At 37.7% G+C, this 42,787-nt stretch carries 35 protein-coding genes and 1 pseudogene; 1 reads left to right on the top strand and 35 read right to left on the bottom strand.

From position 1 onward, the window contains the following. Positions 1-66 precede the first annotated feature (66 nt). The 10 genes from AC6F8J_RS05580 to miaB form a co-directional block, all read right to left on the bottom strand. Positions 67-1,383 (bottom strand): CapA family protein, encoded by a 1,317-nt coding sequence (locus AC6F8J_RS05580; RefSeq protein ID WP_500721635.1) that lies wholly within the window; start codon positions 1,381-1,383, stop codon positions 67-69. A gap of 75 nt (positions 1,384-1,458) precedes the next feature. Then, positions 1,459-4,071, bottom strand: coding sequence for an HAD-IC family P-type ATPase (locus AC6F8J_RS05585; protein ID WP_500721637.1), 2,613 nt, complete (start codon positions 4,069-4,071; stop codon positions 1,459-1,461). A gap of 429 nt (positions 4,072-4,500) precedes the next feature. Beyond that, positions 4,501-7,137, bottom strand: coding sequence for an alanine--tRNA ligase (gene alaS / locus AC6F8J_RS05590; RefSeq protein WP_500721638.1), 2,637 nt, complete (start codon positions 7,135-7,137; stop codon positions 4,501-4,503). Positions 7,138-7,236: 99 nt separating this feature from the next. Next, positions 7,237-9,903, bottom strand: coding sequence for an HAD-IC family P-type ATPase (locus tag AC6F8J_RS05595; RefSeq protein ID WP_500721640.1), 2,667 nt, complete (start codon positions 9,901-9,903; stop codon positions 7,237-7,239). Between the two features lie 67 nt (positions 9,904-9,970). After that, positions 9,971-11,272, bottom strand: coding sequence for a methionine gamma-lyase family protein (locus AC6F8J_RS05600; RefSeq protein WP_500721641.1), 1,302 nt, complete (start codon positions 11,270-11,272; stop codon positions 9,971-9,973). A gap of 13 nt (positions 11,273-11,285) precedes the next feature. Continuing rightward, positions 11,286-11,516, bottom strand: coding sequence for an RNA chaperone Hfq (gene hfq / locus AC6F8J_RS05605; RefSeq protein ID WP_500721642.1), 231 nt, complete (start codon positions 11,514-11,516; stop codon positions 11,286-11,288). 170 nt (positions 11,517-11,686) lie between these two features. Next, positions 11,687-12,628, bottom strand: coding sequence for a tRNA (adenosine(37)-N6)-dimethylallyltransferase MiaA (gene miaA, locus AC6F8J_RS05610; RefSeq protein ID WP_500721644.1), 942 nt, complete (start codon positions 12,626-12,628; stop codon positions 11,687-11,689). Continuing rightward, entirely contained in the window at positions 12,625-14,487 is a 1,863-nt protein-coding gene (gene mutL / locus AC6F8J_RS05615) for a DNA mismatch repair endonuclease MutL (RefSeq protein ID WP_500721645.1), read from the bottom strand. Before mutL ends, miaA begins: the two co-directional genes overlap by 4 nt. A gap of 5 nt (positions 14,488-14,492) precedes the next feature. Next, entirely contained in the window at positions 14,493-17,108 is a 2,616-nt protein-coding gene (gene mutS / locus AC6F8J_RS05620; RefSeq protein WP_500721646.1) for a DNA mismatch repair protein MutS, read from the bottom strand. Positions 17,109-17,121: 13 nt separating this feature from the next. After that, a complete protein-coding gene (miaB, locus tag AC6F8J_RS05625) occupies positions 17,122-18,531 on the bottom strand; it encodes a tRNA (N6-isopentenyl adenosine(37)-C2)-methylthiotransferase MiaB (RefSeq protein ID WP_500721648.1) in 1,410 nt (469 codons plus the stop codon). 321 nt (positions 18,532-18,852) lie between these two features. Between miaB and AC6F8J_RS05630 the strand changes: the two genes are divergently transcribed. Then, positions 18,853-19,929 carry a ribonuclease H-like domain-containing protein gene (locus AC6F8J_RS05630; RefSeq protein ID WP_500721649.1) on the top strand — a complete coding sequence of 359 codons (1,077 nt, stop codon included), beginning with the start codon at positions 18,853-18,855 and terminating at the stop codon, positions 19,927-19,929. Positions 19,930-20,009: 80 nt separating this feature from the next. Here the strand turns inward: AC6F8J_RS05630 and AC6F8J_RS05635 are convergent, their stop codons facing one another. The 25 genes and pseudogenes from AC6F8J_RS05635 to AC6F8J_RS05755 form a co-directional block, all read right to left on the bottom strand. Further along, positions 20,010-20,795, bottom strand: coding sequence for a CheR family methyltransferase (locus AC6F8J_RS05635; protein ID WP_500721651.1), 786 nt, complete (start codon positions 20,793-20,795; stop codon positions 20,010-20,012). Positions 20,796-20,918: 123 nt separating this feature from the next. Then, entirely contained in the window at positions 20,919-22,130 is a 1,212-nt protein-coding gene (rpsA, locus tag AC6F8J_RS05640) for a 30S ribosomal protein S1 (RefSeq protein ID WP_500721652.1), read from the bottom strand. Further along, a complete protein-coding gene (gene ispH, locus AC6F8J_RS05645) occupies positions 22,111-22,956 on the bottom strand; it encodes a 4-hydroxy-3-methylbut-2-enyl diphosphate reductase (RefSeq protein WP_500721653.1) in 846 nt (281 codons plus the stop codon). Before ispH ends, rpsA begins: the two co-directional genes overlap by 20 nt. Positions 22,957-22,960: 4 nt before the next feature. Further along, positions 22,961-23,629 (bottom strand): (d)CMP kinase, encoded by a 669-nt coding sequence (gene cmk, locus AC6F8J_RS05650; RefSeq protein WP_500721693.1) that lies wholly within the window; start codon positions 23,627-23,629, stop codon positions 22,961-22,963. A 30-nt stretch (positions 23,630-23,659) separates the two neighbouring features. Continuing rightward, positions 23,660-23,998, bottom strand: a pseudogene (gene aroH, locus AC6F8J_RS05655) (chorismate mutase); the annotation flags it as partial. A gap of 6 nt (positions 23,999-24,004) precedes the next feature. Next, the gene (locus AC6F8J_RS05660; RefSeq protein WP_500721654.1) at positions 24,005-25,231 is read right to left on the bottom strand and encodes an aminoacetone oxidase family FAD-binding enzyme; all 1,227 of its coding nucleotides are present in this window, start codon (positions 25,229-25,231) and stop codon (positions 24,005-24,007) included. Positions 25,232-25,239: 8 nt separating this feature from the next. Then, positions 25,240-26,151, bottom strand: a complete 912-nt coding sequence (locus AC6F8J_RS05665; protein WP_500721656.1) for an SIS domain-containing protein — start codon at positions 26,149-26,151, stop codon at positions 25,240-25,242. A gap of 382 nt (positions 26,152-26,533) precedes the next feature. Further along, positions 26,534-27,946, bottom strand: coding sequence for an oxaloacetate decarboxylase subunit alpha (locus AC6F8J_RS05670; RefSeq protein ID WP_500721658.1), 1,413 nt, complete (start codon positions 27,944-27,946; stop codon positions 26,534-26,536). A 33-nt stretch (positions 27,947-27,979) separates the two neighbouring features. Further along, entirely contained in the window at positions 27,980-29,209 is a 1,230-nt protein-coding gene (locus AC6F8J_RS05675) for a sodium ion-translocating decarboxylase subunit beta (RefSeq protein WP_500721695.1), read from the bottom strand. Positions 29,210-29,310: 101 nt separating this feature from the next. After that, positions 29,311-29,685 carry a biotin/lipoyl-containing protein gene (locus tag AC6F8J_RS05680; RefSeq protein WP_500721659.1) on the bottom strand — a complete coding sequence of 125 codons (375 nt, stop codon included), beginning with the start codon at positions 29,683-29,685 and terminating at the stop codon, positions 29,311-29,313. A 10-nt stretch (positions 29,686-29,695) separates the two neighbouring features. Further along, on the bottom strand, positions 29,696-30,043 hold the full coding sequence (locus AC6F8J_RS05685) for an OadG family transporter subunit (protein WP_500721661.1): 348 nt from the start codon (positions 30,041-30,043) through the stop codon (positions 29,696-29,698). Between the two features lie 14 nt (positions 30,044-30,057). After that, on the bottom strand, positions 30,058-31,521 hold the full coding sequence (locus AC6F8J_RS05690) for a carboxyl transferase domain-containing protein (RefSeq protein WP_500721664.1): 1,464 nt from the start codon (positions 31,519-31,521) through the stop codon (positions 30,058-30,060). Positions 31,522-31,768: 247 nt separating this feature from the next. Further along, positions 31,769-32,479, bottom strand: coding sequence for a pseudouridine synthase (locus AC6F8J_RS05695; RefSeq protein ID WP_500721665.1), 711 nt, complete (start codon positions 32,477-32,479; stop codon positions 31,769-31,771). Between the two features lie 22 nt (positions 32,480-32,501). Further along, complete coding sequence (scpB, locus tag AC6F8J_RS05700) at positions 32,502-33,176, bottom strand: SMC-Scp complex subunit ScpB (RefSeq protein WP_500721667.1); 675 nt, start codon at positions 33,174-33,176, stop codon at positions 32,502-32,504. Positions 33,177-33,245: 69 nt separating this feature from the next. Continuing rightward, entirely contained in the window at positions 33,246-33,986 is a 741-nt protein-coding gene (locus AC6F8J_RS05705; RefSeq protein ID WP_500721669.1) for a segregation/condensation protein A, read from the bottom strand. A 9-nt stretch (positions 33,987-33,995) separates the two neighbouring features. Further along, on the bottom strand, positions 33,996-34,595 hold the full coding sequence (locus tag AC6F8J_RS05710; protein WP_500721671.1) for a zinc metalloprotease: 600 nt from the start codon (positions 34,593-34,595) through the stop codon (positions 33,996-33,998). 209 nt (positions 34,596-34,804) lie between these two features. Beyond that, complete coding sequence (locus tag AC6F8J_RS05715) at positions 34,805-36,109, bottom strand: pyrimidine-nucleoside phosphorylase (protein ID WP_500721674.1); 1,305 nt, start codon at positions 36,107-36,109, stop codon at positions 34,805-34,807. A 145-nt stretch (positions 36,110-36,254) separates the two neighbouring features. Next, entirely contained in the window at positions 36,255-36,986 is a 732-nt protein-coding gene (locus AC6F8J_RS05720) for a polysaccharide biosynthesis tyrosine autokinase (protein ID WP_500721676.1), read from the bottom strand. Beyond that, positions 36,983-37,678 (bottom strand): Wzz/FepE/Etk N-terminal domain-containing protein, encoded by a 696-nt coding sequence (locus tag AC6F8J_RS05725; protein ID WP_500721678.1) that lies wholly within the window; start codon positions 37,676-37,678, stop codon positions 36,983-36,985. Before AC6F8J_RS05725 ends, AC6F8J_RS05720 begins: the two co-directional genes overlap by 4 nt. Before the next feature lie 38 nt (positions 37,679-37,716). Continuing rightward, positions 37,717-38,391 (bottom strand): hypothetical protein, encoded by a 675-nt coding sequence (locus AC6F8J_RS05730; RefSeq protein ID WP_500721681.1) that lies wholly within the window; start codon positions 38,389-38,391, stop codon positions 37,717-37,719. A gap of 17 nt (positions 38,392-38,408) precedes the next feature. After that, on the bottom strand, positions 38,409-39,890 hold the full coding sequence (locus AC6F8J_RS05735; protein WP_500721684.1) for an S-layer homology domain-containing protein: 1,482 nt from the start codon (positions 39,888-39,890) through the stop codon (positions 38,409-38,411). A gap of 207 nt (positions 39,891-40,097) precedes the next feature. Then, a complete protein-coding gene (locus AC6F8J_RS05740) occupies positions 40,098-40,664 on the bottom strand; it encodes a VanZ family protein (RefSeq protein ID WP_500721686.1) in 567 nt (188 codons plus the stop codon). Between the two features lie 48 nt (positions 40,665-40,712). Further along, entirely contained in the window at positions 40,713-41,228 is a 516-nt protein-coding gene (locus tag AC6F8J_RS05745; protein ID WP_500721687.1) for a phosphatase PAP2 family protein, read from the bottom strand. 111 nt (positions 41,229-41,339) lie between these two features. Further along, entirely contained in the window at positions 41,340-41,627 is a 288-nt protein-coding gene (locus AC6F8J_RS05750; RefSeq protein ID WP_500721690.1) for a PqqD family peptide modification chaperone, read from the bottom strand. A 131-nt stretch (positions 41,628-41,758) separates the two neighbouring features. Beyond that, positions 41,759-42,691, bottom strand: coding sequence for a hypothetical protein (locus AC6F8J_RS05755; RefSeq protein ID WP_500721691.1), 933 nt, complete (start codon positions 42,689-42,691; stop codon positions 41,759-41,761). Between the last annotated feature and the right edge of the window lie 96 nt (positions 42,692-42,787).

The raw sequence follows: 42,787 nt of genomic DNA on the forward strand, positions 1-42,787 counted from the left end.
ACTATAGATGATTATACCACAATAATCTTATTCGTCAACCTCATTTACAAAAAAAATGGGTTTTGTCTACTTTATTTGGAACCGATAAAATAACCCGTCAAATATGGGCTCATATTCCATATAATACTTCATATGATCCATCATGGTTGTATTGGCATACTGGATCCTATTTTGATCTGTTCCGGCCAAAACCAAGTCCTTGGGAACATTATAAGTCGGTACAATCGTAATTGCCTTTTTAGACCAGTGGGTATAGGTAGGCGTATAGGCAACTTCAATAATTTCCGGTTGTTGGTCGTCCACTTGTTCAACCGTGACTTCAAAGATTAACCCAATATCCTTATGAGGGCCCTTACTATCCACATTCCGTTGTGAAGAAATAAAGTTGCCCAACGAATAAATCACAACCCCAACTCTTGTTCTGCCATCTTCATCAACCGTCTCCTTCAAGGCAACTGGTTGCAACACATGGGGGTGACCACCTAATATAATGTCCGCACCGGCTTTAAAAAGTCGATTCACAATAGGCTTTTGATAATTCTCATCCGGTAAGGCTTTATATTCATTGCCATAATGAATCATCACCACAACAAGTCCATCGGTGGATTTTTTTGCAAAAGTAACTTTCTCAAGCATTTCGCTAATATAGCTTTCATCGTACATATTCAGATGATTCACCATATAATCTTCATCTTCTTTAAGTGTAAAGCCATTCATGCCATAGGTATAGCTGATTATGGCAAATTCAATACCATCTATATCAACTGTCTTAATGGTACCTGCCTCTTCCTGAGAAGTGTAAGTGCCTATATGCTCTAGCTGATTTTGCTCTAATACTTCTAGCGTTCTAAGTAACCCTTTTGTACTTGTATCAAGAGCGTGGTTATTTGCCGTTGACACCAAATCAAAGCCGGCGTCTTTTATATTTTGTGCTAAAACATCCGGGCTATTAAAGGTTGGATAACCGCTATAACCTCGAAACACAGTTTTTTCATTGTTGACTCTTTGAGTACCTATACCACCAAAAGTTGTCTCAAGGTTACCTACTGCATAATCTCCTCCTTGAATAATCGGTGCAACATATCGAAATGAATCTGAAAAATCAAAATCAACACCATTATACCCGCGTCTCAACTGATAAACATGCATCATAATATCTCCAACCGATAAAAGTGTTACACGTTTGCTTTCACTGATTGTTTCTTCTAGAACTGCTTCTTGTTGTATTGCTTCTTGATCAGTACTTACAGGAAATACTTCAGAATCGGTATTTGCCTGATTAAACGGTTCTTTTAGCTCCACCACTTTACGATTACCCATAATACAACTCGAAAAAATAACAAGTACCATAAGCCATAAAGTCAAGATTCTAATACGTCTCATGTCATCTCCTTAAAATGTATTCTTTAACCCTACTTATATTTTTTATGAAAAAACATCTTTTGTCAAGCATTTGAACTATTTATTATGTAGCAAACCTTTTTGTATATGTTTGCCAAGTTGTATAACCACAAGAGGTACTAATGATAAAATTCCAATACTTGTTATCTGAGTCGGTGTCAAAGGACTGATTTCAAAGATGCTCTGCAATGGTTGGAGTAATAGCACGGATCCCAGTAACAACACACCTACTATAAGAGCCAAATAGGTAAAAGGATTCATAAAAAGGGTTTTAAACGTCAAAGGTTCATCCATACGACAAGTAATACCATGGACCAACCTAGACAAACTAAGTGTAGCAAAAGCCATGGTCATCGCTATGCCATGTCCGCCTTGATCAAGTCCTAAGTAGTAAGCCGCCATGGTTACTATTGCAATCACAATACCTTCCAAAATTACTTCTATAGCAAAAGCTTTGTCCAAAATTGGTTTACGTGCATCCCTTGGTTTTCGTTTCATTAACTGTCCGTGAGCCGGTTCAACGCCGATGGCGATTGCCGGCAAACTGTCTGTCAAAAGATTGATAAACAACAGATGTACAGGAGCAAAAGGCGCTTGCAAGCCAACAACTGAAGCGTACAAGACGGCAAGGATACCGGCTGTATTACCGGACAACAAAAACTTAACTGCGTTTTTAATATTATCATAAATGCTTCGACCATTATTTATGGCCTTAACTATTGTAGAAAAATTGTCATCGGTCAGCACCATACTAGCTGCATCCTTAGCCACTTCCGTCCCAGTGATGCCCATAGCAATGCCAATATCGGCCTGTTTAAGTGCCGGTGCGTCATTAACACCATCTCCAGTCATGGCAACAATATGTCCAAGGGATTGCCAAGCACTCACAATACGGATTTTATGTTCCGGGGATACTCTGGCATAAACAGACACTTTTGGAACCAAGGCAATTAACTGCCCTTCAGTTAACCCTTCGATTTTTGCCCCTTCAATGGCTACATCGTTACCTCTTAAGATTCCAATTTGTCTCGCAATCGCTGAAGCTGTAATCTTATGATCACCTGTAATCATAATCGGTTTGATACCTGCTTTAAGACAGTCTTCTACAGCTGCTGCTGACTCTTCTCTTGGTGGGTCCATCATGGCCACAAGGCCAAATAAAATCATCTCATCTTCATGTTCCAAGGTCAAGGTCAACTCATCCACTTTACGCCAAGCAAAAGCCAAAACCCTAAGCCCTTGATTGGACAGACTATGGTTGATTTTTTCATAGGCCCTAATATCTGCTTCCTCAATAGGTCGAACACCTTCTTTGCTTTCAATAAACTTGGACCTCTTGAGTAAAATATCTATGGCACCTTTTGTAAAGACAATGGCTTCACCCTCAATATATTGTAAAGTTGTCATCAATTTTCTATCACTATCAAAAGGCAATTCGGACAATCTGGGTGTGGATTCCCTTACCACTAGCTCATCCAAATGTAGGTTTTCCCCCAGATCAACCAGAGCGATTTCTGTTGGATCTCCAATCCTCTTATCCTCTGTTGTAACGGCATCACTGCATAATAATCCGGCCATAACCAACTTGTAATGTAATTTGTTCTCTTTATTTATGTCAGCCACATCTACCAATTCATCGTCTGTGTATATTTGTTGAACTTTCATTTTATTCTGAGTTAATGTACCTGTTTTATCCGAACATATAATTGAAACACTCCCAAGACTTTCCACAGAATGCAGCTTTCTAATAATGGCATTCTGATCTGCAAGTTTTCTGGTTCCTAGAGCCAATACGATGGTCACTATGGAGCTTAGAGCTTCCGGAATGGCTGCAACCGCTAAAGAAATGGCAAACAACATGGCCTCCATAGCCCCAGTCCCACGGTACATACTCATACCAAACACCAATGCAGAAATCAGAATAATAAATAAGGCCAGTTTCTTGCCAAACTGATCCAGATTACGTTGTAAGGGCGTAGACTTTTCCTTAGCACTCTTTAATAGTGTTGCAATGCGTCCGATTTCAGACTGGTGGCCTACAGCGGTAACAACAGCCTTACCCCGTCCATAAGTCACATAACTACTGGAAAACAGCATGTTAATCTGATCACCTATAGCAACATGATCTTTACCAATAGGTTCTACCATCTTATCCACACTAAAAGACTCACCGGTGAGTGCACTTTCATTCAACTGCAAGCTTGAGCTTTCAATAAGGCGACCATCAGCTGCAATAAAATCTCCGGCATCAACAATCAGAATGTCCCCAACAACCACCTCGGCAGATGGGATTTCCATGATTTGTCCTTCGCGCATAACCTTAGCACTTGGAGATGACAATGCCTTAAGACTTTTAAGAGATTGTTCTGCTTTAACATGCTGTACTGTTCCAAGGATAGCATTGAGTATCAGCACCGCTATGATAACCAAGGTGCTCTCAAGCTTGCCCATAACAGCCGATACAAGCGCTGCAACCAATAAAATCCATACCAAGAAATCCTTAAACTGGGATAAAAAGACCACAAATGGATGAACCGACTTAGCCTCTTCCAGCTTATTTTCACCATGTTTTTTAATACTTTTGCCTACTTGTTCCTTTGTTAGACCTATATTCTGTACTTTAAAATATGCTTTCGTTTCTTCCGGTGACATCTGATAAAAAGTTTTCATAAACGATTCTCCTTAGATTGGCATACCGAAAATCCAGAAAAGTCCATAGAAAAAGACTCAAAAAAACCTTTCGGTCTTCATTGAGTCTCACAAAATACAAGTTGTATCTTTATCACCGAGCTTTCGCTGTATTGACGATGATAAATCCCATATAGGCAGTTACTCCCTCATAGATGAATTAAAAGAATAATAACAAATCAAATCGTATTTGTCAAGTTGATAACGAAGGGTTTTCATGGGACCCATCTTTATCTTTATCTTTATCTTTATCTCTAACTACCAACACCGACCATGAAGTTCCTGGAACTGGATATATGACTTAAGCAAGACAGCAGGAGCTGTCCGCCGACTTTTGGTGCAGGACGCACCAACTGGAGGCCGTAGTCATATATCCAGTGGAAGGGTTTTCATGGGACCCCCCACCTTAACTTATTTCATCTGCGAAAGCAGTATTTCTTCTGCTTTTAACAAAGCATCTTCTATCTTACTTGGATCTTTACCACCTGCTTGTGCCATATTAGGACGTCCACCACCGCCACCACCTACAACCGCTGCAGCACCTTTAATCATATTACCGGCATGGGCACCATACTTAATAGCGCCTTCTGATGCCATAACCAACAAACTTACTTTACCGTCATTGGCTGTTGCAAGAACCACAACCCCATTGTCTAACTTATTTATGAAGTTGTCGCCCATGTCTCTTAGACGATTCACATCCACACCATCAACCTGAGCACCTAAAAATTGTATTTCTCCAATTTGTTGCTTTGTATTAATAAGATCATCTACTGCACCACTGGCCAACTTGGATTTTAACTGATCCAAAGCCTGTTGTAATTGCTTATTCTCATCTAGGAGATTTTCAACTTTATTTAACACATTCGCAGGATCTACTTTGATTTTTTCAGCTATTGCTTTTACTGTCGCTTCCTTATCTTTGTAGTAACGAATAGCATTTTCTCCGGTTAGAGCTTCTATCCTCCTGACACCTGCCGCCACACCATTTTCAGAAATGATTTTGAAGGTGCCGATTTCTATAGTGTTATGCAGATGGGTACCGCCACATAATTCAACGGTGTAATCCCCCATAGATACAACCCTCACCACATCGCCGTACTTTTCTCCAAAAAGTGCCATGGCACCTTTTTTCTTTGCTTCCTCTATGGGCAGTTCTTCTATGCTTACTTTTAATTCTTTAATCACCATCTCATTGACTTCATCTTCAACCGCTTTGATTTCTTCTGCTGTCATCCCTGTGAAATGGGTAAAGTCAAATCTTAAGCGTTCACTATTAACCGCTGAACCAGCTTGTTCAATATGATCACCAAGAACATGCTTTAAAGCCTTTTGTAATAAATGTGTTGCACTATGGTTCTTCATAGTCGCATGTCTATGTGGGGTATCAACCTTAAGTAAAACTGCATCGCCTACTGTCACTTCACCTTCAACCACATAACCGATATGGGCAATTTTCTCACCCATGAGTTTTTTGACATCCTTAATCGTGACAACACCTTTTTCAAAAAGTATAGTGCCTCGATCCGCTTGTTGACCACCACTGGTTGGATAGAAAGGTGTCTCGTCTACAAATATAGATACCTCTTCTCCCTTGACTGCTTTTTGAACCACTTGATCTGTAGTCAGTGCTCTAACAGTCGACTTATATTCAAGATGCTCATAACCGATAAAAGTAGAACTAAGCTCAACTGGTAATTGATCATACACAGTTTCTTTCGCACCCATATAGTTGGATTCTTCACGCGCCGATCTTGCTCTTTGTCGTTGCTCATCCATAGCCGCTTGGAACTTTGTTTCATCTACATTTAGACCGACTTCACTTAAGATCTCTAGGGTTAAATCTAATGGAAAACCGTAAGTGTCATATAAAGTAAAGGCTTTTTCCGCATCCAGTTCTGTAAGTCCGACTTCTTTAACTTCCTCGATATAACCGTTTAAGATGCTAAGACCGTGATCTATGGTTTCTGCAAAACGTTCTTCTTCTATGGATATCACCTTGTAAATATAAGCTTCTTTGTCCGATAATTCCGGATAAGCTTCTTTGGAGGTTTCAATAACAACTTCAACCAGTTTTGCCAAAAAAGCACCTTCAATACCAAGTAACTTACCATGTCGCGCCGCTCTTCTAAGGAGTCTTCTAAGCACGTAACCTCGACCTTCATTAGAAGGCAATATACCATCAGAAGTCATAAAGGTTACTGAACGAATATGGTCCGTAATCAAACGAATGGATATATCTATTTTAGGGTCTTTTTTGTAAGTGACTTTGGCAATCTTACAGACTTCATCACGTAAGGCACGGATGGTATCTACATCAAAAATGGATTCTACCCCTTGCATCATAACCGCTAAACGCTCAAGCCCCATACCTGTATCAATGTTTGGGAAATCAAGGGGTATATATTCACCTTCAGGTGTTGCCTCAAACTGAGTAAAGACCAGATTCCAGATCTCTACATAGCGATCACATTCACAACCGACGGCACAATTGGGATCGTCACAAGCATACTGGTCGCCACGGTCAATATAGATCTCAGAACAGGGTCCGCAAGGACCGGCGCCATGCTCCCAGAAATTATCCTTCTTTCCCATACGCACAATATGATCCATAGGCACTTTTTCTTGTTCATGCCATATTTTTTCTGCTTCATCATCTTCTTCATAGACAGAAACATATAAATATTCCTTTGGTACTTCAAGTACTTGTGTAAAAAATTCCCACGCCCAAGCTATGGCTTCTTCTTTAAAATAATCCCCAAAAGAGAAGTTGCCTAACATCTCAAAAAAAGTACCGTGTCTGGCAGTCTTGCCTACATTCTCGATATCACCTGTACGTATACATTTTTGACATGTGGTCATTCTTTTACTTGGCGGTGTTTCTTGACCCGTAAAATATGGCTTTAAAGGCGCCATACCTGAATTAATCAATAGTAAGCTTTTATCGTTATGCGGCACCAAGGAAAAACTGTTCGCCCTTAAATGTTCCTTACTCTCAAAGAAGTCCAAATACATTTTTCTAAGTTCATTCAATCCGTAACTTTTCACAATAGCTCCTCCTAATTATATTGATGCCTTTAAACCCATTCTACAAATATTCAACATCCCAATCACTCGTTAAAATTATAATGATATAAGCCATCTTTGTCAAGATACGCTATGCTGTAATCGTCTTTTTAGGATGCCATAACTTTGTATCAATATTGTCGGTACAGATGCACTAAATAAGATCACCCACCATTTATACGCATCCAGTGGTTTTGTATACATAACATCATTAAAGAATGGCAGGTATATGACAAGTAACATCAGTGAGGTAGAAATTGCCAATGCGCCAATAAGAAATGGATTCTTAAGAATGCTTTTATCTAATCCAAAAGTATGTTGTCTTCTCACATTCAGTACATGGAAGAGCTGTCCAAAAGCCATGGTAGCAAATGCAATGGTTCTAGCTGTATCTATATCGTAACCTCGAGATAACCCATAGGCAAAAGCAACTAGTGAACCCACACCGATTAAGATACCACTCATAGAAATCTTTGCTAAAAATGCTTTATTAACAATTGCTTGCTTAGGGTCTCTTGGCATGCGCTTCATAATGTTCCCTTCACCGGTTTCCCAAGCAAAAGACATTGCCGGCAATACGTCTACAACCAAGTTCAGCCATAGGATTTGTAACGCAAGAATCGGAATCGGGAGCTTAAATAGAATACTTAAAAATATGGCTAAGATCTCCACAACGTTACAAGAGAATAGAAAATAAATGAATTTCTCCATATTATCAAAGATGACACGTCCTTCTTTAACCGCATCAACAATTGTAGAAAAACGGTCATCGGTCAAAATCATATCCGAAGCTTCTTTTGCCACTTCTGTACCTCTTATGCCCATGGCAATACCAATGTCTGCACCATTAAGGGCCGGTGCATCATTAACCCCGTCTCCAGTCATGGCTGTGACTTCATCGTCAATATTCAAAGCACGTACGATTTGCAATTTGTTTTCTGGTGAAACTCTTGCAAACACAGAAGTGGTCTTAATTTCTTCGGCCAATGCTTCATCTGACATAAGATCCATTTCTTTACCTGTTACGACTTGGTCTATATTATTCATACCGATTTTCAGTGCAATAATACTGGCTGTACCGGGATGATCACCTGTAATCATGATTACACGAATACCGGCTTCTTGAGCCACCCTAATGGCTTCTTTAACATCTTCTCTTGGCGGATCTATGATCCCGACAAAACCAAGAATCTCTAAGCCTTGCTCTAGAGCCTTACTCATAGACGCTTCATCTGTAGCGTCCTGATAGTTTCTAATCTGTGCTATGGCCAGAACCCGCATGCCTTCATGGGTCATGTCATCGTTTATCTTGTTCCATTGATCAAGATCGCTTTGTTCTGCTTTAGCCATCTTCATAAGGACATCCGGTGCACCTTTTATAAAAAGACGTTTTTCATCATCTTTCATATCATAAGCTGTAACCATATACTTATCCGTGGAATTAAAGGGAACTTCTCCTACACGCGTATAGCCATTATTCTCAAGTGCATCTTTTGTTAACGAAGCCTTTTCTCCAAGAACAACAAGACCACCTTCTGTTGGATCACCAATTATTTTATAATCCTGTTCTTCTTTTACAAGTGTTGCGTTGCTACATAAGACGCCAGCAATAATAAGTTCTTCTAGGTCTTCATCATAGTCCACAATCGCACCCTCTGGATCATACCCATCACCTTCCACTTCAAAGGTACGGTCTAAGGATGTATGATATATATATTTGACTGTCATTTGATTCTCTGTTAACGTACCTGTCTTATCTGTACATATTACTGTAGTGGAACCTAAGGTCTCTACAGCCGGTAAGCTCTTTACCAAAGCATTGTGAGAGGCCATAGTTTTCATACCAATGGCCAAAGTTATAGTAGAAACAGCAGGCAAGGCTTCCGGAACGGAAGCAATAGCCAAAATGATACCTATTTTTATCATAGCGTATAGATCTTCACCATAAGAGATACCAAGAGCTGTCACCGCTAGTGCCACAAAGGCTGAGAAAAAAATTAATGTTTTGCCTAAACGGTTTAACTGGGCTTCAAGGGGTGTCACAGTTTTTTTATCCGTACGAATCATGTCACTGATTTTTCCAATCTCCGTATCCATACCTATAGCCGTTACTACGGCATAGGTATTCCCTCTGGTTGCTGCAGTACCGGTAAATACCATGTTTTTTCTGTCACCAATAGACGTTTCTTCTTCACCGACAAAATCGGAAGTCTTATCCATCGATTCGGATTCTCCCGTTAATGCGGATTCAATAGTTGCAAAATTTTTCTCTTCGATAATACGGCTATCCGCTGTAATGAGATCGCCTTCTTCTATATATAAGACATCTCCAAGCACCAAGTGTTGAGACTCTATTTCCGTAATCTTACCGTTGCGTCTCACTTTTGCCACGGTTCTTGTCATCTTTTGTAAGGATTCAACTGATTTCTGAGCTTTGTATTCTGATATGAATCCGGACAAAACCGCAATCAAAATGGCAACAATAACCGCTGAACCTTCAACAGGTTCATCCATAGCAAAGGATACTCCTGAAGCCAATATTAATAGATACACAATGATATTATTGGCGTTGTGCATAAATATCTTTAAGGCCGATACCTTTTCTCTGGCTTCCAGAACATTTTCTCCATATTCTGCTCGTCTTTTTGATACTTCATCCTCACTTAGGCCTGAATCTATCTTGACCTCTAATTCTTTTAGTATGTCATCTTTCGTTAGTGTATACGGTTTTTCAATCTTCATACTCATTGGTGTTACCTCCCTCAACCAAATTAAGTGGCTACGCCTAGCTATGCTTGCAAACTCTATACAGTAGCTAAGTTCTATCCTTTGTTTGGTTCTCTATCTTTACTAGCTTTTGATTGACCATATTCTGCAATGCACACATGACCCCATACTTACCATGATACCATGTGAGACCACCTTGAAAATAAGCTGTGTAAGGTGGTTTTATAGGTGCATCTGCACTCAACTCAATACTGGAACCTTGTATAAACGATCCAGCTGCCATGATAACCGGAGCATCATACCCCGGCATAGCCCAAGGAATCGGCACCACATGGCTGTCAACCGGTGCTGCCATCTGTATCCCTTGACAAAAGGCGATGACTGCCTCAGGGCTTTTCATGGAGATTGCTTGAATTATATCATAACGCTCCGTCTGACTGGACGGAATGACTTCATAGCCCAGACTTTCAAATACCGCTGCAGCAAACAAAGCACTTTTATGCGCGGCAGCAACAACAGTCGGAGCTAAAAATAAACCTTGAAAAAGACTCTGATTAATCCCTAAAGTTGCACCCACTTCTTTACCAAGACCGGGTGCGGTCAAGCGGTAAGAAGCCATATCCACACAGGCTTTGCTACCTACGATATAACCACCTGTTGGTGCCAAACCTCCACCTGGGTTTTTAATCAATGAACCTACCACCATATCTGCCCCGTAATGCGTAGGCTCAGTTACAGTTACAAACTCACCGTAGCAATTGTCCACCATACATATAATATCCGGCTTAATTTTTTTGACAAATCCTATGATTTCTCCAATGCTTTCAGGAGATAGTGTCGGCCGAAGGTCATAGCCTTTTGATCTTTGTATGGCAACCAGCTTTGTTTTGTCGTGTATGGCGCCTTTGATACCGGGGTAGTCTATGTTCTTATTCTCCAGAAAATCCACTTGTTTGTATGTAATACCATATTCAGAAAGTGAGCCCGGTGTCTCTCTTATGCCTATGACCTCTTCTAATGTGTCATAGGGTTTGCCTATGGGTGATAATATTTCATCGCCTGGTCTTAAGTGACTTGCCAAAGCAATATGAAGCGCATGGGTACCTGAAATTATTTGTGGACGAACTAAAGCAGCTTCCGCATTAAATACGGAAGCATACACATTTTCTAAGGTATCTCTACCTAGATCATTATAGCCATAGCCAGTGGTTGCTGCAAAATGCGAATCACTGACCCTATTGTCTTGCATCGCCTTTAAGACTTTCAGTTGATTGACCTCCGCTATTTGATCTATCTGATTAAACCGATCAAATAGGGCATCTTCAATCTTTTTTACATGCGAAATCACATCATCACAGATACCAAGATGTTTATAGATCTTGTCTGTCATATGGATTTCCTCTCTAACGTTCTTCAGTCATTAATTGTACTTCTTTAGCAGGTATTATGGTTGAAACGGCATGCTTGTAAATCATTTGTTGTTTTGTTTCCGCTTCAAGGATGATGATAAAGTTGTCAAAACCTCTAACGATGCCTTTTAGTTGAAAACCATTGGTCAAATATATCACAACCGTAATTTTATCTTTTCTTACCTGATTCAAAAATACATCTTGTAAATTAATTGGTTTGCTCATTTTCTCGCCCCCTTATAATATATTTTCAATATATCTCTTATCAAATAACGATTTGATTATTATTGAATGCTTTGGCTGAAGCATCAAAACTACATAATTGAATCTTACCTACACCTATAAGTGAACTCAGATAAAAAATGTTCTGACCCATTAACCATAACCCTATTGTATTACAAAAACATCTGTACTTCAATATCTTTTAAAATATATTTTACAACTTGTTTCAAATCATAATTATAGTCGTGTAAATTAACCCAATTAACGTTTTTTTCTCTTTTGAACCAAGTCAATTGACGTTTGGCAAAATGCCTTGTACCCTTTTTCAAGAGATCAATGGCATCATTTAGATCATATTCACCTTCTAGGTGGCCAATAATTTCCTTGTAACCAAGACCTTGCATAGCAACTAAGCTCTTATTATAACCTTGTTCCAAAAGCGTTTTCACTTCCTCTACTAAGCCTTCTTCAACCATTTGATCCACACGGTTATTAATTCTTTTGTATAGCATTTCCCGCTTCATATTCAACACATAGAATCCTAGATTGTATGGAGATTGTTTTTCTTTTTCACGCCTATTATGAAGAGATATAGGCTCATTGGTCATATGATAATACTCCAATGCTCGAATCACCCTTTTCGTATTATTCATATGAATGGTCTTTGCCGAGTCCGAATCCACCGCTTCTAACATTGAAAATAGTAGAGCTTTGTCCCCATTTGCCGCTATTTTTTCAAGATGCTCTCTATAGCTATTATCCGGTACATGGTCCATAAAGGTTACATCATAGATAATAGACTGAATATAAAAACCAGTCCCTCCAGCTAAAATAGGTACTCTACCCCTGGCATAAATATCTGCCAGAGCTTCTTTGACCATTTTTTGAAACCTAGCGATGTTGCATCCTTCGTCTGGATTTAATACATCTATGAGATGATGTTTTATACCATCCATTTCTTCTAAGGTAACCTTGGCGGTAGCAATATCCATTCCTTTATATACTTGCATAGAATCGGCAGAAATAATCTCACCTTGGATTTCTTTAGCCAGTTGAACTGCTAATTTACTTTTTCCTGTTGCGGTAGGTCCCGCAATGACAATAAGTGGTTTCATCCTTGTATCCTCTTAAATTTCTTCTCAAGCTCATATTGGGTCATAGCAATAATGGTCGGCCTACCGTGGGGACAATGAAAAGGATTTTCAAGTGTCAACAGATCATCGATTAACCCTATGTACTCACTCTGAGAAAGTCGATCATTACCTTTTACCGCAGCTTTACACGCCATAGAAGCGATATCATCCAGAAGAATGTCATATTTATCCTCTATAAAACTATCCGCTAGCCCATCCAGAATCTGTAGAAACTGATTGACCTCAAGGGATTTTCCAAATACAAAGGGTACAGACCGAATAATTAAAGCCTCTTCACCAAAGGCTTCCACTTCAAAGCCTAGATCCACAAATAACCGCTGATAAGTTTCATATCTGCTCATTTCCTGAAGAGACAGATTCACCACAACCGGTTCTAGTAGCCTTTGAGCAAACTCAACCTTATCACTTAGTTTTTTTACCATGCGTTCATACAATACTTTTTCATGAGCAGCATGTTGATCTATCATATAATACTCTTTCTCAAGTTCAACAATCCAATAAGTATCAAAAAGCTGTCCCACCACTTTATGAGACCTCACTGCAGAGGAACCTCTAAATGCTTCTACAGACATAGCAACTTGGTCGCCTTTATAGGTTTTTGATGGTGTCTCCTCTGTCTTTGCTTCTCGTTTTTCATTTGGCTTTTCTTCAGTTTTTTCTTTAGAGAATATCTCGGTATTAATAGCTAGCATTGGTTCATGATGATTAATAATCATCTCATTTTTCACCAATTTTTTTCGTTTCTCCTCAAAGGGTTCCGGTATCGGTTCATAAACCATAGATATTTCTTTCTTCTCTTTTTCAATACTAACTTGAGGAATTAATACTTCTTCATTCAGAGCCGCTTCAATCCCTTTATAAACCAGTTGAAAGATTTTGGCTTCTTCCATAAAACGCACTTCCATTTTTGTAGGATGTACATTTACGTCTACATCTTTAGCATCTACATGCAAATAAAAAGTGACAAAAGGGTATTGGTGCAGCATAAGCTTAGACTTATAACCATCTTCAATGGCTTTTTCTATAACCTTACTTTTAATATAGCGACCATTTAAAAAGTAGTTTTCGTAGGTTCGATTACCACGGCTTAGATGAGGCTTGCCAATAAAGCCTTCAAGATGCATTCCGTCAGAATCCCAGTTTATTTCAATTAGGTTCTTGGCCACCTCCATACCGTACACACTAAAAATACAATCTTTAAGCTTATTATTTCCAGTTGTCTGAAGCTTGATTTTACCCTCATTTATGAATTTGAAACTGATCTTCGGATGACCCAGTGCTAATTTTTGAACCAGATCCGAGATATAACCAAGCTCCGTAGTCGAGGTTTTCATGAATTTTCTTCTTGCAGGCGTATTATAGAACAGGTCTTTAACCATAAAAGTCGTCCCCATGGGACACCCTACTTCTTCAAAACTTTTTTCGATACCGCCTTCTATGATATAACGTATACCTACAGATTCAGATGCTTGTTTGGTAATCAGCTCAACCCTTCCGACTGAGGCAATGCTGGCCAAAGCTTCACCACGAAACCCCAAAGACATAATACTTGCAAGGTCTTGTTCATCCTTGATTTTGCTGGTACTATGTCTAAGAAATGCGGTTTTCACATCATCCTTATGAATACCGGATCCATTATCTGTTATACGAATAAACTTTAGACCACCCTCTTTAACTTCAATGGTGATTGCATCTGCTTTTGCATCGATTGCATTTTCTACCAATTCTTTTATGACAGAAGCCGGCCGTTCAACGACTTCCCCTGCCGCAATTTTATTAATTGTATTCTGGTCCAGCAATAAAATGCTCAAGTGTCTCACCTACCTTATCCCTTAAGACGTTTTTTAAGTTGTGCCAGTTTATTCAGTGCTTCAAGAGGTGTTAGTGCATTAACATCAAGGCACCTTAACTCTTCGACCACATCTTCAGATATGTTTTCAAAAAGACTTAACTGCAAGTCTTTAACTTTCTCAGGTTTTTCCATAACCTTGATGCTTTCAGCATGTTTGGTTATATCTGCTTGATCCAATTCTTCCAATATCATTTTGGCACGTTCTATGACAAAATCCGGCACACCAGCCAACTTAGCCACTTGTATACCATAACTGTTATTGGCACCACCAGGGATGATTTTTCTAAGAAAAATGATATCATCACCCTGTTCTTTTACAGAAATACAATAATTTTGTACCCCTTCAATCTTACCTTCAAGTTCTGTCAGTTCATGATAATGGGTGGCAAATAAGGTTTTTGCACCCATGGTATGGATATTAACAATATATTCCACCACAGCCCACGCAATACTTAAACCATCAAAAGTAGAGGTACCACGTCCGATTTCGTCTAATATTATTAGTGATTTCTTCGTACCGTTTCTTAAGATATTGGCCACTTCCGTCATTTCTACCATAAATGTACTTTGACCGGAAGATAAGTCATCCGATGCACCAACTCTTGTGAAAATTCGGTCACAAATCGATATCTTTGCTGATTTGGCCGGAACAAAACTACCTACTTGGGCCAATAATGTGATTAAAGCTACTTGACGCATATAAGTAGATTTTCCGGCCATGTTGGGTCCGGTAATAATAGAAAATCGATGCTCATGTTGATTCAAATATGTATTGTTACTGATAAATTGATCATGGGGCATCATTTTTTCAACAACCGGATGTCTTCCTTCTTCAATATCAATCGTACCTTCGTTTTGCACTTGTGGTCTAACAAAATTCTCCTTAAGGGCAGTATCTGCCAAACTTTGCATAACATCCAATTTTGCAATTTGATCAGCTGAAGCCTTAATTCTTCCAACCGCTGATTTTAAGGTGTCTCGAATTCCAACAAACAATTCATACTCCAAAGCCTCAAGTTTTTCTTGAGCACCTAATATGGTGTTTTCCATTTCTTTCAATTCCGGCGTGATGTAACGCTCGCCATTTGACATGGTCTGTTTTCTTGTATAATCTTCCGGCACCAGATTCAAATATGAATTGGTCACTTCTATATAGTAGCCAAACACCTTATTGTACTTAACTTTTAGATTCTTAATGCCTGTGCGTTCTCTTTCCCTAGATTCTAACTTAACAAGCCATTCTTTGCCGTCTGTCGTCGCAGATCTTAATCGGTCCACTTCCTCATTGAAGCCTTTCAATATAAGTCTACCTTCAGTAATGGCAATCGGAGGTTCCTCAATTAAAGCTTGGTCAATTAATTCATATAAATCTCTTAAGTCATCTAGTTCTTCCCTTATTCTAATAAAATAGGCGGCCTCCAGATTCTCAAGCAAAGTCTTAATAGGTTCAATCATATTGATGGATTGCTTAAAAGCTTGTAAGTCTCTGCCGTTAGCCGTTTGACAGCTTATCTTACTCATAAGTCTTTCAATGTCATATATAGGTGTTAAATATTCTTTCAACTCCATTAAATACATGGGCTCATCATATAAATTCGAAACACCGTCAAGCCGTTGATTAATCTCATCTACCTGAATTAAAGGTTGTTCAATATACTGTCTTAATAATCTGGCACCCATGGCGGTTTTGGTTTTATCCACCACCCATAGTAAGGAACCACGGCGCTCTTTTTCTCTTAAAGTCTCTACCAACTCAAGATTGCGTCGCGTCGACAAGTCCAGTAGCATAAAGTCTTCTGTGGCATAATAACGAATATGAGACAAATGATGTAATTGACTTTTTTGTGTCTCATTTAAGTATTCGATAAGAGCACCACTAGCCTTTATAGCTTCTGATTTGTCCGCAAAGCCTAAGCCTTCCAAAGATCCTATTCTAAGCTGTTTCTTAATGGCTTCTGTGGACCGCTCTAGGTCAAAGTACCAATCTTCTCTAGCTGATATAAAACTTTTGAATCGATTCTTAACCCCTTCCATTAAGGGTTCATTACATAAAGCTGTATTATTACATATGACTTCACGCGGCCGAACTTTTGCCAACTCATCTAATACTTTTTCGTACCCTTGAACCTGAGTAACATAGAAGTCGCCGGTCGTAATATCCACATAGGCTATACCATAATGTGCAATATTTTGAAAAAGGGTCACTAGATAATTGTGCTTATCGGCGTCTAAAGATTGAAGGTTCATATTGGTTCCCGGTGTTACCACTCGAACCACATCACGCTTCACAATCCCCTTTACCAACTTCGGATCTTCTAATTGCTCACCTATAGCAACTTTATAACCTTTATCTATAAGCTTATCAATATAGCCTTCTACCGCATGATGAGGCACACCACACATAGGGGCCTTCTCATCCATACCACAGCTCTTAGCTGTTAAGGTGATTTCCAACTCTCTAGAAGCGATGATTGCATCTTCAAAAAACATCTCATAAAAATCACCAAGCCTAAAAAAAAGGATGGCGTCCTTATATTGTTTTTTGATATCTACGTATTGTTGCATCATGGGTGTTAGTTTTTCAGCCATAGTATCCCCTCTTTTATATAATCTCACCAACAAGGTAATAAGTTTTTGATCCGATAATTTTTACATCCACAAATGTACCGATAAGACTTTCATCCCCTTGAATATGAACCAAATGATTATCTTTTAGACGTCCACTTACCCAGTCTGCTTTCTTATGGTTCACTTCTTCAACTAAAAGTTCATAAGTATTACCGATATGCTTTTTACTGTTTTTCAAGCTCACTATATCCATAGCCTCAAGAACCTTATTAAAACGCTCTTTTACTACTGATTCCGGTATCTGGTCTTCCATATTAGCGGCCGGTGTACCGGTTCTCTTTGAATAAATAAAAGTATACGCTGTATTATACTCAACTTGATGTATCACATCAATAGTATCTTCATTATCTGCTTCTGTTTCACTCGGAAAGCCAATAATCAAGTCGGTTGTTATGGCTACGTTCGGTATTTTTGCTTTGATTCTGGATACTAAATCCAGATAAGATGCTTTGGTATAATGTCGATTCATAGCTTTTAAAAGTCTGGAACTTCCGGATTGAATGGGTAGATGAACATGATGACAGATTTTCTGTGAAACCGACATGACTTGAATAAGGTCATCTGACAGATCTTTGGGATGGGGTGTCATAAAACGAATACGTCTTAAACCTTCAACCTTCTCCACCTCATGAATAAGTTCTGCAAAAGTCATCGGTAAATCAAGGCCGGTACCATAGGAGTTAACATTTTGACCAAGGAGCATGATTTCCACCACGCCGTCTTCTACCAGTTCTCTAATCTCTTTTAGTATATCTTCCGGATGACGGCTCCGTTCTCTGCCTCTGACATAAGGTACTATACAATAGGTGCAGAAGTTATTGCAACCATACATAATATTAACCGATGCTTTGAAACGATGCTTTCTAATGGTTGGGAGATCTTCAATGATTTCCTTATGCGCATCCCATATATCATAAACTGCACTACCACTATCTAGTCTGGTTTCAAGTAATTCAGCCAACTTATATAGGTTATGAGTACCAAATACCAAGTCAATATGCTTGTGTTTCTTTTTTAATTCCTGGATAACCGTTGGCTGTTGCATCATACATCCACATAGAGCAATCATCATCTCAGGTCTTTTTCTTTTAATGCTTTTCAAGTGACCGATACGTCCATATACCCTTTGTTCTGCATTCTCTCGAACGGCACAGGTGTTATAGATGACAAAATCAGCCTCTTGCTCAAAAGCCGCTTCTCTATAACCGATATCTTCAAGTATGCCTTTAATCATTTCCGAATCATGGGCGTTCATCTGACATCCGAAAGTCGTGATAAAATAGGTCAGCTCCCTATCTTTCAATCTATGCTTAAGCTTTTCAATAATGGCCTTTTGCCTTAGTGTTTCCTCGTGGCTAAGGGCCACTGAACCTGTTCTCTTCAATTCATTCACCTCAAAGTATTTCTATATTTACGGTCATTGATTATTGCGTTGGTGATTCTCAATTATATATTGTTTAAGTAAGTTCAACTAGAGTCCTGACCCTTAACCATTATATATGAATATAGGATTTATGTGAAGGGTCAATTGCACCCTATCTTTTACATGTCTTTACAAATTATTAGATTTGTACTAGAGTATAGACAGTAACGTATTTTCGATAAACATGCAACCCTGTTGACCCGAGCACTCATAGCATGAACCTACCTTGATTTTACCTGTTTTGAGAAAAATTAAGGGCTTGCTATAAAAAGAGGATTATTTATGTTGGTTATTAAAGATATCATAAACACATCGGAATATGAAGCAAATCATTGTCTTTTTGAGCCGGATACCATGGCCTTTGATATAGAAACCACCGGATTTTCTTCAAAATATGCCACCATCTATTTGATTGGTATGGTCTATTATGACAAAATGAAGAGTGCATTGATTCGTGAGCAATGGTTTTGTGAAAAAGCCAGTGATGAATATGAATTGCTTTTCAATTTTAATGCTCAACTCAAAAAATACAATCGTATTTACCATTTTAATGGAGATCAATTTGATTTACCCTTTATAAAAGGAAGAATGGCCTTATACAAAATAAGTTGTCCGGGTTATATCAGTTTTGATCTTCTCAAAATTCTTCGACCTTTCAAAAAAACTTTAGGACTTGATAATTTAAAACTCAAAACAATGGAAAAGTATTTTGGATATAATCGCCATGATCCTTTTAGTGGTGGCGATTTAATTCAGGTTTACGAAGCTTATCTAGATACAAAGGATGAGCCGCTGCTTCAAACCTTACTTTTACATAATTATGAAGACCTACTAGGTCTTGTTGACCTTATATCACATATGCCTTTATTTAAACTCTTAAAACAAATGAAAGAAGATTCTATAATGATTAATGAGATTTATGGTTATGAAGATGAGGATGAGAATGATTATGTTATAAGGTTTCCCATATCTGATCAGATTAACCATGACGTTCATCTTAGCCTCTATCAACTGGGCATTCATTATCCATTATGTACATTAAGAATACCCCTTAGACGTGACACTTTGAAGTATTACTTCCCTAATCCGAAAGACTATTTCTTCTTAACCACGGAAGGTTATGCTGTTCACAAAAGTGTGGGCAAATATGTGGATCCCAGTCATAAAATACAAGCAACCAAAGAAAACTGCTACATTCTTAAAAAAGGGTGTTTTCTACCTGCTTATAAGCACCTTGATCTAGCAATGAACTGCTATTATGAGAATTATACGGATATACAGGGTTATGTTTGTTTAGATGATTTGGCAAGTGAAGATGATCTTGTTCTATATGCTAAAAAGTTGTTGACACTGCTGTAAAAATATTCTATAAAAGAGGTTCAACAAAAAAGTCTCTAAGCGTTCTTCCACTTAGAGACCCTAATTGACACATTAACAACCTATATTTCGCCTGTTTTTTTATAAAAGAAAGACTTATTGGTTTCAAAGCCATACTTTTGAGACTGAATGATTTGTTCTGTACTACCCACAAATAAGATGCCTTCCTTTTTCAGCGCTTTATTGAACTTATTATATATATCACTTTTAGCCTCTTCTGTAAAATAAATAAGAACATTACGGCAAACAATTAAGTCCAAATGATCCGGATACGCATCTTTGAGTAAATTATGTTCCTTAAAAGTAATGCATTTTTTTATGTCATCACTGACACGAAAGGATGCACCGATTTTCTCAAAATATTTGTCTTTGAATGCTTTAGGTACACCGGCAATACTTTTTTCATTATATATGCCTTCCCTTGCCTTAGACAGAATCTGCTTATCAATATCTGTTGCAATGATTTGAATCTGATTCAACGGTATGAATTTGCTAAGGACCATGGCCAGAGAATAGGGTTCGTCTCCTGTTGAACAAGCTGCACTCCATACCTTAATACGTTTACCAAATTTATCAAAAATATAAGGAAAAATCTCTTTTTCAAGGACTTCCCACTGGGCTGTATTTCTAAAAAACTCCGAAACATTAATTGTCAAATAATTAATGAACTCCTCATATACTTCTTTGTTATTTTTCAGCTCTTTCACATAAGCATCGTAATCAGAAACACCATTTTTTTTAATTAATGAATCTATACGCCTCTTCATTTGTCTTTCTTTATAGGCATTCAGGTCTATTTTCGTCAATGACAATATTTCTTTTTTAAAACTTTCATAATCTTTAATCAAAGCATTGTCTCCTTGTCAGTTATTATATTCGACACCTTGTTAAAGAAGTAGGGAAACCCTAATAGTAAGTACAACAAACTTGCCGGCATAACCAGCAAGTTTGTCATCATTGTTCTATAAAACTTAAGCTTCTTCTGTCGTTTCAGCTTTCACTTCTTCTGCTCCAGATGCTTTTACTTCTTCTTTATCAACAGCTTCTGTTGAAACTTCTTTTGAATCCTCAACTTCTACCGTTTCTTCTTTGTCTTTTTCTTCTCTTTCAAGTTCCAGACCTTTTATCGATAGACTGATTTTCTTCTCATCCAAGTTAAGATCCGTAACTTTAGCTTCAATCACTTGATTAACTGTCAAAGCGTCTGAAGGCTTTTCAACATGTTTTATAGAGATTTGAGATACATGTAGAAGTGCATCCACACCTTCTTCTAGCTCTATAAAAGCACCAAAGTCCGTCATTCTTGCAACGCGACCGGTTACAACATTGCCTACAGCGTATTTATTGGCTGCATCGTTCCATGGATTCTCTGCATCAAATTTCATGGATAAAGAGATCTTCTTTTTCTCTTGATTAATGTTAATAACACGTACACGCACTTTTTCATTGATCTTAACAACTTCTTTTGGTGACTTAACACGTCCCCATGAAAGCTCAGATATATGAACCAATCCGTCAACACCATCTAGATTAACAAAAACACCATAATCTGTAATGTTCTTAACAGTACCTTCAAGTACAGCACCCACTTCAAGGTTCTTAAAGATTTCTACTTGCATGCTGCTCTTCTCTTTTTCAAGAAGGATTCTTCTGTTACCAATGATTCTTCCTTTTTTCGTGTTAAACTCTGAAATAATAAACGTTAACTCTTGGTCTTTAAATTCAGATAAGTCACTCACATAGGAGTCAGAAACCAAAGAAGCCGGAATAAATACCCTTACTTCATCAATAATCACTACAAGTCCACCTGCAAGAACCAAAGAAACTTTTGCGGTAACTTCCTCACCTGATTTGTATAATTCTTCTACCCGTTTCATTCCATCTTCTGCTTTTAGACGCTTGTAAGTCAATAAGACCTGACCTTCACCATCATTTACTCTAAGTACTTTGGCTCTGATTTTGTTCCCTACAGTTACCAAATCGCTTAGGTTCACAGTTGGGTAATTGGAAAATTCACTCTTAGGGATGATACCATCTGACTTGTAACCTATATTGACATAGATTTCATCGGCGTTTACACCAATGATTGTACCTTCAATAATTTCACCTTTATGAATTGAAATTAAAGATGCTTCCAGCATTTCTGCAAAGCTTTGTTCATTCTCATTCTGCATTTCTGACATTCGAAATGACCTCCTTGATAAGTTTCTTAGGAGTTGATGCTCCTGCCGTTATTCCAACTAAGGAATGTCCTTTTAGAACGTTCAACTCAAATTCTTCTATAGATTCAATGTGATATGTAAGGTCACATTGTTCTTTACATATTTCATATAGCTTGATTGTATTCGAGCTATGTTTACTACCAATCACCAACATAACATTAACATTCTTTGCTATTTCCAAGGCCTCTTTTTGACGTTCAGAAGTGGCCTTGCATATTGTTTCGTTTATAATAACACGAAATTTTAATTTTTGCAATCGAATCAAAATTTCTTGATATAATCCAATATTAAAGGTCGTTTGTGCCACCACTTCATACACAATATTCATATCAAATGGTATTTCCTCTATTTGTGAAACATTTTCAATAATATATACCGGTTGCTGGCACCATCCTTTTATACCCATTACCTCAGGATGATTTTTGTTTCCAACTATTATGATATGACGACCTTCTAATGATGCTTTTTCTACACAATTATGAATTGTTTTCACATATGGGCAAGTTGCTTCTATCATACCAAACCCCGAGTCAGAAATCAAATTTTGTTCCGCTTTACTGATGCCATGGCTTCTAATTACCACTTTTCCATGGGGCAAATGTCCCAGTTCATCTAAATCATGAATAACTTTAACACCTTTGGATATCAATTCCTCAACCACTTGATTATTGTGAATGATTGGTCCATATGTATAAATAGGTTCATTGCCTAGACCATCATACACTTTTTTCAGAGCCCTGTCTACACCAAAACAAAAACCCGCTGATTTTGCCATGATTATTTCCAACCCATTACCTCTTTTCAATGATTTTCTTTATTTCGTCCACCACATCATTAATACTCATATTGGATGTATCTAGCATATGGGCATCTTTCGCTTGTACTAAAGGTGCATGTTCTCTGTTCATATCCCTATGGTCTCGTTCTTTTATCTCATCTGCGATTGTCTGTAGATCTGCGGATGCCTCTTTTTCTATGAGCTCATCGAACCTTCTCTTCGCTCTTATCATGACATCTGCACTCAAAAATATTTTTACTCTTGCATCGGTTAACACATGCGTTCCAATATCTCTGCCATCCATGACCAAGCTCGTTTTTTTTGCCATCTCTTGTTGCATCTTGACCATTTTTTTTCGTACAGGAAGATAGGCTGATACTTTAGAAGCGCCTTCCCCAACCGATTGTTGCCTTATTTTTTGTGTTACATCTTCCTCATTTAAATAAATATGTTGTGTATCATCTTTATACGCAATTCGTATATTTACCTGACTCAAAGCTTCGACAACAGCACTTTCCACATTAAGATTAATATCATGCTCCATCATATAAAGCGCTACCGATCGATACATTGCACCAGTATCCACATATACGATCTCATAGTCTTTTGCCAATCTTTTTGCAATGGTACTTTTGCCTGCTCCTGCAGGACCATCTATAGCAATAGTTAATATATCATTCATCCTATTACCCCTTCTTTGTAAGTCAGGTCTAAGCGTTTTTGCATCTCTCAAGTATACGTGTTTTATGTCTTTTTGTAAAAGATTTTTTTCAACATGCATAAGAATTCGAAGGCATTTATTTAGACTATTTACCACATACATCTCCTGAACACACAAAAGACTGGCACAAGTTATACCCATATTTCGGGCCGCGACTGCAGGATAAATCTGAGTCAAATCTTTGGTTGCTGAAAAAACAATGGATATAATCTCATCGTCTTCTAAATTGTTTTCTTCAATAATTGACTTAAGCATGAACTCAGTACCTTCTAAAATCGCTTCTTTTGTATCTTCTTCAACTGTAATTGCGCCTCTAATTGCAATCATCATAATCTCCTAACTCTTATCTATAGAAATACCTGCTAAGTAAGCGGTGGAAAAAGCAATCTGTAGATTAAAACCACCGGTCAAAGCATCCAAGTCTAAAACCTCACCAACAAAGTATAAATGGTCAACTATTTTAGAGCCCATTGTATTGGGGTTAATTTCTGTAACATCCACACCACCTTGAGTAATAATTGCTTCATTATAGCCTCTTTTTCCACTAACCGTCATCGGTAGGGCTTTTAAGGTTTCAAGAAGCTTAAGCCTTTCAACCTTCGTAATCTGATCCACTTTTTTTTCCGGATCAATACCGGATAATAACACAACTATAGGAATCAACTTTTTGGGCAATAGGTCTGCCAATGCGTTTTCAAAATTTTTTCTATTATACAGCTCAAAGTCTTTTAGTAGACGCAAGTCCATTTGCTCTATGGTTAATTTAGGTTTTAAGTCAATAAAGGCTTGAATAGGATAAGGTAAGTCTTTCAAATAACTAGACCCTGTTAGAACCAATGGGCCTGAAATACCAAAATGTGTAAAAAGCATTTCTCCAAAACCACGATATAGTAATTTGTCCTTAGTTTTTAATATAAGTTCAACATTTTTTAGCGAAAGACCTTGAAGTGTCTTAACCCATTCTTCTACAATGATTAGGGGTACAAGTCCTTGTTCCTGCCTTATTATTGTATGACCCGCATCTTTAGCAAATAGGTAACCGTCACCGGTAGCACCGGTCATCTGATAGGATATACCGCCTGTAGCAACGATAACATCCTCTGCTTCAACAAACAAATCATCTAAATAAACACCTTTAACACAACGCTTTTCTATGGCTATCCCAGTTACTTTAGATTTTAAACGAACATCTACTTTCAAATCCTTCATCGCATTCATAAGTGCATTAATAACATCCGAAGACTTATCCGATTGAGGAAATACTCGGTTACCTCGCTCGACCTTCGTTTCTAAACCAATTTCATTAAAAAATCGAACGACACTTTCACTATCAAAAGTATAGAAGCTGCTGTATAGGAATTTGGGATTCGTGACCACTTGCTTAATGAGTGCTTCCACGTTCACCTCATTGGTGAGGTTGCATCTGCCTTTTCCGGTGATATAGAGTTTTTTTCCTAACTTTTCGTTTTGTTCCATTAAGGTCACATCATGACCTTCTCTAGCTGCCATAATGGCAGCCATCATACCGGCCGGTCCACCACCAATAATTATGACTTTTTTCATACTCACACCTAAAACTTATCAGATCGTAGATTAAGATTATACCCAATGTTTAAATCATCATCATTATCATACACCTGATATTCTGTCCATATCTGTTCAAGATTGCCTAATGCTTCGACAACCACATCCTTCTTTTTAATGCATAAAGCAACGATAAGTGCATTAATTAGACTGAGTGGTGCAACAAGAGAATCTACAAAAGAAGCCATATCACTTCTGGCAATCAATGCGCAATCTGCAAACTGTATCATAGGTGAAAGCAAGCTGTCTGTAATGGTGATAACGCCAGCGTTTCTGGTTTTGGCAAATTCCATAGCCTTTAAAGTGCGTTTAGAATATCTAGGAAAGCTTATGCCGATTACCACATCTTCTTCTTTTAAACGATAGATTTGTTCGAACATTTCGCTAACACTGTTGGTATGTATTAATTTTACATTATCAAAAACAAGGTTAAAATAAAAACCCAAAAAATTGGCTAAAGTTGCACTGCTTCTAACACCTATGATATAGATGGTTTTTGCTTCTAAAATCATATCAACCGCCTGATCAAAGACAGCCTCTTCAATTTCTTCTAATGTATACTTAATCTTATCTGCATCGGATTGCAAGACCGATCTTAGAACATGAGATTGATCAATACGATCGGATGTCACTTCCACTCTTTGAATAGAGGTTAATTTTGTTTTGACCAATTCTTCCAAAGCTCTTTGGAGTTTTGGATATCCATCATAACCAAGTTCATTGGCAAAGCGTACAACTGTAGACTCACTAACACCAACGATTTTACCTAATCTGGCCGCAGTTAAAAAAACCGCCTTTTCATAATGATCTATAATATAATTGGCAAGCAATTTCTGACCCTTGCTAAACTTTGAATAATTACTGTTAATTCGCTTTACTAAGTCATTTTGTCCATTCATATTTTCCTCTTTTCTAGACCATTTAGTCTATTAACGTCCATAAATTACTAAGTATTCATTGGTGATTAGAGTGTCAAATCCAAGCTTAATACACTTGACGTCTTAAGCAATATTTGCTTCAAAAACTTTAATACAATTCATTTGTCAAACAAATGAATTGTATTAAAGTTTTTCCTTCATTTATTATAAACCAAAGCCACAACAATTACAATTGTTATTTATAAATAGAGTAAAGGCATCGAAACTTTACAGGTTACATTGACACACATATAAGAATATAGTATATTTAGGCGTTCAATCATATAGTTTTGACATTTTAATCATATATGATGACACAAAAGAAAGATTCAGCTACCAAAAAGGTGACTGAATCATCTTTGTTTTATACAGGATAAACTTTGTTATCTTTATCAGCTACAGTCATATCTACTTTTGTCAGCTTTGCATCTCTGTGATTAAAATAATCTACTGCGACTTGAGGGAACAAGGCATAAGACAATACGTCTTCATCTTGCTTGATATATGCACTGGCTTCTTTTCTTAGTTTATCGATTTCCGGTGCTATTAAATCTGCCGGACGACAAGTAATCTGTTTTTCATCACCGATGATCTGCTTTACAATCTCCGGTGATATGGCAACCGGTGTTCGTCCATACTCACCTTTCACCAGAGCTTTGGACTCTTTTGTAATCATTTTGTACCGCTCTCCACCCAAAACATTTAGAACTGCTTGAGTACCAACAATCTGGCTGGTCGGTGTTACCAATGGCGGATACCCAAAGTCAGCTCGAACCCTAGGCATTTCTTCTAGCACTTCTGCAAAACGGTGTTCAGCATTTTGCTCCTTAAGTTGAGAAACCAGATTTGATAACATACCACCCGGTACTTGATATAAAAGGGTTTTAATATTAACACCTAATACTTTTGGATTCATTAGACCGGAATCAAGAGCTGCATCACGCATAGGTCTAAAATAATCTGCAATCTCTGCCAATAATTCTTGATCAAATCCGGTATCAAAAGGTGTATTTCTAAAAGATTCTACCATGACTTCTGTTGCCGGTTGTGCCGTTCCAAGGGCAAATGGCGATATTGCTGTATCTATAACATCACATCCGGCTTCAACCGCCTTCATATAAGACATGGATGCAACACCGGAAGTATAATGTGAATGGATTTGTAAAGGTAAATCCACATTTGCTTTTAGGGCTTTGACCAGTTTTTCGGCTTCATAAGGCACAAGTAGGCCGGCCATATCTTTAATACAGATGGATTTTGCCCCCATGGATTCAAGTTCTTTGGCTAAATCGGTGAAATAGTCGATTGTATGTACTTTGGACAACGTATAGGCAATCGCCACTTGGGCGTGTCCACCTTCTTTATTTGTGGCATCGATAGCTGTTTTTAAATTACGAGAATCGTTCAGGGCATCAAATATTCTAACAATATCAATCCCATTGGAAATCGCCTTCTGAACGAAATATTCAACCACATCATCTGGATAATTTCTATAACCTAGAATGTTTTGACCTCTAAGGAGCATTTGTAATTTGGTGTTTTTAAACCCATCTCGCAAACTTCTAAGACGCTCCCATGGATCTTCTTTTAAAAATCTTAAAGAGGCATCAAAAGTAGCACCCCCCCACACTTCCATAGAATGATAGCCTACTTTATCCAATTTCCGAATAATGGGAAGCATATCTTCTGTGGTCATCCGTGTTGCAATCAATGATTGATGGGCATCTCTAAAAATTGTATCTGTAATTTTTATTGGTTTTTTTATCATGTCTGCCATATTTACCTCCTTGGTCCATTATTATTATTATTATTAAGCTGTTAAAAATAAGGATAAGAATACACCTGCTGCAACCGCCGAACCGATGACACCTGCCACATTAGGTCCCATGGCATGCATAAGCAGAAAATTGCTTTTATCTTCTTCTTGACCGACTTTTTGAACAACTCGAGCCGCCATCGGCACTGCTGAAACACCCGCCCCACCAATAAGAGGATTAATCTGCGTCTTGGACAATTTATTCATCAGTTTAGCAAGTAAGACACCTGAAGCCGTACCAAAGGAAAAGGCAACCAATCCAAGTAATAGTATTCCAAGGGTTTCAAAGTTAAGAAAAGCTTCAGCACTGGTTGTTGCACCAACGGTGATCCCAAGAAATATAGTAATGACATACATTAAAGCATTAGAAGCTACTTCTGCCAATTTTTCCGTAACTCCGGATACTTTGATTAAATTACCAAACATTAGCATACCTATTAAAGGCGCTGTCGTAGGTAGAATCAAAATGACCAAAATGGTAACGACAATTGGGAACAGTATTTTTTCTGTATGAGATACAGGTCTTAGTTGCTTCATTTTAATTTTTCGTTCTTCCTTGGTTGTTAATAACCGCATAATCGGTGGTTGTATAATCGGCACCAGAGACATATAAGAATATGCCGCTACCGCTATAGGTCCAAGCAAATGAGGGGCCAGTTTTATCGCTGTATATATGGCGGTTGGACCATCTGCACCGCCAATAATGGCAATGGCTGCCCCTTCTTTAGGACCAAAGGCAAAAAATTCAGGAAAAAATTCACCTAACATAAGTGCCCCGAAAAAGGCTAAGAAAATACCAAATTGTGCAGCGGCACCTAAAAGAAAACTTTTTGGATTGGCTAACAAGGGACCAAAGTCGGTCAAAACACCAACACCCATAAATATAAGCGGTGGAAATATACCCAATTTATTCCCGTAATAAAGGTAATATAATAAACCTCCCGGGATTTCTTTAGCCTGAGATAGAATATAGGCTACGGTTTCCGGACCGTCTGCTGCAAAGGTTGCAGCCGCTTCAATCTTTGTTCCTGCAAACTCAAATACCGTTCCATCCGGAAGGGGTATTTGAGTCATAGCACCTTCCATAATAAAAGTAATCGGAAGATTAACAAGCAACATACCAAAAGAAATCGGTAACAGCAATAAAGGCTCATAGCCTTTTTTTATAGCCAAGTACATAAGGGTTAAGGATACGACAATCATAATCAAATTCTTGTAACCCATATCAGAAAAATTTTCTACTAACCAGTATAGACCAGAACTGTGGATGAAATTAGCAAAGGCCTCAATAAGTTTTTCCCACATATTCAATGAACCTCCTTGGCCTAATTAAGGGTTGCAATTAAGTCGCCTGCATCCACTGATTGTCCAATAGCAACATGAACAGATGCTACCGTACCTGCAGATGAAGCTACAATCTCGTTTTCCATTTTCATCGCTTCAAGAACGGCGATGACATCACCTTCTTGAACTTTCTGATTTTGAGTAACCTTCAAAGCTACGATTTTACCTTGCATCGGTGCTTCAACTGAAGTACCCTCCACCGCTACTGGTGGGGAAGATGTTGCCGGCTTTTGAACCGGCGCTGATGAAGTTTGTGCCGGTTGGCTTGTTCCTTGCGGTTGTACTCCACCATTTGTAATTTCTTCTACATCTACCTCATAAGTATTACCATTCACTGTCACTTGAAATTTTTTCATAATCGGGCTCCTATCTTCGATTCCATAAAGTATTGGTCTGATTAATTCTTCTAAAAGATCTGACTTGTAATTGATCACTTGACCTTTCCATGCTTGCAGCAATGGCTGCAACAATGACTGCAATCAATTGAGCATCGTCATCATCTGACACCTCAGGTATCAAATGTTCTGTATCATTGGTTTGACTTTTCTCTGGCTGTGATGTCTTCTTAACCGTTGATTTAAAAAATTTTGAAAGATTAATGTTATTAATATATTTGAAAAGACTGATTACAATCGCAATGAGTACAAGCACCAAAAAAACTGTACCCACACCATTAATGGTTCCAACCAAGCCTTCTTCCAGCCATTCTGCCATATTCATTCACCACCTTAAACAGATCTATGTTTACGTTCTGGACTAAGCACATATTTGGTATACAACATCTCTAGTGCTGCAATCAGTCTTTTACGTGTTGCTGTCGGTTCTATGATGTCATCAATATAACCTCGACTTGCCGCTTTATATGGCGACATTTGTTCTTCTTGATAAAGCTTTGTTTTTTCTTTAATCACTTCCGCTGCAATCGTTGAAGTTTCTATTTCTTTTGAATACATAATACGAACAGCTGATTCCGCGTCCATAAAGGATACCTTAGCCTTTGGCCAAGCAAAGACAAAATCAGCACCAATATGTTTGCTATTAAAAGCAACATAAGCAGATCCAATAGCCCTATTGGTCAAAACACTTATTTTAGGGACCGTTGCATGAATAAAACTGCTCATCATCTTTGCCACGTATTTGGACTGGCCTGCTTGTGTTTCTTCAAGACGCGCTGTATATCCAACCACATCTACTAAAGTCACTAACGGTATTCCAAATGCATCAAGCTTGTCCACAAACTCTGCGATTTTTTGACACCCTCGTAAACTGATTCTTCCATCTTCTTCAGCTGCTTGGTTTGCAATCAAACCAACCGTCATATTACCAAGCTTGCCTAGCCCCAAGGTTATGTCCTTACCATATTCACTTTTTAAGGGCATGAAGCTACCAACATCTGCAATGGCAGCCAAAGCTGCGCTTCCGTCAAGCCCATCCTTTATGTCCGCGCTAAAGCTAGGTATCAGACGGTTCAAATCATCGCCTGTGCCACCGTAAGGTGCTTCTTCTTTATTATTAGAAGGAAGGAGTTCTATAAGGGTTCTTATACCGTTCAAAAGTTGTGTCTCGTCTTCAAACACCACATCAATCATACCGGATTCTTTTGCATTAAAAGCGGAACCACTTAACGTATCATTCGATGCTTTGGTATGGTCCAAAGTATTGGCACTATTTAAATACAAGGATGTTGACTCTTTCTTCATAAAAGTGAAGTCAGCCAATGAAGGTATCAAAGCGCCGTTGCCACCACAAGTCCCTAAAACAGCCATGATTTGGGGTATAACACCCGATGCCATGGATTGCTTAATAAATATCTGTCCATACCCTTCTAGGGCGTCTGTACCTTCTTGCAGGCGCATGCCGGCAGAATCTAATAAGCCTACGATCGGTGCGCCTGTTTTGATTGCAAGGTCATATAATGCTACAATCTTTTTTGCATGCATTTCCCCAAGCGAACCACCAATCACGGAAACATCCTGACTAAATACATACGTTAAGCGTCCTTCCACCGTACCATAGCCGGTCAAAACGCCGTCAGCAGGTGCTTCTATGGTCGTCATGTTATAGTCTGTCTGTCGTGGTTTAACAAAAGCACCTATTTCTACAAAAGAATTTTGATCCAATAATAGATCAATACGATCTCGTGCAGTACTGCGACGGTTAGTGAGTTTTTCCAAATCTTGCTGCATACTCATGCATTAACCTCCAAATATAAAGTTGCATTTATTTAAAGTATTTGACAACATACCATTTTATGAAATCGGTGGTTATATTGCATAAGTATTTTAAATAAACACAAGGATTTTGTGTGTAATATACCAAGTTCCAACGACTATTATTGTAACTCAGCCCTACTAAAATAGCAATAGGGTTTGTAATTTTTTTAACGATATATGGCTAAAGGGTCAAAATTAAAAAAAGCCGAGACCGCCTCTACCATCCTTAAAGTTGCTTCAGATAGTTGATTTCATCTCGGTTTAATGGACGGTATTGTCCGTATTTAAGACCTGCCATCGTGATTGTACCAATAGCTGTTCTTTCAAGGGCTACAACGTTGGAACCTACGGCTTCAATCATTCTTCTGATTTGTCTGTTTTTTCCTTCTTGTAAGATGACTGAATAGACTTGATAACGACTTGAATCTTTAATGAGCTTCACTTTACAGGGTCTTGTTTTCTCACCGTCAAGATTAACACCAGCCCGTAACTTTTTCACGTCATTTTCTGTAATAGGTGGTTCGATTTTTACTTCATAATGCTTTTCAATATCATGTTTTGGATGGGTTAGCTTATAAGTCAGCTCACCATCATTGGTCAGAATAATCAAACCGCTGGACATATAGTCTAACCTGCCTACCGGATATAATCTGTGATGGCTTTTAATCATATCCACTACATTTGTACGATTTTTCTCATCAGAAGCTGTGGAAACGACCCGAACAGGCTTGTGAAGTAAAAAGTATTCTAAACGTTCAACTTTTTTCAAATCTTTATTTTTATAGGTAACCACATCTTCTAGAGGATTAATCTTTATACCCATTTCTCTTACGACATGCCCATTAACTTTGATTTCGCCATTAGAAATAAGTTTTTCAGCGGCTCTTCTAGATGAAATACCTGCATCGGCAATGTATTTTTGTAGTCTAATTTCCATTGTTTCCTACTTTCTTAGAACCTTAAGGTTCTTCTACAATCAACACCAACTTATCCAAATCAATGCCCTTGCCTTCATCTGCTTGATCTACTTCATCTACGAGATCCGGATAAACTTCTGATACATCCTCCTGTGGTAATGAAAGTTGCATCTCTTGTTCAACTTCGTCTTTAAGATGGCTTAAGGCTTCTGCCCCAATCTCCGGAAGCTCTTTTACAGATTGCAGACCAAACCCTCTCAAAAAATCTTTAGTCGTACCAAAAAGAATTGGTCTACCAGGGACTTCTAGGCGCCCAACCTCACAGACAAGATTGTACTCAATAAGCTTATTTACCGCGTGATTCGAATTAACCCCTCTAATGGCTTCTACCTGAGCGCGTGTAACCGGTTGTTTGTAAGCAACAATAGATAAAGTCTCTATCAATACATCCGTTAAAATGAATTCCTTTAGCTTAAAATTAATTTTCTTAACATGCTCATAATATTCTCGCTTGGTACACATCTGAAAGCTCTCATCGATTTCAATGAGCATAACACCACGTTCATGTTCATCGTATTTATCTTTCATATTCAACAGGACGTGATAAACATCCTCCACAGAGAGTTCTATGGCTTCTGCTATTTTTCTTGTGGGCACCGCCTCACCCATAGAAAAAAGTATGGCTTCAATGGCTGCTTCAGTTTTACTAAAATTCATGTTTTTTCCTTCTTACATAATATTTTTAAGACCACTTCTTAAATGCTTTTGCTTTTTGGATATGGGATTTTAAACAAATCGAATAATAAGGTCATCAAAAACTTCCGTTTGAATAACTCGTATACTGCCCATTTTCATCAACTCTAGTACGGCAAGAAAAGTAACAATCATTTCTACTTTCGTACTTAGATTATCTAATAAATCTGCGAAACTAAGAGAACTATAATTTTCTCTTAAGTTCAGTAATTGTTCAATCTTTTCTTGTACTGTAAAAGCCTCTTTTTTAATATCACCAAAATGACTTCTAACCACATCCATCTTGTCTTCATTCCTCTTAAGAACCGATTGAAAAACTTGATATAATTTCCCAAAATCGATGGACTCAAGTAGAGCTGAAGTATCTGGTGCTTGAGTATAATTCTTCACTTCCTCCGGTATACTTGCTTCTTTGAAAAGAATCTTGTCTGCTTGATTATGACGTTCCTTCAAATCCATGGATATCATCTTATATTTACGATATTCCAGAAGCTTTTCTACCAAAACCGCTCTTGGATCTTCATTCTCTTCTTCATCTTCTTCATACTTGGGTAATAGCATCTTCGATTTAATATTAATCAAAATGGCAGCCATCTCAATGAACTCAGACATAACCTCCATCTGACCTACTTCCATATGACGCATATGCTCCAAATACTGCTTGGTCACCACCACTATGGGTATATCATATATATTTAATTTGTTTTTATCAATAAGATGCAGTAAAAGATCCAAAGGACCTTCAAAATTATCCAGTTTAACTGATAGGACCATATTTTTCTCCTATACCATTAGATTAAGAATTGGGTTCAGAATCTCTCTTGCAAGTATTTCTACGATATTAAAAGCAATCATCAGTATAAAACCGGCATGAATGTATCGCTGATTTTGGATGAGTTTAAAATAGTTATTAGGTGAAAAAGAATATATTATCTTACTCATATCCAGCGGAGGTACAGGAAACAGGTTCACCAAGAAAATAACCATATTAAAAACCACCAGTTTATAAGCACCATATATAATGAATGGATTCGCTTTGACCTGTATCAAATAATTGAAGATTGGCAACATAAACAACATAAATAGAAGACTGGCCAGCTGACCCGATAACATTAAGGGTAATAGGCTTCTTTCTTTGTCTTTAAGTCGATTTGGGTTGTATTCAAAAGGCTTTTGCCATCCAACACCAAAGGTTGAAAAAGCAAAAAGAATTAGGCCAATAGGATCAATAAACTTGGTTAGTTTAGGTATCACCATGGTTTTTTTTCTATAGATGGGATGGGTTAGGAAATGAGCGGCAAAAACTTTTGGTACTTCGTGAGCCACCATAACCATAACACCACACAAAGTATTGATGATCAATCGTATTATTAATATCGTCATGTTTAATCTCCTAAGTCATCACGTTCAAGATTTTGGGTTCAAAATTCTACCCATAAGCTATTTTACTAATAAATCACGGAAATAGCAAGGGATAAGTCCTACCTAAAGAAGCTTGGCGCAATCAGCTATGTTTTAAAGCTGAATGTTAGAGTATGACTTTTCTAGAGAAGACCAAAAAGCCTCTTTAGAGGCTTTTTGGTTACAATGTTTTATTTCAATAGGCACTTTATGAGTTTGGGTTTTTCATAAGCTTCTTTTTGTTGAGTAATCGCATCCAAAAATCTTGTTTCTGAAAGCAATGATTTTTCTTCGTCATTGGCATATACCAATGCAATTGTATCTCCTTTTTCAACAAAATCACCCAGCTTCTTTTTGAAAACATATCCAACCGATAAATCAATAGGGCTATCTTTGGTCTCACGCCCGCCACCTAACATCATCGTCGCAAATCCGATTTCCTCTGTTTCAATGTGAGCGATGTAACCGGTATCTCTGGCTAAAACCTTGCGAATGATGCTTGCTTTCTCAAAAAGTTCCGGTTGATCAACATAAACGGTATCGCCACCTTGAGCTTTAACAAATTCTTTGAACTTAGCAAGCGCTTGACCGGATATTATGGTTTCCTTAAGCATGGACCTGGCCTCATTTTCATCTTCTGTAAGCTTAGATAAGAGTACCATTTGTGTTCCTAGTTCTAAGCATAAGGTCATCAAATCCTCAGGGCCATTACCCTTTAAAGTCTCTATGGCTTCAATAACCTCTAAGGTATTACCTACAGCACAGCCTAAAGGCTGATTCATATCCGAAACAAGGGCTATGGTTTCACGTCCATAACCGTTTCCAATATCGACCATAGCCTTCGCCAGCTTAATGGCATCCCCTTCATCACGCATAAAGGCACCTGAACCGGTTTTTACGTCCAGTACGATGGCATCTGCACCGGAAGCAATCTTTTTACTCATGATGCTACCGGCAATCAATGAAAAACTGTCAACGGTGGCGGTAACATCACGTAAAGCATATAGCTTTTTGTCTGCCGGAGCAAGATTGGCGGTCTGCCCTGCTATCGCCATCTTAATGGTATTAACATTGTTAATAAATGCTTCTTCTGACATATCTGTATTAAAGCCTGCAATGGCCTCCAACTTATCGATTGTTCCGCCTGTATGGCCAAGACCTCTCCCGGACATTTTTGCTACCGGTATACCTAGCGCCGCAACCATTGGCGCCAATACCAACGATGTCTTATCGCCAACGCCGCCTGTACTGTGTTTATCCACTTTGATACCATCAATCTTTGAAAGATCCAACATATCACCGCTTTTTGCCATTGCCAGGGTTAATGCCAATGTCTCATCCTTGTTCATCCCCTGAAAATAAATGGCCATTAACAAGGCTGACATTTGATAATCCGGTATAGCACCTTTTGTAAAGCCTTCCACCACATAGTTGATTTCTAGATCTGTTAATATTTCACCTAATTTTTTCTTTTCAATGACGTCATACATTCTCATAGTCTCATCTCCATTGTTTCAATATTTGTTAAAGCTAATGCCATAGTTCATTGTCCGTTGTCCGTTGCATGTAATGACATTATATCATATTTGTTTCACTTTGAAAACAGCGAACCTATGCAATTGCATAGGTTCGCTGTTTAGATTAGTTATCACTATACTCAATAACCGGTTTAGATTTTTTAGGCTTTTCATGGGTATAACTGTAACCCTTTTTATAATAGTCATAATAGTCATTTCGCTTCATATCCACTTTACTGATTAAAATACCCAACATATTGGCATCGATTTTCTTAAAAGCTGCTATGGCTTTATGCACTGTGCTTTTCTTTGTTTCATTTGCTGCAATCACTAGAACAACACCATCGATCATTCTGTTGAGAACAACCGCATCTGTTACACTTAGAACTGGCGGTGCATCGATTAAAATCATATCATACTTTTTTCTTGCCTCAAGGACAATCTCCTCAAGTGCTTTTGATCCTAACAATTCTGCCGGTGACGGTGGTAAGGGACCTGCTGTTAATACATCTAGTAATGGAACTTCTTCAATCTGATGAACCGTATCTTCCAAAGTCATTTTTTCCGACAACATATTCGTAATACCTGGACTTTGGTTGATCCCAAACACACTATGTACTCTGGCGCGGCGTAAATCACATTCAACTAACAAAGTTTTCTTACCATCTAGGGCAAAACTTGTCGCAATATTGGATATACTTGTCGTTTTACCTTCTTCTGAAACAGATGAGGTGAACATAACCACTTTTTTTTCTGAATCTACCTTCATATATTTCAGATTACTTCTAAACATTTTATAGCTCTCAGCCGCTAAGGACTCCGGTTCATTGACGCTAATTAGATCTTTGCTAATCATGTTGTCCTCCCTTCACCTTTGAACTTAGGGATGACACCCAGTACCGGTATGCCAAATTCATTTTCTACGTTAGATTCATCTTGTATGGTATTGTTCATTGCCATTTTAAATAAGATTAAACCTACAGCCACCATCGCGCCAATCATTGCTGCTATCAAAGCGTTCATCGTAGCATTAGGACTAATTGGTGATGTTGGTATAATGGCATAATCTACAATCTGAATATTTTTTACACCAACTATTGTTTCAGCTTTTTCTACCAAGACCTGAGAAAAACGGTTAACAATTTGTGTGGCTCTCTCAGGTATAGGATCTTGATAAGTAATATTCATAAACCTAGACTCTGTGATAATATTAATGTTGAGATGATCAATAACTTCATTCCTTGTCGTCTTTAATTCAAGGTCACTAATAACTTCTTCTGTAACCAATCTGGTTTTTATGAGTTCCCTGTAATCCACAACAAGTTTACTGTCTAGCTGAAAATCACCAAGACTAATTCCCGTTATAACATCGTTTTCTTTACCAATAAACAAGGTGGACTCCGCCTTATATATAGGTACAACATAAGTAATCGTTGCGTAGTAAGAAGTACCTCCAGCAACAATCATAAACAATAAAATCAACCACCAATTTGAAATAACACCTCTTAAGAGCTCAATCAAATCAAGCTCTTGATACGTTTCATTCATGTTCATACCCTACTCTCATCATCTTCTTGTAAGACATTCTAGTTTAATAAATGTACATACTTGTTGTATAGTTCTATCGCTTTACCAAGTTCTGCTTCAGACAGGTTTGCTCTTAGGTAAGCTTTTGCTTCTTCTTCTTTTTTAGCCGACAAACCACCTTCTGCTAAGCTAAACAAATAGTTTGTATCCAACCGATTGTATATACCTGCACCGGCACTCAAATCGGAATCTGCTATTTGATCCTTATGTGTATGAATCTTCTCGTTAACCCATTGGTCCTTGACAACTTTCTCCGTGATGACTTCCCCATCACTCAAAGGCACCGTCTCCAGATCAAAAAAATCCACTTCCTCATCGGGTAAAGCATCCGCTGAATCATCCTTAATTATAGCTGTCGTATCCGAAGATAAAATAATAGCTGTTTCTTCTTCTGTATTTGTCTCTAATTGACTTTTGTTCAATTGTTGTATTTCATCTAACAAGTCTTCTAGTTCCTTTGGATTATTATCCATGTGCTCATCCCACATTGCTTCATAATTTTCCCGCAGTTTCTGCTCTTGCATTGCTAGAAGTTCTTGCTCAAACTGCATTTTCAAATCTTCCAAATCTAAGTCCTGACTTGGACTTTGATTTGACATGACAAATGGGATACTAAAGCCAATCACAGCACACAAACTTAATAGGCCAAGGCCAATCACAATCTTCTTTAACATTACCTTAACCTACTCTCTTACTCCGTTACCGTTTCTCCTTCTGTATCATTCGCTTTAATCACGACAACCGTTTCTATATGTGTAGCCATTCTATAGAGCATAACAACTGCTTCCGCTCTGGTTGCAAATCTTTTTGCCTTGAAGTTTTTCTTACCATCTTCGTCATATCCTTGAATAATACCCAATTTAGCAGCAAGGGCAGAACCTTTTTTCGACCATGCTTCAATAAGGTCTTTATCCTCATAATCATTTAGTAAGACATCAATCTCTTCATCTGTGGGTTCTTCTACTTCTCTGGACTCTAACACGCGACTAATCATTGTTGCCATTTCTTCACGCGTTACTTTTTGATGTGGCTTAAAAGTATTATTACCATAACCCGTTATAATGCCACTTTCAGCTGCCGCTCTCAAATCATCATAGAACCAATCAGAGGACATGATATCTTCAAATTCATTCACTTCTGTTGTTGGTATGAGTTCCAGCATTCTAGATAACATAGAGGCAAATTCAGCTCTTGTCACAAACCCGGAAGGATCAAACCTCGTTTCAGATTTACCTTTGATAATACCAAAAGCAAATAAGGATTCTATGGCTTCTTTTGCCCAGTCAAACCCGAAGGTATCTAAAAATGTAGGTAAGGCTAAAGCTATATCTTCGTCCAGTAAATCAACTGTTGGTTTACCACCACCGCCACCAGCCGTTCCACCACCAGCTCCGCCACCAGTAACAAGACGTACAAATCCGAATCTATTGAAATATTTATAGAGTTGATTTCTGTCATTAGGTGAAGCTGTGTTATAAAAATCAACAAAATCTTGTAGACCATCTAACACTGTGTCAGCATGATCTATACCATCTTTTAGTTTTGAATTGGCAATGGTAATTATTTTTTGAGCTTCTGCTCGATCAAGGGTGAAGCTTCCATTTGGTGTTTGCGCTACTAAAAAAGGAACGGAAATACCGAGTGAATTCAAAAGTAATGCGTCATTTAATAAATCAAACAACTTGTCCATTCTAGCAAATCCGGCATCTAAGGCTGCTATATTGGCACCTGCCGCCTCCAGAGCCGCTCTAAAATCACTTTCCCTAGCTTCAATGGAAGCTCTAAAAGCAGCTTTATCTGCAGGTCTATTGGGATTAGGACTTAGGCCTAAGTATTCTTTGAGTTTTTTCTCATCATATGTTTCCACCATAATGTAGTCAACAAACACTTCCATAGCTTCTAAGGACACGCCAAAGGACTCTAATCGATCTTGTTGTCCACTGGTTAGGCCGTTAAACGCTTTTTCATAAGCTTCTAACATATCTTCTTTTTCGTCCACTTTACGAATAACTGCTATAAGATCAACAAACTGATCCTTATGTTGTAAATCAAAAACATGGTCTACAAATGCTGTCACTAGATCCGGATCCGTCGACTCCGCTCCAAATACCTGCACCGCAAATAAATTAAGTAACATGGTTAATGCCATTAATGTTGCTAATATCCTCTTCATTTTTATACTTCCTTCCATCCTCGTCATGATTTATGAATATGTTGCCCCTTATTATACTGAATCTCTATCTCTATGACAGTATAAGTCTTATTTCATTACATATAGTTAGAGGGTCAAAACTATGTTTCTCTACTATGAACTTTAAAGTTATGACACTTTTACTAACCATTATATTATACTAAAATAAACACGTTAATACAATGTATTTTAAGTATGTCTATATTTTTTACTCAGATATAAAATAAATTTAATCAACATAAGTATTAATAAGCATATTATCGTTCCGACTGTAGCGCCAAAACCATCTAAAACCACGTCATCCAGAGAAGACGTACGTCCAATAAAACTTTGACGGAATTCATCCATAACAGCAATCAAAGTCGGCAGGCTTATGCCAAGAATAAATGCAAGATGATAACGTCTATGGTAATAATAGGCCAGTAATGTGACCATAAAACCTAAAACAAGATAAATACCCACATGAGCACTCTTTCTTATAAGTGAATTCGATGTCTCATATTGACCTTGTAAGACGATATTTTTAAAAAAATAAACAGCCTTTTCATAGATTATTGTTTCTGTAAAGTCAAGATGATCATCCAACGTATAAAATACATCTACTGCGCCCCTAGATTGCCAATTGGATGTATTGGGCGGCTGAGATGAAAAATAAAAAATCAGACCAATCCATCCCATAACAAATAGCCCCAACAGGAGCAATATATATGGATGTCTCATTTTCTTTTGCTGATGATGGTTTTGATTCTTATTCACGTTACACCTCTGTTTTCTAGCTATTGTGCCTGGTTATGAGTCTCTTTATTAGTAAAGTAGAGGCATGGAGGATAAGAAGTAAATCAACTGTGATACAAGTATTGCTATAAACACGCCACCTATAATATCCGACGGGTAATGTAGACCTGCCATAACTCTAGAAAAACCTGTTAAGACAGCCAATAATATTCCAATGCTACCTATTAATGGATGAACCCACATCATCGCTATTGCTATTGCAAACGCAGATGTACCGTGCTTACTTGGAAAAGAGGCCCCTTTCTCATGAGTAATCAAAGGCTTAATATCAAAGGTTTCAAAAGGTCTTTTTCTCTTAATGAATCGCCGAAGGATCATAACTGAGAGTAAAGACATTGCCGGTCCTATTACATAGGGTATAAGCATGAGGTCTTTAGTTATCAATAGCTGTAAAAGAAAACTACCATATATAACTAAAAAAAATCTAGATGAATAGACAGCAATAAACTTCATAACATATGCAACTTCTTTGTTTTTCATCTGACCCATTAGTAAAAAAAATATTTTTTCATCAAGAATCTTCATGTTTGACTCCTAAAATCCGAACAAAAAGTGTGATTTTCACGATCTGTTCCATTAAGTTATACAAACCACTTTAAACCAAGCGCTTAGAAATCATAGGTAAAAGTTAAACTATTAAACCTTTTTAATTAGTTCTTCTTTTATTAACCTATCCAACAGTTCTAACAAATCAACTTCACAAGTAACCCTGTCAACATCATACTCTTTCATCAACAATATAACGAGCTCCTCTACTAGCAAAGGTTGTTCAATCAATTCCCAAACACGCGTCCCTATAAGATCTAAGGTATAGTATTTGCCTTTTTTCTCGCTCATCATACCAAGTTCGCCATCCATTATGGTTGTTGATATATCCTCGAGTCTGATGATTCTATCCGTTAATTCAAGTTTTTTAATGGTCATCTTGCTTCCTCCCATTTTCATGCTATCTCTATCATTATAGTCCTAATATTGTTCAAGTGTCAAAATGAATTTTCTCTAAACGCACACACTAATAGCTGATACACTCCTAACTATATATTGTATGTAAAAGTTCAACCATATAGTTTTGACATTTTAGCCATAATTAATTCCATTTGTCGATTCAATGAAAAACCATGAATCGGTCTTGTAATTCTATATACTTTAATGATTTTTGCTATAGATGTGCCATACCTAAAATGCTCTTGTGCTAAACCCATCGCACCAATCATTTGTACATTATATGTGTTAGCAATAACACACCTAAGCTTCTCGCCACCAAATAATTCTTCTAATATAACTTCATTTTCACCCGCATCCACGTGTGTGGTTATTTCAAATAGAGCAACTAAAGGTGTCGGTTTCTTTTGAAATTCATCTTTTATCGGTATCAGAAACTTATCTTCATCCGGTATTTTTTCTAGACCAAGAGTATTGATTTCCAAAAACTTGGCAGTATCAATTGTAACTTTTTGAACAGGAAAGCCGTGATGTGCATACAGCCCTTTAAGCCAGTTATCATTTAGAGCGACTAAATCATCAGAAATCAATTTATAACCAGCCAATCTAAAGGCTATACCTAATGAAGACTTACCGGCACCAGAATGCCCAGATACAATAAAAGATTTGTTCCCTAAGCTAATACAACTACCATGTAATGAAAATCGACCACGTTGCATAAGTATTATCGGTAATAATAATCCATATAAATACATTTTTACTAAAGTATAATTTGGATTTTGATAAAGTTTATAGATGATTTTATTACCATTTTTCACATGGAAACAACCAATGCCTTCAATTCTAGTTAAAAATTCTTTCTCATTTGTCTGAAATAAAGCATGTTTTTTATTTGTTTCTTTAAGAAATTCTGGTACTTCTCCTTTAGCTATGGTTAAATCTGTTTTTCCACTATTTGGAATAAGTTCTTCTAATACAAGTTCTGAAGATAGATTCAATCCATATATCAAATAGTTGTTCGCTTTGATTTCTGAATGGTTCGTCATAATAATATACCATTAACCTTTCACCTGAAATACCTAAGAATATAGCTTTTTATGTCTATGCTAAAGTGTCAAAACTAAGTTTCACTAAATTCGCCT

This window comes from Petrocella sp., assembly GCF_059865615.1.

Bases quoted from the DNA above. Each gene is read 5' to 3' on its own strand.
- AC6F8J_RS05580 (WP_500721635.1), bottom strand. From the start codon at position 1,383: ATGAGACGTATTAGAATCTTGACTTTATGGCTTATGGTACTTGTTATT.
- AC6F8J_RS05585 (WP_500721637.1), bottom strand. From the start codon at position 4,071: ATGAAAACTTTTTATCAGATGTCACCGGAAGAAACGAAAGCATATTTT.
- AC6F8J_RS05595 (WP_500721640.1), bottom strand. From the start codon at position 9,903: ATGAGTATGAAGATTGAAAAACCGTATACACTAACGAAAGATGACATA.
- AC6F8J_RS05600 (WP_500721641.1), bottom strand. From the start codon at position 11,272: ATGACAGACAAGATCTATAAACATCTTGGTATCTGTGATGATGTGATT.
- hfq (WP_500721642.1), bottom strand. From the start codon at position 11,516: ATGAGCAAACCAATTAATTTACAAGATGTATTTTTGAATCAGGTAAGA.
- miaA (WP_500721644.1), bottom strand. From the start codon at position 12,628: ATGAAACCACTTATTGTCATTGCGGGACCTACCGCAACAGGAAAAAGT.
- mutS (WP_500721646.1), bottom strand. From the start codon at position 17,108: ATGGCTGAAAAACTAACACCCATGATGCAACAATACGTAGATATCAAA.
- AC6F8J_RS05630 (WP_500721649.1), top strand. From the start codon at position 18,853: ATGTTGGTTATTAAAGATATCATAAACACATCGGAATATGAAGCAAAT.
- rpsA (WP_500721652.1), bottom strand. From the start codon at position 22,130: ATGTCAGAAATGCAGAATGAGAATGAACAAAGCTTTGCAGAAATGCTG.
- cmk (WP_500721693.1), bottom strand. From the start codon at position 23,629: ATGAATGATATATTAACTATTGCTATAGATGGTCCTGCAGGAGCAGGC.
- AC6F8J_RS05660 (WP_500721654.1), bottom strand. From the start codon at position 25,231: ATGAAAAAAGTCATAATTATTGGTGGTGGACCGGCCGGTATGATGGCT.
- AC6F8J_RS05665 (WP_500721656.1), bottom strand. From the start codon at position 26,151: ATGAATGGACAAAATGACTTAGTAAAGCGAATTAACAGTAATTATTCA.
- AC6F8J_RS05670 (WP_500721658.1), bottom strand. From the start codon at position 27,946: ATGGCAGACATGATAAAAAAACCAATAAAAATTACAGATACAATTTTT.
- AC6F8J_RS05675 (WP_500721695.1), bottom strand. From the start codon at position 29,209: ATGGGTTACAAGAATTTGATTATGATTGTCGTATCCTTAACCCTTATG.
- AC6F8J_RS05680 (WP_500721659.1), bottom strand. From the start codon at position 29,685: ATGAAAAAATTTCAAGTGACAGTGAATGGTAATACTTATGAGGTAGAT.
- AC6F8J_RS05685 (WP_500721661.1), bottom strand. From the start codon at position 30,043: ATGGCAGAATGGCTGGAAGAAGGCTTGGTTGGAACCATTAATGGTGTG.
- AC6F8J_RS05690 (WP_500721664.1), bottom strand. From the start codon at position 31,521: ATGAGTATGCAGCAAGATTTGGAAAAACTCACTAACCGTCGCAGTACT.
- AC6F8J_RS05695 (WP_500721665.1), bottom strand. From the start codon at position 32,479: ATGGAAATTAGACTACAAAAATACATTGCCGATGCAGGTATTTCATCT.
- scpB (WP_500721667.1), bottom strand. From the start codon at position 33,176: ATGAATTTTAGTAAAACTGAAGCAGCCATTGAAGCCATACTTTTTTCT.
- AC6F8J_RS05705 (WP_500721669.1), bottom strand. From the start codon at position 33,986: ATGGTCCTATCAGTTAAACTGGATAATTTTGAAGGTCCTTTGGATCTT.
- AC6F8J_RS05710 (WP_500721671.1), bottom strand. From the start codon at position 34,595: ATGACGATATTAATAATACGATTGATCATCAATACTTTGTGTGGTGTT.
- AC6F8J_RS05715 (WP_500721674.1), bottom strand. From the start codon at position 36,109: ATGAGAATGTATGACGTCATTGAAAAGAAAAAATTAGGTGAAATATTA.
- AC6F8J_RS05720 (WP_500721676.1), bottom strand. From the start codon at position 36,986: ATGATTAGCAAAGATCTAATTAGCGTCAATGAACCGGAGTCCTTAGCG.
- AC6F8J_RS05725 (WP_500721678.1), bottom strand. From the start codon at position 37,678: ATGAATGAAACGTATCAAGAGCTTGATTTGATTGAGCTCTTAAGAGGT.
- AC6F8J_RS05730 (WP_500721681.1), bottom strand. From the start codon at position 38,391: ATGTTAAAGAAGATTGTGATTGGCCTTGGCCTATTAAGTTTGTGTGCT.
- AC6F8J_RS05735 (WP_500721684.1), bottom strand. From the start codon at position 39,890: ATGAAGAGGATATTAGCAACATTAATGGCATTAACCATGTTACTTAAT.
- AC6F8J_RS05745 (WP_500721687.1), bottom strand. From the start codon at position 41,228: ATGAAGATTCTTGATGAAAAAATATTTTTTTTACTAATGGGTCAGATG.
- AC6F8J_RS05750 (WP_500721690.1), bottom strand. From the start codon at position 41,627: ATGACCATTAAAAAACTTGAATTAACGGATAGAATCATCAGACTCGAG.
- AC6F8J_RS05755 (WP_500721691.1), bottom strand. From the start codon at position 42,691: ATGACGAACCATTCAGAAATCAAAGCGAACAACTATTTGATATATGGA.